Annotated in this window: 64 protein-coding genes; 33 read left to right on the top strand and 31 right to left on the bottom strand. The window is 37.3% G+C overall.

What is annotated here, in order from left to right; all coding sequences use genetic code 11:
- Positions 1–134: 134 nt before the first annotated feature.
- Positions 135–839 (bottom strand): hypothetical protein, encoded by a 705-nt coding sequence (locus tag GJV03_RS02050; protein ID WP_154129357.1) that lies wholly within the window; start codon positions 837–839, stop codon positions 135–137.
- On the bottom strand, positions 839–1519 hold the full coding sequence (locus GJV03_RS02045; RefSeq protein ID WP_154129356.1) for a hypothetical protein: 681 nt from the start codon (positions 1517–1519) through the stop codon (positions 839–841). Before GJV03_RS02045 ends, GJV03_RS02050 begins: the two co-directional genes overlap by 1 nt.
- A gap of 275 nt (positions 1520–1794) precedes the next feature.
- Here GJV03_RS02045 and GJV03_RS02040 point away from each other — a divergent pair, with 275 nt between their 5' ends.
- A complete protein-coding gene (locus tag GJV03_RS02040) occupies positions 1795–2526 on the top strand; it encodes a DUF1266 domain-containing protein (RefSeq protein WP_154129355.1) in 732 nt (243 codons plus the stop codon).
- 169 nt (positions 2527–2695) lie between these two features.
- Here the strand turns inward: GJV03_RS02040 and GJV03_RS21920 are convergent, their stop codons facing one another.
- From GJV03_RS21920 to GJV03_RS02010, 6 genes are all read right to left on the bottom strand, one after another.
- Positions 2696–3112 (bottom strand): pentapeptide repeat-containing protein, encoded by a 417-nt coding sequence (locus tag GJV03_RS21920; protein WP_154129354.1) that lies wholly within the window; start codon positions 3110–3112, stop codon positions 2696–2698.
- 163 nt (positions 3113–3275) lie between these two features.
- Positions 3276–4076, bottom strand: coding sequence for a thiazole synthase (locus GJV03_RS02030; RefSeq protein ID WP_004719418.1), 801 nt, complete (start codon positions 4074–4076; stop codon positions 3276–3278).
- A 14-nt stretch (positions 4077–4090) separates the two neighbouring features.
- Positions 4091–4288, bottom strand: a complete 198-nt coding sequence (thiS, locus tag GJV03_RS02025) for a sulfur carrier protein ThiS (RefSeq protein WP_004719420.1) — start codon at positions 4286–4288, stop codon at positions 4091–4093.
- Positions 4289–4338: 50 nt separating this feature from the next.
- Positions 4339–4704, bottom strand: a complete 366-nt coding sequence (locus GJV03_RS02020) for a DUF423 domain-containing protein (RefSeq protein WP_004719421.1) — start codon at positions 4702–4704, stop codon at positions 4339–4341.
- Positions 4705–4880: 176 nt separating this feature from the next.
- Positions 4881–5750 carry an RNA polymerase sigma factor RpoH gene (gene rpoH, locus GJV03_RS02015; protein WP_004719424.1) on the bottom strand — a complete coding sequence of 290 codons (870 nt, stop codon included), beginning with the start codon at positions 5748–5750 and terminating at the stop codon, positions 4881–4883.
- Between the two features lie 138 nt (positions 5751–5888).
- Complete coding sequence (locus GJV03_RS02010) at positions 5889–6128, bottom strand: sulfurtransferase TusA family protein (RefSeq protein ID WP_004822372.1); 240 nt, start codon at positions 6126–6128, stop codon at positions 5889–5891.
- 382 nt (positions 6129–6510) lie between these two features.
- On the opposite strand from GJV03_RS02010, the gene GJV03_RS02005 reads away from it, so the two are divergent.
- Positions 6511–6723 (top strand): cold-shock protein, encoded by a 213-nt coding sequence (locus tag GJV03_RS02005; RefSeq protein WP_004822370.1) that lies wholly within the window; start codon positions 6511–6513, stop codon positions 6721–6723.
- 106 nt (positions 6724–6829) lie between these two features.
- Positions 6830–7981, top strand: coding sequence for an ATP-dependent RNA helicase RhlB (gene rhlB / locus GJV03_RS02000; RefSeq protein WP_004719428.1), 1152 nt, complete (start codon positions 6830–6832; stop codon positions 7979–7981).
- A 93-nt stretch (positions 7982–8074) separates the two neighbouring features.
- Here rhlB and GJV03_RS01995 read toward each other — a convergent pair whose 3' ends face one another.
- Positions 8075–8455, bottom strand: coding sequence for a hypothetical protein (locus tag GJV03_RS01995; protein WP_004719430.1), 381 nt, complete (start codon positions 8453–8455; stop codon positions 8075–8077).
- 324 nt (positions 8456–8779) lie between these two features.
- Here GJV03_RS01995 and GJV03_RS01990 point away from each other — a divergent pair, with 324 nt between their 5' ends.
- The 9 genes from GJV03_RS01990 (at position 8780) to GJV03_RS01950 (ending at position 17948) form a co-directional block, all read left to right on the top strand.
- Positions 8780–9355: a nitroreductase family protein gene (locus GJV03_RS01990; protein WP_035371016.1), complete on the top strand. Its 576-nt coding sequence runs from the start codon at positions 8780–8782 to the stop codon at positions 9353–9355.
- A gap of 74 nt (positions 9356–9429) precedes the next feature.
- Positions 9430–10503: an NAD(P)H-dependent glycerol-3-phosphate dehydrogenase gene (locus GJV03_RS01985; protein WP_105713717.1), complete on the top strand. Its 1074-nt coding sequence runs from the start codon at positions 9430–9432 to the stop codon at positions 10501–10503.
- 91 nt (positions 10504–10594) lie between these two features.
- Positions 10595–11050 (top strand): phosphoglycerate mutase family protein, encoded by a 456-nt coding sequence (locus GJV03_RS01980; RefSeq protein ID WP_004822364.1) that lies wholly within the window; start codon positions 10595–10597, stop codon positions 11048–11050.
- Between the two features lie 38 nt (positions 11051–11088).
- Positions 11089–12231 (top strand): type II secretion system protein GspL, encoded by a 1143-nt coding sequence (gspL, locus tag GJV03_RS01975; protein WP_004719438.1) that lies wholly within the window; start codon positions 11089–11091, stop codon positions 12229–12231.
- On the top strand, positions 12231–12710 hold the full coding sequence (gene gspM / locus GJV03_RS01970; protein ID WP_154129353.1) for a type II secretion system protein GspM: 480 nt from the start codon (positions 12231–12233) through the stop codon (positions 12708–12710). Before gspL ends, gspM begins: the two co-directional genes overlap by 1 nt.
- A gap of 89 nt (positions 12711–12799) precedes the next feature.
- Positions 12800–13804: a quinone-dependent dihydroorotate dehydrogenase gene (locus tag GJV03_RS01965; protein WP_004719442.1), complete on the top strand. Its 1005-nt coding sequence runs from the start codon at positions 12800–12802 to the stop codon at positions 13802–13804.
- Positions 13805–13807: 3 nt separating this feature from the next.
- Complete coding sequence (locus tag GJV03_RS01960; RefSeq protein ID WP_004719444.1) at positions 13808–14401, top strand: CvpA family protein; 594 nt, start codon at positions 13808–13810, stop codon at positions 14399–14401.
- Between the two features lie 24 nt (positions 14402–14425).
- Complete coding sequence (gene purF / locus GJV03_RS01955) at positions 14426–15970, top strand: amidophosphoribosyltransferase (protein WP_056512722.1); 1545 nt, start codon at positions 14426–14428, stop codon at positions 15968–15970.
- An 85-nt stretch (positions 15971–16055) separates the two neighbouring features.
- Positions 16056–17948 (top strand): M48 family metalloprotease, encoded by a 1893-nt coding sequence (locus tag GJV03_RS01950; RefSeq protein ID WP_004822360.1) that lies wholly within the window; start codon positions 16056–16058, stop codon positions 17946–17948.
- A 111-nt stretch (positions 17949–18059) separates the two neighbouring features.
- Here the strand turns inward: GJV03_RS01950 and bioB are convergent, their stop codons facing one another.
- Positions 18060–19049, bottom strand: coding sequence for a biotin synthase BioB (bioB, locus tag GJV03_RS01945; protein WP_004719449.1), 990 nt, complete (start codon positions 19047–19049; stop codon positions 18060–18062).
- Between the two features lie 290 nt (positions 19050–19339).
- Positions 19340–20449, bottom strand: coding sequence for a tRNA epoxyqueuosine(34) reductase QueG (queG, locus tag GJV03_RS01940; protein ID WP_154129352.1), 1110 nt, complete (start codon positions 20447–20449; stop codon positions 19340–19342).
- A 46-nt stretch (positions 20450–20495) separates the two neighbouring features.
- Here queG and GJV03_RS01935 point away from each other — a divergent pair, with 46 nt between their 5' ends.
- Genes GJV03_RS01935 through GJV03_RS01920 form a run of 4 tightly spaced genes read left to right on the top strand, consistent with a single transcriptional unit; the run spans position 20496 to position 23524 of the window.
- Complete coding sequence (locus tag GJV03_RS01935) at positions 20496–21983, top strand: NAD(P)H-hydrate dehydratase (RefSeq protein ID WP_154129351.1); 1488 nt, start codon at positions 20496–20498, stop codon at positions 21981–21983.
- Positions 21983–22255 (top strand): acylphosphatase, encoded by a 273-nt coding sequence (locus GJV03_RS01930; RefSeq protein WP_154129350.1) that lies wholly within the window; start codon positions 21983–21985, stop codon positions 22253–22255. Before GJV03_RS01935 ends, GJV03_RS01930 begins: the two co-directional genes overlap by 1 nt.
- A gap of 50 nt (positions 22256–22305) precedes the next feature.
- Positions 22306–23190: a hypothetical protein gene (locus GJV03_RS01925; protein WP_154129349.1), complete on the top strand. Its 885-nt coding sequence runs from the start codon at positions 22306–22308 to the stop codon at positions 23188–23190.
- The gene (locus GJV03_RS01920; RefSeq protein ID WP_004719458.1) at positions 23183–23524 is read left to right on the top strand and encodes a hypothetical protein; all 342 of its coding nucleotides are present in this window, start codon (positions 23183–23185) and stop codon (positions 23522–23524) included. Before GJV03_RS01925 ends, GJV03_RS01920 begins: the two co-directional genes overlap by 8 nt.
- Before the next feature lie 130 nt (positions 23525–23654).
- On the opposite strand, the gene ruvC is transcribed toward GJV03_RS01920, so the two are convergent.
- Positions 23655–24200: a crossover junction endodeoxyribonuclease RuvC gene (gene ruvC / locus GJV03_RS01915; RefSeq protein WP_004719459.1), complete on the bottom strand. Its 546-nt coding sequence runs from the start codon at positions 24198–24200 to the stop codon at positions 23655–23657.
- Positions 24201–24511: 311 nt separating this feature from the next.
- Between ruvC and GJV03_RS01910 the strand changes: the two genes are divergently transcribed.
- Both GJV03_RS01910 and GJV03_RS01905 read left to right on the top strand, forming a co-directional pair.
- A complete protein-coding gene (locus tag GJV03_RS01910) occupies positions 24512–25081 on the top strand; it encodes an FxsA family protein (RefSeq protein ID WP_056512734.1) in 570 nt (189 codons plus the stop codon).
- Positions 25082–25535: 454 nt separating this feature from the next.
- Positions 25536–26165 (top strand): LysE family transporter, encoded by a 630-nt coding sequence (locus GJV03_RS01905; RefSeq protein WP_056512737.1) that lies wholly within the window; start codon positions 25536–25538, stop codon positions 26163–26165.
- Here the strand turns inward: GJV03_RS01905 and GJV03_RS01900 are convergent.
- Complete coding sequence (locus tag GJV03_RS01900; RefSeq protein ID WP_056512843.1) at positions 26162–26350, bottom strand: hypothetical protein; 189 nt, start codon at positions 26348–26350, stop codon at positions 26162–26164. The genes GJV03_RS01905 and GJV03_RS01900 overlap by 4 nt on opposite strands.
- Before the next feature lie 296 nt (positions 26351–26646).
- Between GJV03_RS01900 and GJV03_RS01895 the strand changes: the two genes are divergently transcribed.
- Positions 26647–26898 carry a hypothetical protein gene (locus GJV03_RS01895; RefSeq protein WP_004719463.1) on the top strand — a complete coding sequence of 84 codons (252 nt, stop codon included), beginning with the start codon at positions 26647–26649 and terminating at the stop codon, positions 26896–26898.
- Between the two features lie 238 nt (positions 26899–27136).
- Here GJV03_RS01895 and metK read toward each other — a convergent pair whose 3' ends face one another.
- Positions 27137–28303 carry a methionine adenosyltransferase gene (gene metK, locus GJV03_RS01890; protein ID WP_004719464.1) on the bottom strand — a complete coding sequence of 389 codons (1167 nt, stop codon included), beginning with the start codon at positions 28301–28303 and terminating at the stop codon, positions 27137–27139.
- 568 nt (positions 28304–28871) lie between these two features.
- Here metK and tkt point away from each other — a divergent pair.
- The 5 genes from tkt to GJV03_RS01865 all read left to right on the top strand — a co-directional run bounded on the left by tkt (position 28872) and on the right by GJV03_RS01865 (position 33600).
- A complete protein-coding gene (tkt, locus tag GJV03_RS01885) occupies positions 28872–30860 on the top strand; it encodes a transketolase (protein ID WP_154129348.1) in 1989 nt (662 codons plus the stop codon).
- 510 nt (positions 30861–31370) lie between these two features.
- The gene (locus GJV03_RS01880) at positions 31371–31592 is read left to right on the top strand and encodes a hypothetical protein (RefSeq protein ID WP_004822338.1); all 222 of its coding nucleotides are present in this window, start codon (positions 31371–31373) and stop codon (positions 31590–31592) included.
- Between the two features lie 3 nt (positions 31593–31595).
- Positions 31596–32054: a transcriptional regulator gene (locus GJV03_RS01875; RefSeq protein WP_105713709.1), complete on the top strand. Its 459-nt coding sequence runs from the start codon at positions 31596–31598 to the stop codon at positions 32052–32054.
- A gap of 427 nt (positions 32055–32481) precedes the next feature.
- On the top strand, positions 32482–32697 hold the full coding sequence (locus GJV03_RS01870) for a hypothetical protein (RefSeq protein WP_004719469.1): 216 nt from the start codon (positions 32482–32484) through the stop codon (positions 32695–32697).
- Positions 32698–32826: 129 nt separating this feature from the next.
- Complete coding sequence (locus GJV03_RS01865) at positions 32827–33600, top strand: hypothetical protein (RefSeq protein ID WP_154129347.1); 774 nt, start codon at positions 32827–32829, stop codon at positions 33598–33600.
- A 39-nt stretch (positions 33601–33639) separates the two neighbouring features.
- On the opposite strand, the gene GJV03_RS01860 is transcribed toward GJV03_RS01865, so the two are convergent.
- Positions 33640–34056 (bottom strand): OsmC family protein, encoded by a 417-nt coding sequence (locus GJV03_RS01860; RefSeq protein ID WP_154129346.1) that lies wholly within the window; start codon positions 34054–34056, stop codon positions 33640–33642.
- A 303-nt stretch (positions 34057–34359) separates the two neighbouring features.
- Here GJV03_RS01860 and GJV03_RS01855 point away from each other — a divergent pair, with 303 nt between their 5' ends.
- Entirely contained in the window at positions 34360–34938 is a 579-nt protein-coding gene (locus GJV03_RS01855) for a YceI family protein (RefSeq protein WP_004719471.1), read from the top strand.
- 232 nt (positions 34939–35170) lie between these two features.
- On the opposite strand, the gene GJV03_RS01850 is transcribed toward GJV03_RS01855, so the two are convergent.
- From GJV03_RS01850 to GJV03_RS01830, 5 genes are all read right to left on the bottom strand, one after another.
- The gene (locus GJV03_RS01850) at positions 35171–35854 is read right to left on the bottom strand and encodes a DUF1566 domain-containing protein (RefSeq protein ID WP_004719474.1); all 684 of its coding nucleotides are present in this window, start codon (positions 35852–35854) and stop codon (positions 35171–35173) included.
- A gap of 204 nt (positions 35855–36058) precedes the next feature.
- Positions 36059–37093: a DUF6670 family protein gene (locus GJV03_RS01845; protein ID WP_154129345.1), complete on the bottom strand. Its 1035-nt coding sequence runs from the start codon at positions 37091–37093 to the stop codon at positions 36059–36061.
- Positions 37094–37126: 33 nt separating this feature from the next.
- Positions 37127–37750 carry a hypothetical protein gene (locus tag GJV03_RS01840; RefSeq protein ID WP_154129344.1) on the bottom strand — a complete coding sequence of 208 codons (624 nt, stop codon included), beginning with the start codon at positions 37748–37750 and terminating at the stop codon, positions 37127–37129.
- A 114-nt stretch (positions 37751–37864) separates the two neighbouring features.
- Positions 37865–38863 (bottom strand): AraC family transcriptional regulator, encoded by a 999-nt coding sequence (locus GJV03_RS01835; protein ID WP_154129343.1) that lies wholly within the window; start codon positions 38861–38863, stop codon positions 37865–37867.
- A gap of 210 nt (positions 38864–39073) precedes the next feature.
- Positions 39074–39466 (bottom strand): helix-turn-helix domain-containing protein, encoded by a 393-nt coding sequence (locus GJV03_RS01830; RefSeq protein ID WP_004719481.1) that lies wholly within the window; start codon positions 39464–39466, stop codon positions 39074–39076.
- Positions 39467–39532: 66 nt separating this feature from the next.
- On the opposite strand from GJV03_RS01830, the gene GJV03_RS01825 reads away from it, so the two are divergent.
- The gene (locus tag GJV03_RS01825) at positions 39533–40765 is read left to right on the top strand and encodes an MFS transporter (RefSeq protein ID WP_004719484.1); all 1233 of its coding nucleotides are present in this window, start codon (positions 39533–39535) and stop codon (positions 40763–40765) included.
- A gap of 75 nt (positions 40766–40840) precedes the next feature.
- Here the strand turns inward: GJV03_RS01825 and GJV03_RS01820 are convergent, their stop codons facing one another.
- Together GJV03_RS01820 and GJV03_RS01815 are read right to left on the bottom strand one after the other, a co-directional pair.
- Positions 40841–41395 (bottom strand): lipocalin family protein, encoded by a 555-nt coding sequence (locus GJV03_RS01820; protein ID WP_154129342.1) that lies wholly within the window; start codon positions 41393–41395, stop codon positions 40841–40843.
- A 76-nt stretch (positions 41396–41471) separates the two neighbouring features.
- The gene (locus tag GJV03_RS01815; protein ID WP_056512760.1) at positions 41472–41681 is read right to left on the bottom strand and encodes a hypothetical protein; all 210 of its coding nucleotides are present in this window, start codon (positions 41679–41681) and stop codon (positions 41472–41474) included.
- 249 nt (positions 41682–41930) lie between these two features.
- On the opposite strand from GJV03_RS01815, the gene GJV03_RS01810 reads away from it, so the two are divergent.
- Entirely contained in the window at positions 41931–42245 is a 315-nt protein-coding gene (locus GJV03_RS01810; protein WP_252720667.1) for a hypothetical protein, read from the top strand.
- On the opposite strand, the gene GJV03_RS01805 is transcribed toward GJV03_RS01810, so the two are convergent.
- From GJV03_RS01805 to GJV03_RS01790, 4 genes are all read right to left on the bottom strand, one after another.
- Entirely contained in the window at positions 42242–42775 is a 534-nt protein-coding gene (locus GJV03_RS01805; RefSeq protein WP_154129341.1) for a ClbS/DfsB family four-helix bundle protein, read from the bottom strand. The two genes, GJV03_RS01810 and GJV03_RS01805, sit on opposite strands and share 4 nt — an antisense overlap.
- Before the next feature lie 201 nt (positions 42776–42976).
- On the bottom strand, positions 42977–43246 hold the full coding sequence (locus GJV03_RS01800) for a DUF333 domain-containing protein (RefSeq protein ID WP_004719494.1): 270 nt from the start codon (positions 43244–43246) through the stop codon (positions 42977–42979).
- 313 nt (positions 43247–43559) lie between these two features.
- Positions 43560–44276, bottom strand: a complete 717-nt coding sequence (locus GJV03_RS01795; RefSeq protein ID WP_154129340.1) for a glutamine amidotransferase — start codon at positions 44274–44276, stop codon at positions 43560–43562.
- A 67-nt stretch (positions 44277–44343) separates the two neighbouring features.
- On the bottom strand, positions 44344–44910 hold the full coding sequence (locus GJV03_RS01790) for a TetR/AcrR family transcriptional regulator (protein WP_154129339.1): 567 nt from the start codon (positions 44908–44910) through the stop codon (positions 44344–44346).
- 95 nt (positions 44911–45005) lie between these two features.
- Here GJV03_RS01790 and GJV03_RS01785 point away from each other — a divergent pair, with 95 nt between their 5' ends.
- Together GJV03_RS01785 and GJV03_RS01780 are read left to right on the top strand one after the other, a co-directional pair.
- On the top strand, positions 45006–45752 hold the full coding sequence (locus GJV03_RS01785) for an SDR family oxidoreductase (protein WP_004719501.1): 747 nt from the start codon (positions 45006–45008) through the stop codon (positions 45750–45752).
- Positions 45753–45907: 155 nt separating this feature from the next.
- Complete coding sequence (locus GJV03_RS01780) at positions 45908–46501, top strand: 2-hydroxychromene-2-carboxylate isomerase (protein WP_004719504.1); 594 nt, start codon at positions 45908–45910, stop codon at positions 46499–46501.
- Positions 46502–46663: 162 nt separating this feature from the next.
- Here the strand turns inward: GJV03_RS01780 and GJV03_RS01775 are convergent, their stop codons facing one another.
- Complete coding sequence (locus tag GJV03_RS01775) at positions 46664–47581, bottom strand: AEC family transporter (RefSeq protein WP_154129338.1); 918 nt, start codon at positions 47579–47581, stop codon at positions 46664–46666.
- A gap of 147 nt (positions 47582–47728) precedes the next feature.
- On the opposite strand from GJV03_RS01775, the gene GJV03_RS01770 reads away from it, so the two are divergent.
- The 3 genes from GJV03_RS01770 (at position 47729) to GJV03_RS01760 (ending at position 49503) form a co-directional block, all read left to right on the top strand.
- On the top strand, positions 47729–48601 hold the full coding sequence (locus tag GJV03_RS01770; RefSeq protein ID WP_146113216.1) for a LysR family transcriptional regulator: 873 nt from the start codon (positions 47729–47731) through the stop codon (positions 48599–48601).
- 52 nt (positions 48602–48653) lie between these two features.
- Positions 48654–49073, top strand: a complete 420-nt coding sequence (locus GJV03_RS01765) for a hypothetical protein (RefSeq protein ID WP_154129337.1) — start codon at positions 48654–48656, stop codon at positions 49071–49073.
- 91 nt (positions 49074–49164) lie between these two features.
- A complete protein-coding gene (locus GJV03_RS01760) occupies positions 49165–49503 on the top strand; it encodes a hypothetical protein (RefSeq protein WP_004719512.1) in 339 nt (112 codons plus the stop codon).
- A gap of 129 nt (positions 49504–49632) precedes the next feature.
- On the opposite strand, the gene GJV03_RS01755 is transcribed toward GJV03_RS01760, so the two are convergent.
- Positions 49633–51144 carry an aldehyde dehydrogenase family protein gene (locus tag GJV03_RS01755; RefSeq protein WP_004719517.1) on the bottom strand — a complete coding sequence of 504 codons (1512 nt, stop codon included), beginning with the start codon at positions 51142–51144 and terminating at the stop codon, positions 49633–49635.
- 359 nt (positions 51145–51503) lie between these two features.
- Between GJV03_RS01755 and GJV03_RS01750 the strand changes: the two genes are divergently transcribed.
- Positions 51504–52685, top strand: coding sequence for a hypothetical protein (locus GJV03_RS01750; RefSeq protein WP_004719519.1), 1182 nt, complete (start codon positions 51504–51506; stop codon positions 52683–52685).
- A gap of 57 nt (positions 52686–52742) precedes the next feature.
- On the opposite strand, the gene GJV03_RS01745 is transcribed toward GJV03_RS01750, so the two are convergent.
- The 3 genes from GJV03_RS01745 to GJV03_RS01735 all read right to left on the bottom strand — a co-directional run bounded on the left by GJV03_RS01745 (position 52743) and on the right by GJV03_RS01735 (position 55964).
- A complete protein-coding gene (locus GJV03_RS01745; RefSeq protein ID WP_004719521.1) occupies positions 52743–53705 on the bottom strand; it encodes an alpha/beta hydrolase in 963 nt (320 codons plus the stop codon).
- Between the two features lie 40 nt (positions 53706–53745).
- Positions 53746–54588 carry an SDR family oxidoreductase gene (locus tag GJV03_RS01740; protein ID WP_105713694.1) on the bottom strand — a complete coding sequence of 281 codons (843 nt, stop codon included), beginning with the start codon at positions 54586–54588 and terminating at the stop codon, positions 53746–53748.
- A 203-nt stretch (positions 54589–54791) separates the two neighbouring features.
- Complete coding sequence (locus tag GJV03_RS01735) at positions 54792–55964, bottom strand: iron-containing alcohol dehydrogenase (protein ID WP_105713693.1); 1173 nt, start codon at positions 55962–55964, stop codon at positions 54792–54794.
- Positions 55965–56041: the final 77 nt, after the last annotated feature.

Genomic DNA, 56041 nt, shown 5'->3' with positions numbered 1-56041 from the left:
ATCTCTCCAAGCTATCATTTTTGATTACCTTGTCTTAGCTAATTTTTTATGGCAAATATCGAGTCCTCTTCGACACCTTTATTCTCAGAAGAATATGGCATATTTATGAATCGTTGGTAGATACGAAACGTGTTTTATTCAAACTCGCCGTAGTCTTTAAAATTGATCTGCTCAAGTTTAAGTGAATAACTGTTCTTTAATTTGGACCAAGAAACTTGCTTAGCTTGATCCTGATTTTCAAACGCACTACCACCTGTAGTATTTTTAATTTTACCTGTTAGAAAATTGATACTTTTCGCACTGGTTTCACCAGATGCACGATGGAAGTAATCTGTATCGTAACCAATCAGCTTAAAAGACTGGTTTTGATAACGGAAAGTAAAAGCGTTGTTATAGACAGACCATGAACCGCAACTGAGCCAATAATGTAAATTAATTTTAACTAATCCATTTTTGATGGTGAGTGGGTCTCCTTCGCCTAGAGGATCGGTAAGGCAAGGGGATTCTTGATCACCTTCAGTGGGAAGCTTGGAATTACTTGCAACAAGATGATAGCCCTGAGGGGCTTTAAATAAAATTAATAACTTTCGATTGTTTAAATTCAGCTGAGGATTACCTAAGCTTTCATTTGTCACAATATTTTTTGGATCCGTATTTTCAATAATCAAAACAAGATCTGTTTGCTTATCACCATTTAAATCACCTTGTACTTTACTCAGCACTTTCCAGTTTTTAGGGATAAATGATTGATAGTCAGCTTTGGTGTTGGTGTCTGCCCAAACCAAAGCTGAGCATGTTGTTAATGCACAAAATAAAAGTAATTCAGTTTTGTTTTTCATTATTTTTCTCCAATAAATTGAACGCTAAAGTTATGAATAAATTGTTCGTTATCCCAAGGAATATTCTCCAAGGTATAGCTTGTCGAGGTTCTCAGTGTTTTCCAAACAATTTTGGCTGGCGTTTCAACTTCTGCAAAGATATTTGGAGTAGTGGTCACTTTGGCTTTGTTGCTTAGAAAGTTAAGGCTGGTTTCTTTTTGTTTGCCACTAATTTTATCTAAATCATAAGCATCAAATCCAATCAGGTGGAATTGATTGTTTTTTAGTTTAAACCCATAGGTATACATCAAGCCATACGTATTGCTACAGGATGACATGGTATTGAATAACACATCTAAGCGTTGATTTTCGATCGTCAATGTGGAGTCATCTAGAGCATCTTCGATACAGAGTTCTTCTGAACGATAGGTCCAGTTAGGAATTTGTCGAATTAGCTTGAGTTGTAATTGCTGACCTTTATGAAAAAGTACTAAAAGCTTTCGATTGTGTTGGTTTTTATTTTTAGGTTGGATGATGAGGGCAATATCCTTTTGACCATCTTGATTCAAATCACCTTCAGCTTGAGCAAGAATTTCCCAATTGTTTGGGACAAATTTTTGTAATGAGGTAGTGGCTGGTTGTGCTAAACACATGGATGAACATGTTGCCAATAAAAGGGTGGAAAATATTGTTTTAATCATCATATATCCTGATCAAGTTTTTATCACTTTAACCTATAACGAGATTTTGAAGAATCTTTTAAGCAAGTTAAAACTTTTAAAATGAATCATTTAATAATTGGTGACAACAATTAAATCTTATTGTAAATTGTGAATTAATTATTCTTAATCTATTATATTGATAATTAAATCACATATAAGAATACTTGGTTCATGAAAACCGAACTGATATGAATTAAAGCAAAGTTATGGACTAAATGCTCAAAATAGAGTGTCACGATAAAAAAGGAGAACAGATGAACATAAAGATTTATTTGATCATAGGTGTGGTTGCTGGTGTATTTATCATTTATATGCTTTTCTTGCACACCATGATGAAAAAAAGAAAACAGAAACAATTGGATGGCTTTAATCATCATAATTCAGGGACGCCTTTGACTAGGCAACAAGAGAGATTACTAACCTTTGGTGCAATTCTTTTTTATCACAGAGGTGAAAAAATTTTAGGTATTTATCCGGAAGATGATTTAAATCAATATATTTATGGATTGAAACAGCAATGGGAGATATCCAATGCTAAGGAAGCAAAAGAAGTATTGGGTGATTTACTCGAATTACAGCGGAGTAGTGAATTTGAACCCTTTGTGCAGCTTCCTTCTTCAGACTTAGCGAAAATTCAAAAAAGTATAGCAAAAGGCCTAGGGATTGATATTTCTCTTGTGGAGCAAACCAAATCAGCTTATGCCTGGGATGTCGGACGCACAGTTTCTTTAGCTAAATGGTGTTATTGGTGTGGTTATTTATCTGAAAGTGAGACTTGGAGTATTATGGAACAAGCCGCAAAACAAGCCACGCAACATGGAAAAAGCTGGACAGACTATACTGTATCTTTTTTACTTGGAAGAGCAATTAATGGATTTGATTTAGATGATATTATCATTGAAGCTAAACAAATATTGCACAGTCAGAATCCTGCACTACGTAAAATACAAGATGTGGATGTTTATCAGCGTTATCAATTTCAGTAAATTTGTATAGTTGTTCAGGAATAATCGACATCATTTTGAGTTAAAAACAGGTTGTTTAAAACAGCCTGTTATTGCCATTGTAATTCTTCTAATTGCAGTTACTAAGTATCGTGATGGTGTTGTTAGCATTGAATAGCTCGGTAAGTAAAAATGAATAAAAAATAGAATTTTATCTATTATTACCTGTTGCAATAGATGTAATCGTTCCTTGTTTGGAAAATAGCAGGGTTATTTTGTGCTCATTAAGAAACAAACCATTCAGATCAACTTGTTCAAATACACAGTTTTTGAATCTCACATCAGATAGATCAGATGTGTCAAATTTTACGTTTAAGAAAGAGCAAGAATCAAATAATGATTCATTAAAACCTCCTTTTATAAAATGTAAATTCAAAAAGGTACAGTCCCTAAAAGTACGCTTTAGAAACTCTACTTTCTTCATTAAAGTCGAATCAAAAATGCAATTGCTTATTGTGTTTTCGATCCAAAGGCATTTATATAGATTTTGATTAGAAGAAATTGATAAATCAAGAAATTTTGAAAAGGCGATAACTTTTCCAGTAAGATCAATATATTTAAATAACATTGTTATTAAATTAATAGATTAAATTTAAAAATTAAACCCTTAGCTTATAAATATGCTAAGGGTTTTTTTATTGTATAAACAATTACATTTTCACGAGGCAAATTTTATCGTCTTCATTTATCGCATTGAAAACTTAGCTTAAAGTAGGTGCATTTGAAATGGCTTATTTAAAGAAATAACCTGTTTCTGGTGAACTCGCATTTGCCATTCGTTTACGTGGCATACGACCCGCCAAATACGCTTCACGTCCAGCTTCAACCGCTTTTTTCATTGCTGATGCCATTAAAATTGGATGATGTGCAGCGGCAATCGCAGTATTCATCAATACGCCATCGCAACCTAATTCCATTGCAATTGCGGCATCGCTTGCAGTACCCACACCAGCATCAACCAAAACTGGCACTTTGGCATTTTCTTTAATAATTGAAATAGTATGCGGATTTAAAATGCCTAGGCCAGAACCAATTAAGCTACCTAAAGGCATGATCGCAACACAACCCATGCTTTCAAGTTCTTGAGCCACAATAGGGTCATCCGATGTGTACACCATTACTTCAAAACCATCTTCAATCAATGTGCGAGCAGCATCAAGTGTCGCCGTTACATTTGGATAAAGGGTTTTCTCATCACCTAATACTTCCAATTTGACCAGATTATGCCCATCTAAAAGTTCACGTGCAAGCATACAGGTACGTACTGCACTATTGGCGTCAAAACAACCCGCTGTGTTCGGTAAGATGGTGTATTTTTCAGGTGGAAGGATTGACAGTAAGTTGGGTTGATCTGGATTTTGCCCAATATTTACTCGGCGAATCGCCACTGTTACAATTTCAGCACCACTGGCTTGAATTGCTAAATCAGTTTCTTGCATGTCTTTGTATTTACCCGTACCCACGAGAAGACGTGATTGAAAAGTACGAGAACCGATAATAAGAGGGGAGTTTTCAGTAGGAAAATCTAGCATGGGAGAGCTCCAAATTAGCCGCCACCGACAGCGTGAATGATTTCAATACGGTCTTTTTCAGCAATAGGGGTAAGTTCAAGTTTACTTTTGGAAATGATCATTTCATTCATTTCTACGGCAAAGCGTTTACCTTCGAGTGAAAGTTCCTGAACCAGTTGTAAAAGATTTTGGCAAGCGGTCTCTTGAGGCTCACCATTTAAGAAAATTTGCATATACATTCCATTCGATTGCGCAAATTGTGATGTCTAAAATCAAAATAATTTTATTTAGCGTATTTCAATGCATTCCATGCAAGGACCAGCCAACCTGCAATCATCAGTGCTCCACCAATGGGTGTAATTGCACCTAAACCTCGTGGTAAACCCAGTGCCATGACATAAAGCGAACCGCAGAAAAATAAAATACCAATTTGGATGAGTAAGAAGCTGGCTTTGATTGGAAGTTGTGGGATGACTTTACTGAGAATAGCCAGTGCCAATAGGCCCAGTGCATGGTAGAAAAAATAATCAGTTGCTGTTTGCCACCATGCCAACTGAGCTTCAGTTGCGTGAGCTTTTAAACCATGTGCGCCAAATGCACCTAAGATTACTGCAAGCGCTAAATTCAGTGCTGAAATTGCAATCCACATAAGCCAGTCATCTGCATAAATTTGCGCATAACATTAACACAATTTCGAAGCGGGATTAAAGGCAAAATCTATTAAGAATAAAGATTTGACAAAAATATCAGGCAAAATAAAAGGGCATGTCGCCCTTTTATTGAAAATATAAATTATTGGTCTGGTATGCAGACAGTTTTGAAGATTTAGTTGGATGACATAGCAACTTTGATTTTGTCCATGGCATTTTTTTCTAACTGACGAATACGCTCAGCAGAGACATTGTACTCTGCAGCCAGTTCATGCAAGGTCGATTTATCATCATCTAACCAACGGCGCTGTAAGATGTTGCGTGAGCGATCATCTAACTGTTCCATAGCATTATGCAAAGCTGAAGTACTTTGTTCTTCGTAATCTTCTTCTTCGACTAAACGAGCAGGATCATAGCGGTTATCTTCGAGATAAAGCGCTGGAGCAACATGAGTTGAACCTTCGTCATCGTCATCACCTTGAGCTTCAAAAGCAGCATCATAAGCGGTTAAACGACCTTCCATTTCCAAGACTTGTTCTGCTGTTACATTTAAGTCATTGGCAATTGATTGTGCTTCTTCAAGTGTAAGTTTTTTACTTGATTTTTTTAGGCTACGTAAATTAAAAAACAATTTACGTTGCGCTTTAGTGGTCGCAATTTTGACAATACGCCAATTGCGAATCACATATTCATGAATTTCAGCCTTAATCCAGTGCACAGCAAAAGACACCAAACGCACGCCCATATTTGGGTCAAAGCGTTTAACTGCTTTCATTAAACCGAGATTACCTTCTTGAATTAAATCACCTTGTGGCAAACCATAGCCCGCATAACTGCGCGCAATATGAACCACAAAACGTAAGTGAGACATCACTAACATTTTCGCAGCATCTAAATCTTGATCGTAAAAATAGCGATCAGCTAACTCTTTTTCTTGTTCAGCTGTCAAGATTGGAATCTGATTTACGGTGCTGATATAAGCACCTAAGTTAACACCTGGTGCAGATAAGGACAGGGGCATCAACTGATTGCTGCTGTCACTCATGGGTTCTCCTTATAGGAATTTCGTTGTATAGCTAATGCATTCATCTTAATTCGAATATTGTACATAAGTAAGGAAATTTGGGTATCGAAATGTAAAAATATATGCAAATTTGCAAAAAATAATTTGAATTGAAAATAATTAAGATTCAATTAAGTAATGAAATTCATGCTCTGATCGTTTAGTCAATTGGCAAGAAATCTTGTTGATCTCGCAATAACGAGTAATATCAATTTCACTGTGCGGATCAGAGGACATTAAAAGAAATATTTGATGAGGCAATGCTCTTTTTAATTCACGCTTTAACATTAATAGAGGCATTGGACAGGGTTTACCCATACAATTTATTTCAATTGCTGTCTGACCTAAAGGTTCATTCATTTTTTGGCAAGGTAACAACAGGGTTATGGAACGCATATTTTACCAAGTTTATTGAAACACCCCAACAAAAATTGGAAGATTCTTCAACAAATAAAAAATAATCGTGAAGCTGTTTAAAAAACACGCTTGATATCGAAAATAATTATCAAAAAAAATTCTATTAATTGTCATAAACCCATGTTAAGCTCGTTGCGTATTTAGGATTTATCAGAAACAATTCTTGTTTTGAAACCCTATTACAAGATGGATGTAACCGGGATTTTGTTAATAGTTTTACAGAATGATTACAAGCTTTGAAATTAGAAAATATTTTAAAACTTTGTTTGCTCTGCTGTTTGCAACACCGGGTGGTCCCTTTTTCTTAATAACTGAGGATTAACTTATGACAGCTCGTGAACAAGGCGTAGTTAAATGGTTCAACGACACTAAAGGCTTCGGCTTTATCCAACGCGCAGGCGGTGATGACGTATTCGTTCATTTCCGTGCTATTCAAGGTGACGGTCATCGTTCACTTCGTGACGGTCAACGCGTTGAATTCAGTGTTGTGCAAGGTCAAAAAGGTTTTCAAGCTGAAGAAGTTCAGCCTTTAGACTAATCTTAAATTTTTAAAATTTAAGTGGCGCTCCAATTTCTTATAAATTGGGGCGTTTTTTGTTTATAATGGGCGCAATTAAAAGTGTCTACAGTTAGAGCTCGTATTTATGTCATCAGGTTTCGAAACCCTTAATTTACATCCGCAACTTAAACAAGCGATTGATGCTTTAGGGTTTAAAGAAATGACCCCAATTCAGCAAAAAGTATTGAAATATACTTTAGCAGGTCATGATGCAATTGGTCGTGCTCAAACCGGCACAGGTAAAACAGCGGCATTTTTAGTCAGTATTATTAATGATTTGCTCACAAACCCAATTAAAGAACAACGTTTCCGTGGTGAACCACGTGCATTGATTCTTGCGCCAACACGTGAACTTGCAATTCAAATTGAAAATGATGCAAAAGATTTGGTCAAATATACCAATTTAAATGTCGTGACTTTGGTTGGCGGCGTAGATTTTGATAAGCAAAGAAAACAACTGGATCAAGGTTTTGTTGATATTTTAGTGGCAACCCCTGGTCGTTTAATTGATTTCACAGAACAAAAAGAAGTTTGGTTAGATCAAATTGAATTTTTAGTGATTGATGAAGCTGACCGTTTATTAGACATGGGCTTTATCCCATCAGTTAAACGGATTGTGCGTTTTTCGCCACGTAAAGAGCAACGTCAAACCTTAATGTTCTCGGCAACATTTAGCTATGATGTTCTCAATCTTGCCCAACAATGGTTATGTGAGCCAGTTACAGTAGAAATCGAGCCTGAAAAGAAAACCAATGCTGATGTTGAACAGCGTGTATATGTGGTCGAAAAGAAAGATAAATATCGCTTATTGCGCGAAATTTTGGCAGATGAACCCATTGAAAAAGTGATGATCTTTGCCAATCGCCGTGATCAAGTGCGTAAACTTTATGATCATTTAAAAGCAGATGGTTATAAAGTGGTGATGCTATCAGGTGAAATAGCGCAAGATAAACGTTTGAAAATGTTGGATCAATTTAAAAATGGTCAACATAATATTATGATTGCAACAGATGTTGCAGGTCGTGGTATTCATGTTGATGGCGTATCTCATGTGGTGAATTTCACTTTACCTGAACAGTCAGATGATTATGTACATCGTATTGGTCGTACAGGTCGTGCAGGTACACAGGGTGTAAGTATTAGTTTCTTGTCTGAAGATGATGCATTTAACTTACCGACTATTGAGAAAGCGATTGGGCAAAAATTGCCTTTAACGCGATTAGATGGTTATTGCTAAGTTTTTTGTTTCTTTATCAAATTGTGTTTAAAAAACCCACTTATTTAAAGTGGGTTTTTTAATGACTATTTTTAGTTTAGAAGGCTAAACGGATTAACTTGCTTTACAGCTAAAGGTCAGTGTAGTTTGATAGTCCGTATCTTTTTCAATACCGTAGTTTTTGCCCATTACTGAACCTAATACACCGGCTGCTGCAGTGATCATTTTTCCAGTCTGTTCATCGACCACACCTTTTAAACTGCCATGATATTCAGTTTTTTCATCTACTAACACTGGTGCACCTTTTTTTCCGCAAGCCTTGTTTGCTGCAGTAATGGCATTATTTTTTGCGGTAATTTGGTCTTTACCTAAGCCAGTGACTTCATACTGGTTATCTGCTTTTTGAATCGCTAAAGTTTGTGTTGGATTTGATGCACACGCAGTGAAGAGTAACGCTGAACTAGCAAGTAAAGTGATCGTTGTTAATTTATTCATATTGATTCTCAAATTCCTGTACTAAAAATTAAAAAGATACTGCTTTTAAATTAGTTATAATTTGAGCATAGAATGTGGGCTAAATATTGAGAAACATGTATAAATTTTGCAGTTTTTTTTAAGTTTATTGATGATTTGGCTTTATTTTCGAAGCCAAAGGGTATCGAAGGCATTTTTTGTGAGCAATCATGCTCATTGATAACCTAACAATAAGTTTTATGTAATATTGACAGATGCCAAGTAAATTTTGTCGGAGATAGCTTAATGATTTTAGATTATGCTAATCTTGAAACAAGTGAAATTAACCAGATAATAGATAGGTCAATGTCAGATTTAAACTTCAAAGCAGTACATGACAATATTCATCAACGTCAATCGATTGGCCATTTGGTTGAACCTGCACCTTCACACGCACAACTGAATATTGCATTTAAAGCCGCTTTAACAGCACCCGATCATCATCGTTTAAAACCCACACAATTTATTGTCGTGGATGTTGAGCAACGTGAAGCATTTGGTGCATTACTGGCACAATCTATTGCTGACTTAGGTGAATTAGATCCAGCCCAAGTTGAACGGGTAAAACTTCATCCTTTTAGAGCGCCTATTTTGGTGCTTGCCGTGACTAAATTTCAGGATCACCCTAAAGTGCCTTTTTTTGAACAAACGCTGAGTTCAGGGGCTGCAATTGAAAACTTTTTATTGTCGATGCAGGCACAAGGTTTCGCAACCATGTGGAGGAGTGGGGCGGTTGTTGAATCTAAATTATTAAAATCAGCACTGGGTTTAGCTGAACGAGATTTAATTTCAGGCATTATTTATGTTGGCACAGCGGCAAAAGCAATTGCCCCACGTGCAGAGATTGAAACAACACAATATGTTCATTTTTGGCAAGCTTGAATCAAAAAGTTATTGATATTTTCAGGTTGAAAAGTCATTGGGTTATTAGGATAAGCATTTTAGGATAACAATAAATGTCGGATTTACAATTTAAAGATTTAGTTGAACCTATTGTATTGGGTCAGAAAACAGCGTTGCGTGTGACTGTACTGGGTGGTGGTAGTTTCGGTACAGCAATGGCAAATACAGCAGTACGTAATGGTTGTGACACCATGATTTGGATTCGCGATGAAAGTATCGCAGCTGAAATTAATGCGACTCATGTTAATAAACGCTATTTACCTGATTTTCAATTGGAGACGGGTTTACGTGCTGAGTCAAATTTAGAAGATGCAGTGCGTGATCGCGATATTATTTTGGTGGCAATTCCAAGCCATTCTTTTCGTGATGTTTTACGTCAAATTAAACCGTTTATTAGTGCACAAGCTGTTGTTTCATTAACCAAAGGCATCGAAGCAAAAACCTTTAGCTTTATGAGTGACATTATTCGTGAAGAGCTTCCTGAAGTTCCTTATGGTGTTCTTTCAGGGCCTAACTTAGCCAAAGAAATTGTTGCAGGACAACCAGCAGGTACAGTGATTGCCAGTGATAGTGAATTAGTACGTTATGCCGTTCAACAAGCACTACATAGTGCATTGTTTCGAGTGTTTGGCAGTGACGATGTACATGGTGTTGAGCTGGGTGGAGCACTTAAAAATATTTATGCTGTTGCAATGGGAATGGCTGCTGCTTATAAAGTAGGTGAAAATACCAAGAGTATGATTTTAACCCGTGCTTTGGCTGAAATGAGTCGCTTTGCAGTTAAGTTGGGGGCAAATCCTTTAACATTCTTAGGTTTGTCTGGTGTGGGTGATCTTTTCGCAACCTGTAACAGCCCGTTGAGCCGAAATTATCAAGTTGGTTTTGCCTTAGGTTCTGGAAAGACACTGGAACAAGCAACCTCTGAATTGGGGCAAACTGCTGAAGGGATCAACACTATTGTACAAGTCAATGCACGTGCAAAGGAGTTGGATGTCTATATGCCAATTACCACTGCATTGTATGAAGTTATTTTTGAAGGTGCGCCGCCACTGAATATTGCCGTTTCTTTGATGAAGAATGGGCATCGTAGTGATGTAGAGTTTGTGCTTCCGCATAACGAAGTTTAATCGTGTGTTGTTGGGACAATATTCAAAACTTTAGAGATGGATTTGTAACAAAGCCTCGTTATAATCAGTGCAGTATTAAAAAGGAAATCTTATGCAACTGACTTTGGTGCGTCATGGTGAAGCAGCTCCACCCGTCAATGGGGTGGACAGTAAACGGCCTTTAACACAACGTGGGCATTTACAAGCACAACAAACGGCTAATTTTTTAAAAGAAATCGTGCAGCCGGATGTATTTGTTGTCAGCACTTTATTAAGAGCACAAGAAACATTGGCGCACATACAAACGTACTTCCCGAATATATCTGTATTGGTCTGTGACAAAATAAAGCCAGATGATGATGCAAAATTAGCAATCGAATGGTTGTCACAATTGCCATTTGAACGTATTGTGGTGGTATGTCATATGAATGTTGTGGCACACATTGCAGAACAACTGACACATGAGCATTTTAATCCTTTTGCCTTGGCAGAGGCTCGTATTTATGAGCAAACTGTGATTGCAAATGGTCTATCTACACAAGATAAAGCCTTTATTCCAACTGTATAAAAGCATTGTTAAAAGAACTTAACGGCAGAAAACGATAAATGTTGTACTTATGGATGCCTGAAGCCAATGGGGTTTGGCAGTGGTCTCGAGGAAGTGATTGGACTAAATCTTCGAGCCTAGAACAATTAATACAAGATATTAAACTTTACCAAGGTGAAGAAGCTGTGGTCTTCTTCCCAAGTCGTGAAGTGCAAATTCTTCAACAGAAATTTAGTAAAACTCAATATAAACAATTGGGTGTAGATGGTGTCAAATATTTATTAGAAGAATATGTGATTTTGCCGATTGATCAGATGAAAGTGTTTTCACACTTTCAACAACCCGATCAGGTTTCAATATTGGGGATTCATCAATATGCTGTCACCACAATGCAGCATTCCTTGTCATTGATTCCGTTAAAAATCGTCTCTTTATTACCTGACTTTTTGATGCTGCCTGTACCAGAAGTCGGACAGACGATTTTGGCCAATGTCAACGGACAGTTATTGGTTCGAGAAGGCGAGTTCCTTGGTAATTCGATTGATGATCTGAATGTATATTTGGATTTCGCTGATCGAGAGAAAAGCTATTTATATAGCGGATTGACAGATGAGCAAGCGGTCAGCTTATTTGCCATTGCTACAGCGGATCAGCGTGAGCCTTTTGATTATCAATTTAGTGAAATAAAAAAACCGAAACTACATCCTTATAATGTATTGCCAAAAGCCAAGCAAGCCAATCAAGGTGTTTCCCGTTATTGGCAAGCCTGTGCAGTTTTGGTGGTTGTTTTGATCATTGCGCAATTGAGTTACGATGCTTTGCGTTGGATTAAGCTGAAGAAAGTTGCGGATCAAACTGCTTTGATTGCAGTGGATCAGTACAAAAAATGGTTTCCAAATGAGCAACGGATTACAGAAGAGTCTGTAGAACGTCAGTTTAAAAATAAATTGGCTTTAAGTCAGAGTGCAAATACCCAAGCTTTACAATTACTCAGTCGTGTTGGGCCAATTTTAATGCAGCATCAGATTATTGCCAGTCGTGTAAATTATGATACAGCAGTGTTAAATATGGATCTGGTGGCGAAAAATGCTGAAGGCTTACAAACCTTGGTGACGCAACTGAATCAACAAGGCTTTAAAGCAGAATTAGGCAATGTTCAGACGCAAGGTGCATCTGTCGTTGGTTTGGTGAAGATACAATAATGAAAACAATGGAAAATGTGCAAAATCGACTGGATGTATGGTCTGAGAAAATCGCAGAGAATTTAGAAAAAATATCTCCACGTGAACGTGTCATGGTTATTTTCACCACGATTTTTGTCATTGTGGCAATTGTGGGTACGGCGTTGTGGTACACCCATAAAGCTGCCGAAAAACAGCAAGCACGTTTAAATCAGATGAAAGATCTTGTGGTGTGGATGCAGAGTAATGTAGTGACCATGAAGCCCGCAGATGATTTGGCCTTAACCACTGCAGATAAAATTCAGCGTGTGGCACAACAACAAGGACTTTCGGTTGCCTCGCAGCAAGTGGGTGAGCAATTTCAGATTATTGCACAACATCAAAACTATGCGGTTTTAGCTAACTTTTTAACCCAAATTGCCCAAATGGGTGTGAGTTTGGAAAAGATGGAGTTAGCCAAAGAAGGTGGGCAGATTAAATTAACAGCGACGGTACAGTAGTAGTGAAAATAAACACAGTTCAAGCATAGCCTTTTCAACATACTGTGCCTATAATATGGCAACTTAAAAAGCAGTAGACTTTTGTAGCTATGATGTATTCACTTGCTCGCCCTTTGTTGTTTTCTTTAGCACCAGAGCGTGCACATGAACTCACATTATCCATGCTTAAATCTGCCCATAAAATGGGGGCGATTCGTCAAACTGTAGCTGCCAAACCAGTCACTTGCATGGGAATTGAGTTTCCAAATCCAGTTGGTTTAGCAGCGGGACTGGATAAAAATGGCGCTTATATCGATGCCTTAGCGGGTTTAGGATTTGGTTTTATTGAAATTGGAACCATTACGCCTAAGCCACAAGAGGGCAATCCCAAGCCACGCCTTTTCCGTATTCCTCAAGCCAAAGCAATTATTAACCGTATGGGGTTTAATAATGATGGTGTGGATCAATTGGTTGAGAATGTTAAAGCCGCAAAATTTAAAGGCATTCTTGGTATCAATATTGGTAAAAATGCCACCACACCAGTTGAAGATGCAGTTTCTGATTATTTAGTTTGTCTTGAAAAAGTTTATAACTACGCATCTTATATTACTGTTAATATCTCATCTCCAAACACCAAGAATTTACGTTCTTTACAAAGTGGCCATGCGCTCACTGAACTTTTGGAAACACTCAAAAAACGTCAGTTAGAGTTGGCAGAAGAATTGCAGCACTATGTTCCTTTAGTGTTGAAAGTTGCACCAGATCTAGAAGCTTCAGATATCGAATTTATTGCATCACAATTGTTGCAGTTTAAAATTGATGGATTGATTGTGACCAATACAACATTATCCCGTGAGGGTGTTGAAGGTTTGCCATTTGGTGATGAAGCGGGTGGTTTGTCAGGTGCGCCCGTATTTGAAAAGAGCACGGCATGTTTGGCGGCTTTTTCAAAAATTTTACAAGGTAAAATTCCTTTAATAGGTGTTGGTGGCATTTTATCTGGTGAACAAGCTGTTGCAAAACAACAAGCCGGTGCAAGCTTAGTCCAAATTTATAGTGGTATGATCTATACAGGTCCTACACTCATTAAAGACTGTGTTGACGCTATGATTTAAAATATGAATACCTTAGACATTATTATTCTGATTCTATTGCTCATTGGAGGGCTAAACGGTTTGCGACAAGGATTCGTGAAAGCCTTTGCGAACTTGATAGGATGGATTTTTGCACTGATTGTCGGTGCTAAATATGCCAATATCATCGCACCTTCAATGTCTGCACTCAGTCAGGATCCTGTGGTGCAGAAAATTGCTGCATTTGCTTTTATTGTCTTGGTCATTATTGTTTTAACATGGATTGTCACCGCCTTACTCAATCAGATTTTAAAAACTTTAAAACTCGGGCCGTTAAATCGTTTAGCTGGAAGTGCTTTAGGGACCTTGAAAGGTTTGTTCATCGTCCTCATTACTATGCAAGGTTTGGGACCGTGGGTTGAAAGTTCTCCAACGTGGAAACAATCCAAATTCATTCAGACGCTGTTACCATTTGCACCTTTGGCATCTGAAATCTCTAAAGATGCTGCAAATGAAGCATTACATCATATACATTCAGAAGATCGTTCCGATGATACTTCTGTAACTAAGGCTGATCGATCATCGGATACTCAAAGCGATGAAAAATCAGCACATTCGACAAAGAATCCGTTTTATTAGTCCTAGCTGGTCTGCGAGGTAGTTATGTGTGGAGTCGTTGGTATAGCAGGTAAAGCACCTGTAAACCAAATGTTATTTGATGCGTTGACGATGTTACAACATCGTGGGCAAGATGCGGCTGGGATTGTGACTTGTCATAATGGACGTCTTTTTCTAAGAAAAGATAATGGTATGGTACGTGATGTATTTCATACTCGCCACATGCGCGCATTACTCGGTAACTATGGTATTGGTCACGTGCGTTATCCAACTGCTGGTTCTTCAAGTAGTGCAGAAGCGCAGCCTTTCTATGTAAACTCACCTTATGGGATTACATTGGCGCATAATGGTAACTTAACCAATGCGGCTGATATTCACGATGACTTATTCAAAACTGACTTACGTCATATGAATACGGACTCAGACTCAGAAGTATTGCTAAACGTTTTTGCTCATGAATTGCAAAAATGTGCATCATTAACGCCAATGCCTGAAGATATTTTTCATACAGTTAAACGTGTACATGAGCGTTGTAAAGGTGCTTATGGTGTCGTTGCAATGATCACAGGGCATGGTATCGTAGGTTTTCGTGATCCGAATGGTATTCGTCCACTGATCTATGGTTCACGTTTAACTGAAAATGGTGAAACAGAATATATTATCGCTTCTGAATCTGTTGCGATTACCGCGTTAGGTTTTAAAGTAGAACGTGATATTGAGCCTGGTGAAGCGATCTTTATCAATTCAAAAGGTGAGTTCTTTTCACAACAGTGTGCGGCAAATTCGCGTTACCGCCCATGTATTTTTGAATATGTGTACTTTGCGCGTCCTGATGCAACCATCGATGGTATTTCGGTATATAAAGCACGCTTGAAAATGGGTGAAACCCTTGCGAAGAAAATTCTTCGTGAATGGGGTGATATGCATGACATCGATGTGGTAATTCCAATTCCAGATACGAGCCGTACTTCTGCTTTAGAATTGGCAAATATGTTGGGTGTGAAATTCCGTGAAGGTTTTATGAAAAACCGTTATATCGGTCGTACCTTTATTATGCCGGGTCAGCAACAACGTACCAAATCTGTTCGTCAAAAACTCAACCCTGTAGAGCTTGAGTTTAAAGGTAAGAACGTTTTGTTGGTTGATGATTCGATTGTACGTGGTACCACTTGTAATGAAATCATTCAAATGGCACGTGATGCGGGTGCGAAAAAAGTCTATTTTGCTTCTGCTGCACCAATGGTGAAATATCCAAATGTGTACGGTATTGATATGCCAGCAAAAGCAGAGTTGATTGCTTCACATCGTAGTGTTGAGGAAATTCAGGACATTATTGGTGCTGATCGTTTAATCTTCCAAGACTTGGATGATTTAAAAGCGGCAGTAAGAACCAGTAAAGTACCTGTCATTCAAGATTTTGATTGTTCAGTATTCGACGGTGTTTATGTTACAGGCGATATTGATGAGCAATATTTAACTGATCTTGAGCAAAGTCGTAGTGATACTGCGAAAAAAGAAAAAGATGGTTATATTGATGTCAATATCGATGCAGCATCTGTGGATTTAAGCGGTATCAAAGAAGAAATGTAAGCAACTTTGATTTACATTGAGAAAAAGCGGGAAGTTCCCGCTTTTTTCATTTATAGTATTTTGCAATGTAATGAGGAATTTTACATTGAAAGATGTCAGCCATTATTTGATAAAAAACAAGAATATGTTGTGGTCTGCAAGTATTTGCTTACTTGCGGTCATTTTGACCATTTTTATTCTAAATACTGTTTTAGGATTGCTGGTTCACTATGTGGATCCAGATCAAGAGATCTGGTGGAATATCCTCAGTCCTTACTGTGTTGGTTTGATCATTGTCATCATTGGTTGGTCAATTGCATATGAATTTTATGTGTTCCGTACAGGTGGTCACTCACTTGCAAAGCAATTAAAAGCCCGTCGTTTAAGTCAAATTGAAAGCACTCCGGAAGAAAGTGTGGCCTTAAAACTCGCAGATAAATTTGCAGAGACTTTTGAGATTGATGCTCCTACATTATATGTATTGCCAGATGAAGTTGGGGTTAATGCTTTAACTGCTGGGTTTCATCCAAGAGATACGGTGATTATCTTGACCTGGGGCGCATTACAGAATCTGGATGAATTAGAACTTTATGGTTTATTAGGGCATGAGTTTAATCAAATTCTATCCGGTGAAGCACGAGAAAATACCCGACTTAAAATTTTATATAGTGGTTTAATTACCTTTAGTCAGTTGGGAAGCAAAATCGCAAAGCAGGGCTTTAATCGTTATAACGCCAAGGGAAATCAGCATAAATTTGAAACCAGTTTTGTCGCAGTGGGTGGGGTGATTTGGCTACTCGGCAGTATGGGGATTTTAATTAATCGTTTGATTAAATATTTCACTTTGGGTGGGCGTACTTTTTATAACGATTATAAAACTAAAAAATTATTGCTCAATAATGCCAATGTACAAACCTTATTGCGTATCTATGTCCATCATGCAGGTTCTCAAATTCATAGTGAGTTTTCTGAAGCCATTGCGCATATGTGTTTTGCCAATTCCTTAAGTCCGCAAAGTTGGTTAAATATCCATCCAAGTATTGAAGACCGTATTTATGAGTTAAATCCGACACTGTTACAGGATCTACAGCTGGAAAATTTAAAAAAATTACGTAGTCAGCCTTTATTTAGTTTGTTACGCCCTTTGGAAGAATCAACAGGGGACGTTTATAACCCATGGGTATCTCCACAGCCTTTACCTTTATTACGCTTATCCCCAATTAGTTTTGCCTTAAACGATGCAATTAAACCTTTAAATCCAGAAGTACGCCGTCAAATTGAGCGTTCAGACTTGATTCAGCGTGCTATGCAAACGGCAACGGGTTCTCGTGAGGTAATGGTCGCCATCTTAATGATTCGACAGTATCGCGAGTTTATTCCGTCTGATGCGGAGGTAAGTCGTGCCATTATTGACTCACTTTTAAATTTAGATGGTCGGGTACATATTCAAATTTTCCATGATGCCTGTGAAAACCTTGGTAATATGCCTGCGACCAGTGCACGTCAATTTGTCACCAAGCTTGCGAAAATTATTCAAGAAGATGGTGAGATTGGTTTGTTGGATGCATTGCTGATTGAGCGTGTAAAAGCTGAATTGCATTTGTTGCCGATGCATACACCGTCATCCTTGGAAACGGTGAAGCCACAAATTGTGCGCTTGATTGATGCCTTGCTGCATGTACAGCAAATTAACAGTGCCAATCAGCTTGATGTGCGCTATGAGATTTTAGAACGGGTTTTGTCTAAGGATGAGTTAGAACTGTTTGAAGAAATCTCAGATGAACCTATTGATTTGGGTGAAATATTAAATGATATTGCAGGGTTATTATTACGTGATCGCCTGAGTATTTTGGGTGTGGCTGAAATTTGTTTGTGGAATGATCGAATTATTACCCAAGATGAATTAGATGTACTGCAATTGCTGTATTGGCGACTTGGCTTTGCCACAGATGATATCGTAGACCAAATGCAGAAAAAGAACAGTGTGATGATTATTTAATAAGGGTAAAGTGAGTTGTAGATAAAGCAATCATAGCAATGATAATAAAAAGAATTAGATGGGAAGTGCTAACACCACTTGATCTCAAGCGGTGTTAGAAATAACTTTGAATTAACTCGCCATCGCATCGACAGAAAGCTCAGCCACGGTTGGCTTGGCTTTTTCTGCTTTTAGACCTAGCTTATTAAACAATTGTTTGTCTTTGCCTTCACCAGCATTTGGTGTGGTTAATAATTTTTCACCACTAAATAGCGAGTTTGCACCTGCCATAAAGGCTAAAGCTTGATCTGAGTCAGTGAGCGATTCACGGCCAGCAGAAAGACGGATATAGCTGTGTGGCATAATAATACGCGCAACCGCAATCGTACGAATCCATTCTGTGACATCAAGTTTTTCAACATCTGCAAGTGGCGTGCCTTCAATTGGAACAAGCATATTGATAGGTACAGATTCAGGATGAACAGGCAGGGTTGCTAATTCATGTAATAAACCAATACGATCATTACGATTTTCACCCAATCCAACAATACCGCCACTACAGACTTTCATCCCCGCATTACGGACATGATCCAAGGTGTCTAAGCGATCATCAAAAGTACGGGTGCTGATGATATGTGAATAGTATTCACGCGATGTATCTAAGTTATGATTGTAATAATCTAGGCCTGCTGCATGTAAACGTTCAGCTTGTGATTGATTGAGCATACCCAGTGTCATACAGGTTTCTAAACCTAATGCTTTAACTTCGCGCACCATTTCGAGGACATAAGGCATATCACGCTCATGTGGGTTTCGCCATGCTGCACCCATACAAAAACGTGAAGAACCTGATTCAATGGCTTCTTTTGCTTCACTGATCACTTTATCAACTGCAATACGTTTTTCAGCTTCTAATTTTGAATCATAGCGTGCAGATTGCGAACAATATTTGCAATCTTCAGGGCACTTACCAGTTTTAATTGAAAGTAAAGTACTGACTTGGATGGTATTGGCATCAAAGTGTTCACGATGAGTTTGCTGTGCTTTGAAAACTAAGTCTAAAAAAGGCTGTTCATATAAAGCTTGAATTTCTTCACGAGCCCAGTCATTACGTACTGTCATTAATTAAATCCATGATAATCATTATCTATCCCTGTATATAATACATAATTCATGCCAATTCCATAGGGCAAAAAAGTCCAAATACGATGGTATCTTACGATTAAAAAGATCAAGAGTATAGAAAACTAAAATTATAAATATAGTTGCAAAGTTAACCACATTCCTTGTGATTTACTCACAAAATTTTAACTTTAATTTTTATTAACTTCAGTGTATTGGTGATTAAAATATTCAAAAATTACGAACTTTGCAACGATCTGTAAATTATCACTCGGCACAATTTAAGGGCATCAATGGGCTGAAATTTGGTGTTGTTTAGCATTTTGCTCGGTAATAGCCCAATCAATATGGACTTGCACAACTTCATCATGTAAGGCTCTATTTTGGGTCAATGCTGCAATAATTTGGGCTGAATACGGTGCATTACCTAAGCCAATTGCAATATTGCGCATAAAGCTTTGAAAGCCTGTACGTCGGATGGGGCTACCCTCAGTACAATTGAGGAAGGTTTGTTCATCCCATTGCCATAAATCCAATAAGTTAATATCGTCTAGGCCATGACGTGGGTTAAAGTCTTCAATCGAAGCTTTTTTGGCAAAACTGTTCCAAGGACAAATTAGTTGACAGTCATCACAGCCAAAAACACGGTTACCAATACTACGTCTTAACTCTTCAGGAATGATTCCCTTATATTCGATGGTTAAATAGGCGATACATCTGCGCGCATCCAGCATATACGGCTCAACAATCGCTTGAGTTGGGCAAATATCGATACAGGCTGAGCATGAACCACAATGATGCGTTGCTGGTTCATCAAAGGGCAAATCAAGTGAAGTAAATAATTCACCTAAAACAAAAAAAGAACCCGATTTTTTATGAATCAATAAAGTATGTTTACCGGTCCATCCCATCCCCGCACTTTCTGCCAGTGATTTTTCAAACACCGGCGCTGAGTCCGCAAAGGGACGGGATTCAAACGGACCAACTTTTTCTTTAATGAGGGTTGCCAAGGTTTTTAGCCGACCACGCATGATTTTATGATAGTCACGTCCACGTGCATAACGGGCAATAATTGCTGCATTGGGCTCATCTGGTACATAACGCGGTTTTGGTGTTTCCACCAAATAATTCATTCGTACACAGATGATACTTTTTGTGCCTGGAACCAGTAGTGTAGGATCCGCTCTTTTATCTAAATTTTCTTCTAAAAACTTCATATCGCCATGGTATCCGCGTTTTAAATATTCTTTAAATCGTGGTAATTCAGCTTGAGCATCAGGACGAGCAATGACACAATCAGCAAAGCCCAGTTGCACAGCCTGTTGTTTGATCCAAGATTTTAGTTCTTGAAGATCAAGCTGTTGCAAGGGAATGGATTGCGAAGTTAAAGTTGCCGACATAATGAATCAATGCGCTATAAAATAGTGAGAAGAAAAGGACAGAATGATGCATCAGCAAGTTTATCACAGCCGTGAAATACAAGCATGGGAAGCGCGTTGGTTTGCTCAGCAAAATAGCGTTTTTGGTTTAATGCAACAGGTGGCTTGGTCAATTGCGCAACGCTTAAATATTTTGTTTCAACAAGCTTCTCCCCAAATTACCACTGTTGCGCTGTGGTGCGGTGCAGGAAATAACGCAGGTGATGGCTATTGTGTTGCCCATTATTTGCATCAATACGGTTATCAAGTCGAAATATTTGCAACTGAAGCAGGGCATTCTCAGCAGTTAAAGGCGGCAATTGAGTTAGTACAGAAAGATAAAATCAAAATCCACCCACATTTTAATATCGAAAAGCGCTTTGATTGTCATATTGATGCACTGTTTGGTATTGGTTTAAACCGTAATTTGGATGATGCATTGCAAGCAATTATTCAACACTATAATGCTCAATCAGGTTTAAAAGTAGCCATTGATATTCCAAGTGGTTTAAATGCTAATACAGGACAACCATTACCTGTGGCGGTAAAAGCAGATCAGACATTGACTGTTTTAGGTCTTAAAGCGGGCTTGTTTACAGGACAAGGTCGAGAATATGCGGGTCAAATTGAGCTCATTTCAATTGTTCCTATAGACCCACAATTAAAAGCGGTCGCACAGTTGTCACCCACCCAGATTCAATTACCACAACGCCAAGCGTTCGGTCATAAAGGCAGTTATGGGCATGTTTTGGTGGTCGGTGGGCATGCAGAGATGGGCGGTGCAGTCATGTTAGCTGCTGAATCTGCATTTAGTGCGGGTGCTGGAAAAGTCACGATTGTATGTCATGCCAAACATCACACTGCAATTCTGGCACGCTCTCCTAACATCATGCTGAGAGATATCAACGCTTTAACTGATGTGGATATTCAAAATTTATTAAGCCATGTGGATGCTGTCAGTTTTGGAATGGGTTTAGGGCGTGATGCTTGGGCGAAACAACAATTTTCAAAATGGTTTTCACCCATTCATTTAACCCCACAGCTGCAAGTGGTTTTAGATGCTGATGCTTTGTGGTTTTTAGCTGAACAAGCTGTTCAACTCAATCAACGAACTTACCTGACGCCTCATCCAGGTGAGGCTGCTAAATTATTAAATTGCTCAGTGGCAGAGATTGAAAATGATCGTATTGCTGCGATTCAAAAACTTCAACAAAAATATTCAGGACAATGGGTACTTAAAGGTTCTGGAAGTTTGATTTTAGAAAAGCATCTATGGATCTGTACTGCGGGGAATGCAGGCATGGGCACTGGTGGGATGGGAGATGTTCTTGCAGGAATGATTGCCAGTTTAAAAGCACAATTTGATGAAAATATTCACTTACATGAAATTGTCACCTTACATGCTTTGGCAGGTGATAGGCTCGCAAAAAACGGTATGCGTGGTTTACAGGCCCAGCAAATGCGTGATGCTGTGTATTATGTGGTCAATCATTCATGGTCAGGAGTGAGTATGTGATGAAAGCGGTAAAATTGTTAATTCGTGGTAAAGTTCAAGCTGTAGGCTATCGTCGTTGGTTTGAAAAAGGAGCCTTACAATTGAATTTAAAAGGCTATGTGAAAAATCTAACTACAGGCGAGGTTGAAGCGGTTGTGGTCGGAGATGAACAAGCGATTTTAAGTTTGATTCGTCATTGCTATGTTGGGCCTTTACGTGCTGATGTTACTAGTATTGAACAACAAAACCTGAATCATGATTTAGACTATACTGATTTTAAGATGATCCGTTAAAGAGATCATTTAGAATAGCAACCACATACTGATATAAATCAATATTACCGATGATGATCAACAAAATTTTATTAAGCTGTATTTTGATGTGCGGTATTCATACTGAGCTTGTCGCACAACCAGTAGACGCTGTGACGAATAAGAATAAGATCGCTTTAAAAGGTTTGGACTTTAAAACTGTGATGAAATCTTTTTACCAAAAACAGATCCAATATGTCAAAATCCCTCAATTAGATCAGAGCAATATACAGTATGTCGGGATTAAAAATGCCGAATATACCCATGTCTTTGATCGTGATGATGCTGTGATTGTATTTAGTCCTGCGAGTGCTTATCAAAATGCTCAAAATGAGTTGCGCTATCTTATAAGTACAACAGAAGTTTCGATAAATAAAAATAATGAATTACTAAACTTTTGTGGTGTATGCGCAACATTTACTAAAATCTACATATTTAAGAAAAATGCTTTAGGTCAATTTGAGTTAGTGAGCCAAAGTCAGGATGAAAATAGTTGGATGAATGCAGATTTTAATTATTTGCCTTATCCGACTGAAAATATAGTTAAAAATATTCGAAAAATTGGTCCGCGAATAAAAGGCTATGTCGAAGAACAAGCGTATAGTCGACAAGGCTATTCAACTAGCACGCTTTATATCGTCCCATTTGATGAAAACCCTGTAATGGTCAAATTGGAAGTTGCAGAAATTGGGAATGACAATGAAGTGACAGGAAGTGATAAAATCTACAATACACAAGCTGATTATCGTTTTTTAAGCACTGAGCATGATGGTTTGTATGATATTGAAATTCACTATTCTGGTACGCAACAAATTTATGTTGGTGATATTGCTAAAATTGTGCCTATAAATGAAACCCATGTTTATCAGTATAATGAAAAACAGCAGAAGTATATTCGAGTGAAATTACATGATTGATAAATATTTAGTTGTTGGAATTGTATTTGCTGCGTGTTTGGTATTGATTATTTATACCCAACTCGATAGTGGGAAAAAAGAAGATAAGTCTTTGTCATTCAAAGCAAAGTTACAAAAGGAATTTCCAAACTATACCATTCTTGAACGGAATCAAAATTTCATAATTTGTCGAGAAGGGAGTAATCCACGTATCCCTGAAGAGTTGGTGTTGATTCGTGTTGATTCAGAACAGAAGAAAAATCTAAGAACTTCTGGGAAAATGTTAATTGCAACCTATACAAAGCAGCCCAGTATTCGTGAGATTCGAAAAGATACTTTGCCTTATTTAACTTGAGATGGGCTCTACCATCTCAATAAATAAAAAACCTTTCAGATCACCTTGGTAATTGCGATAGCTTTTTTATGATTGCAATAGCTTGGACTTTGACATGGGTAGAGCGAGGCGTTTTGGTGGTGTATATAAATTAACGTCGACGACTACTATTGCGACTCCGCCCACGAGCCATACCGCCTAAAGCATTCAGTACAGCTAATTTGCTCATACTGCCAGAAGCATGGGCATGGCAAATTGCTGCAGCGAGTGCATCGGCAGCATCTTGTTGGGGTTGGATTGATAAGTTAAGTAACTTCATCACCATCATCTGAACTTGTTCTTTGTCTGCAGCACCATAGCCCACAACAGATTGTTTAATTTGACGAGCCGTATATTCTGCAACTTGTAAGTCTAAATTGACCAACGCTGCAATTGCCGCGCCACGCGCTTGTCCAAGTTTTAAAGCAGAATCAGGGTTTTGTGCCATAAATACTTGCTCTACAGCAGCTTCTGTAGGGCCATGAAACTGAACAATACGTTCAACTCCAGCAAAAATTCGTTTGAGTCGCTCAGGCATTTCTGTTGTTTCAGTGCGAATTGTACCAGCATCAACAAAAGTAAGTTTTTGACCATCTTTTTCAATGATGCCATAACCTGTTAAGCGTGAACCGGGGTCAATTCCAATAATTAAAGGCATAATACTGCTTATCGTAAGTCTTGCTTCAATTATATGATTCTAAAAATGAATTGTAAGTAAAATTTTAACTTAGTTGTATAATCAAAGTACACAACAGTATTATTTCCCTTAAGCACAGCGCTAGGGTGCTCATTATTTATAAAACCTCAGTCAATAAATCGCACAAATAAATAAAATCGCTGTCAGAACACAAAATTACCCTTTAAAAATTTTTAACTGCCCATATAAATGATAGAAGCAACGAAATTCATTGTTTTTATATGTGAATTTTCAAGCTCACTTTTAATTTATCTTTGAGATGCCTTGTTTCGATGAAACTTTTTCCTATTATTTTAATTGGTACGATTGTTGAAATTGCTGTATGGATTGGTGTAGCCCAGTTCATTAGCGGTTGGTACGTATTTTTCTGGTTTATCATTGCTTTTGTAATTGGTTTAAACTTGTTGCGTTCAAGTACCGCAACAATTATGCCGCAATTACAACAAATGCAAATGACAGGAATGATGGGGAATGATCCTGCAATTGCCAAAAAAATGGCGACAGCATTTGCGGGTATTTTGTTGATGATTCCAGGTTTAATCACCGATGTCTTGGCGCTACTGGTTATTCTTCCACCTGTACAGAATGCAATTAAAAATGCAGGTATGAAATATATGGCGAAAAAGCAACAAGCCATGATGAACAATATGATGGGTGGAATGGGGGACATGGGTGGTGCTCAAGGTCAAAACCCATTTGCAGATTTGATGCGTCAAATGCAGGATATGCAAAACCAGCAATCTGGTGGGCAACATCGTGATTCAACCATTATTGATGGTGAAGCGCATGAAGTTGAACCGCAGCATAAACAAATTGAATTGAAAGATGTAAATCAAAAGTAAAATACAGTCTACGATGTTGAATAGAACGCCGAATCAATGATTCGGCTTTTTTATACCTGAAATCATAGGGTCTGTTGACAATTCGTCTACGTTTGCGACTACGAGTGTTTTTTAGGCGATACTAGGCACGAAATACGAAATTTAGTCATTCTAAATAAGTAGTTCGTAACAAAGTAGCGGCAAAAAACACGCTAGTCCCCCGCTGCGCCTTGCGCTGCAAACAAAGCAGTGCTTTGTTCTTGCTCAGGGTTGTGGCTAAAATTATCTCAGCCTTCGTTATGAAACTCGAAAATAGTCTCACTATTCTCTTCGTTTCCTGCCTTGCCTGCTCAATTTTAGCCTACAACGCAAGCCATTTATGAAATGTCAACAAACCCTAAAGCAAGCATAATTTCTTAAATATATTTTTGATCAAACGATATAATCACTGAGTCACAATTTCTAAGATTTTATTATGTCGATGTTATTGACCATTTGTGCACTACATTTTGTTGCACAGTTGAGTCCTGGTCCAGATGTATTACTTGTCGCTAAAAGCTCAGCATCGACAACACGTGCCAATACTTTAAAAATCATTCTAGGCATCTCTGCCGGTGTGGTGGTATGGGTTGCTTTAACTTTGCTTGGTTTTACGGTTTTATTGGAACAATGGCCATGGATTCAACAAGTCTTGATGCTGATCGGAGGCTTGTTCCTTGCCAAAATGGGCTATGCAATGTTGAGAGGCGGCATTGCAACACTTAAACAAAATACCAATTTAGATGGCGTGATCGAGCAGCCCCCTAAAAACTATTTTCTATTGGGGCTTTATACCAATTTAGCCAACCCTAAGATTGTGATTTATTTTAGTAGTGTTTTTTCATTGGCATTGAGTTCAACAGCAGGTGCAAATTTAAAGCCGCAATTGGCAGTGATTATTCCCATTCAAACATTTTTAGTTTTCAGCCTGTTGATGATGATCATGTCAATTCCTAAAATTAAGCGGATTTATCAAAAATCAGGAAGTTATATCGATATTGTTTCAGGAAGCTTTTTCTTATTATTTGCCATTTTCCTTTGGGTCGATGTCTTGAAGATGTTTTAGTGGTCAGGATGTTGTTGAGGAATTAAAGGCTGTTCTTGTGACTGTTGATCATTGCGACTGTGGTTTTGATCTTGAGTGGTATAACGATGTGGATCTAAGGTTTTAATATTATTTTCAGATTGCGTGTATTTACGACTGCGATTTGCACGTTCTCTTAATCCGCCTTTTTTAATCAGCTGTACCAAAATAATCTCCAAAACAATATCTTTCACTTCACAGATTATAGCTTGAATCAATGTAATACAGAATATTGAATGAATGATCCACAATTTGATAGGTGTTGATTTATAATCAATTATTTTTAGTATATAAAGTTAAGTTATTGAATTTATATGAGAATATATTGAAACAAATTTATCTTGTCAAAAGATACGAATCATGTACACTAAAAAAAGAAACAGATTTTTTGCATTACATATATGGATATAATTGTAGTGTAATAATTAAAAACAATAATAGCGCCATAAAAGGAGATCTGAATATGATTCTACAATATCATTGTGCTTGTTGTGATGAAGCGGTCAGTTCAACACAAAAAGTTTGTCCAAAATGTGGCTCTCAACATATTAAAAGCCCATATGGATTATGGACGTTTTGTCTGGCTGCTTGTTTGATTGCAGCAGTAACGTTTAAAGTGGGACATATTTATTTGCAAAATCACAATACAGAAACGCCAGCGCAAGTTTCTTTATTGAGTGTGTTACAGCCAGATGCTAAATCAGGTGGTCAATAAGTGCTGTAAATGATTGGTTGAATTGTGTAAAGATTTGATTGGGCTTTGAAGAACAATAAAATTACATCATGCTAATGCTTAAAATAAACAAACCATTAGATGTGTTTTAAAGCTATTAAGATATAGATATTAAATGGAGTAGAGGAGGAAAAATTTTGAGGTATTCATCCCGATAACATTAATTCAATAAAAAAGCTCGCATTTGCGAGCTTTTTTAGATTTAGATCTTAGGCTAGAATTACAAATTTGCAGAAGCTTTAAGCGCTTCAACTTTATCTGTTTTTTCCCAAGTAAATGCAGTATCTGAACCTTCACGACCAAAATGACCATAAGCAGCAGTTTGCTTATACATCGGTTGAATTAGGTCAAGCATACGGGTGATACCGTATGGACGTAAGTCAAAATGCTCACGAACCAATTGGATAATCAATTCATCAGATACTTTGCCTGTATTAAATGTATTGATCGAAATCGAAGTTGGCTCAGCAACACCAATTGCATAAGACACTTGAATTTCACATTTATCCGCCAAACCTGCCGCAACAATATTTTTTGCAACATAACGGCCTGCATAAGCAGCAGAACGGTCAACTTTTGATGGGTCTTTACCCGAGAAAGCACCGCCACCATGGCGCGCCATACCACCGTAAGTATCTACAATGATTTTACGACCAGTTAAACCACAGTCACCCACTGGACCACCAATCACAAATAACCCAGTTGGGTTGATGTGAAATTTAGTACCTGCATGGAACATTTCAGCAGGGATAATCTTTTTCACGATTTCTTCAATCACAGCTTCTTTAAGATTAGCTTGTGAAATTTCAGGATCGTGCTGAGTTGAAAGAACAACTGCATCTAGGCGAACAGGTTTGCCATTTTCGTAGGCAAATGTTACTTGGCTTTTTGCATCTGGGCGTAACCACGGTAGTGCGCCGTTACGACGTAATTCAGCTTGTTTTTCCATTAAGCGATGCGCATATGAAATCGGTGCTGGCATCAACACATCAGTTTCACGGCTTGCATAACCAAACATTAAACCTTGGTCACCTGCACCTTGGTCTTCTGGTTTTTGACGGTCTACACCTTGTGCAATTTCAGGTGATTGTTTACCCACCATGTTAATCACAGCACAAGTTGAACCATCAAAACCTAAATCGGTATGGTGATAGCCAATTCCATTTACGGTATTGCGGACAATAGTTTCAAAATCGACATTTGCAGTCGTTGTAATTTCACCTGCAAGAACGACTGCACCAGTTTTTACTAATGTTTCGCATGCAACCCTAGCGTATGGGTCTTCTTTTAAGATTGCATCCAAGATAGCGTCACTGATTTGGTCAGCCATTTTATCTGGATGGCCTTCGCTCACAGATTCCGAAGTAAAAACAGCATACTCGCGCATGAAAGTCCTATCACAGTAATTTATAAAGACGCAATATGTTACATCGACTTCAGCCTGAGGACTAGCATTACCTGACTAAAATGCATGAATTAAATTCATTTTCATGTGTTTTTAATTGATATGCTCATTAGAAAAATTGATAAAAGATTACGATTGAGTCCTGTTTCTTGGAAAATTTGCAAAAGCAGGGCGATTTGCATTCAAGTTATCATGACTTTTTATCGTGTGAAACGCTTTAGCAAGATCTTGTTCTATTGAATATTGATCAGCATGAAATTTTCAATATTTAGACTGAATCGGGTGGTGAAAGAATATCCGAATGTAAATGCATCGCTTAAACATAATCAAATTTGTTTTGCTGATGTTGAGATGTTCGATATGAATAAGAAAAAAGACCGTTTTTAACGTTGATTTAAGACTATTCGGTATATTTTTTAATTAATTTGCAACCTAAGCGGATAAATATAGACTTAAGTCTTTACCCTGATCGCTTTTTTTAAGACAATACATCCCAGTTTTTGAATTTTCTATTCATCTTCCTATATTTTAATTTATTGGACTCTGATTTATGACAACCCCGCTGAATGAACGTCGTATAGCTAACGCAATTCGTGTATTGGCTATGGATGCTGTGCAAAAAGCTAATTCTGGACATCCAGGTGCTCCAATGGGGATGGCAGATATCGCTGATGTCGTATGGCGTGAATTTTTAAACCATAATCCAACCAACCCACAATGGGCAAACCGCGACCGTTTTGTATTGTCAAATGGTCATGGTTCAATGTTGCAATATGCTTTGCTTCATTTAACTGGTTATGATCTTTCTATTGAAGATATTAAACAATTCCGCCAATTACATTCTAAAACTCCTGGTCACCCAGAATTAGGTTATGCACCAGGGATTGAAACGACAACAGGTCCACTTGGTCAAGGTGTTGCCAATGCTGTAGGTTTTGCACTTGCTGAGAAAACTTTAGCGGCACAATTCAATAAAGAAGATATTCAAGTTGTAGATCATTTCACTTACTGTTTCTTGGGTGATGGTTGCTTAATGGAAGGTATTTCCCATGAAGCATGTTCACTTGCTGGAACATTAGGTCTTGGAAAACTCGTTGTTTATTATGATGACAACGGTATTTCTATTGATGGTGAAGTAGAAGGCTGGTTCTCTGACGATACAGAAGAACGCTTTAAAGCTTATGGTTGGCAAGTACTTCGTGCAGATGGTCATGATGCAGATGCAATTCGTGCTGCAACAGTTGCTGCGCGTGCAGAAAGCTCGAAACCAACGTTGATTATCTGTAAAACGATTATTGGTTTAGGTTCGCCAAACAAACAAGGTAAAGAAGATTGCCACGGTGCGCCACTAGGTAATGATGAAATTACATTAACTCGTGAAGCATTGGGTTGGAAAGAAGAGCCGTTTGTTATTCCTGCTGATGTTTATACAGCTTGGGATGCAAAAGCAAAAGGTTCAGCTTCTGAAGCTGCTTGGAATGACATTTTTGCAACCTATGCTGCAAAATACCCAACAGAAGCGGCTGAGTTAAAACGCCGTGTGAATGGTGACTTGCCTGCAGAATTTTTGGCACAAGCGGATGCTTATATTGCTGAAGTGAATGCCAAAGGTGAAACCATTGCAACACGTAAAGCAAGCCAAAATGCGATTCAAGCATTTGCACCTTTACTACCTGAAATTTTAGGTGGTTCTGCTGACTTGGCTGGTTCAAACCTTACACTTTGGAAAGGTGCGAAAGGGGTTGAGTCTGATCCTGCGGGTAACTACGTACATTATGGTGTGCGTGAGTTTGGTATGACTGCAATTGCCAATGGTGTAGCATTGCATGGTGGTTTCATTCCTTATGTAGCAACCTTCCTTATGTTTATGGAATATGCTCGTAATGCAGTTCGTATGTCTGCATTGATGAAACAACGTGTGATCCATGTTTATACTCATGACTCAATTGGTCTAGGTGAAGATGGTCCAACGCATCAACCTGTTGAGCAAATTGCTTCTTTACGCGGTACACCAAATTTAAATACATGGCGTCCATGTGACACAGTTGAAGCGTCTATTTCTTGGAAATCTGCTTTAACACGTAACGAAGGTCCTACAGCGTTAATTTTCTCTCGTCAAAACTTACCATTCCAAACACGTACTCAAGCTCAGATTGAGAATGTTGTGAAAGGTGGTTATGTATTGGCTGAAGAAAAAGGCGAATTAAAAGCGATCATCATCGCGACTGGTTCAGAAGTTTCATTGGCAATGGAAGCATATGCACAACTTGATGGTGTACGTGTAGTGTCTATGCCATGTGCGGAAGAATTTGTGAAGCAAGATGCTGCATATCGTGAAGCGGTATTACCATCAAATATCCGTGCACGTGTTGCAGTTGAAGCTGGACATGTAGATTACTGGTGGAAATTTGTAGGTTTAGACGGCAAAGTTATTGGTATGTCGACTTATGGTGAGTCTGCACCAGCCAAAGATTTATTCCAATTCTTTGGTATTACTACTGAAGCTGTTGTTGGCGCTGTAAAAGAATTAACTGCTTAATTCTTGCATCGTTTTAAATATGGAAACGCTCCGCTAGGGGCGTTTTTTTATTGCTCTGCATTCACTTTTTAAAAATAAAAAATAGAAACCATGTGTTTAAAGTTATTTTTCTTCTAAGAAATATGAAGGTTTACCTTAAGCCATCTAAAATAGATCAGCATTTTTTAGATGAATGGAAAGAGCATTGATTAAAAACACCATCATCGATAACTGTTAGGCGGTGTTTATTTTGCTTACTGGTTTTTTTACGTGGTGTGCTGAAACTAAATTATGATGATCATCACGAATAGTAAAAGATATATAGCTCCTTAGTGAAAGTGATCTTAGGGAAAGCGTGATAAGTCAGTTTGAGCTTGATAAACTAACTCTTCAATTGAGTGATGAATTAAAAAAAAGGAATGTTTTTATAAATGATATTAATCAAAAATTAGAAACAGTGTGTCATTCATTTTAGTCTTGTTGACATGTGTCAACATATGGTCGTATAATTTATTTAGAATAGGTGTAACCATGGATAAGCATCCTAATAAGCATATTCGTGAAGCAATCGAATATGCAATTGAAAATGGGTGGGATGTTGTGGAATCAGGTAAATCATCACATGCATTTTGTAGACTGCGTTGTATAGCAGGGCATACGGAGCATCAAATGAGTGTATGGAGTACGCCTAGAAATCCAGAGAATCATGCAAAGCAAATTATTCGTAATGTTAATCAATGCAATGGAGAGTGAACAATGAATACTTATCACTTTACAATTGTGATTCGTGATGCACGTCCAAATATAGAGAATTTAGAAGATAAATTATTTGAAGCTGGTTGTGATGATGCTTTGATCTGTAGTTCAAATAGTACTGTTTATTTGGAATTTGATCGCGAAGCGAGCAGTGCTGCTGAGGCGATTAATTCTGCATTTGAAAACATTCAATCGGCAGGGTTTAACCAATTAGTTTTGGAAGAGAATGGGGTTGCCTCATTATCTGAAATGGCTGAGCGTGCAGGATTAAGTCGCCAAGCTCTATCACTATATGCATTAAATAAACGAGGTGATGGTTTGTTTCCTACACCAATATATGGCGTATCTACTAAATCTCCTTTGTGGTCATGGCCAGAAGTAGCAACTTGGCTTTTTAAACAAGGCAAGCTTGCTAAAGATCAATATGATGTTGCCCAAGTAAAAGCTTTTTCATCTTGATCAAGGCATAGGCATATTCTTTTAGAGTGGACAACGTTATGGTAATCCACTAGATATTAAGTTCACTTTTTAGTGGGTTTTTTGCTTTTTTATCGTATAAAAATATCTCCAATAATAAGGAGCTAAAGTGTTTATAGATTTAAAAATAGTGTAAGTCTTGGCAATCAGTTTTATTTTAGCAGAATATATTAGGGTACAAAACTTCGCTCAACTCTAGAAGCAGGTAGGGATATTAAGTGCTACATTTAAATATAAGTTTCTGAATTATAAAGTATAAAAACTCCCTATTTAGCACATTTTTATTTTATGAAATTTGTTTGTAAATTAAGTAAATTTTAGTGGCAGTTTTTTGCAATAGGTATATAGTTGTGCCATTCATTGGGTATTCATGAAACATAGTGATACATATCCTAGAAGTGAGGAAAATATGAGCCTTTATGAACAAATTAGTGATGAAATTACCTTGATGGACGCAGGTGAGCAAAAGTGGATTGGGCAAGATTTGCCGCTTGAATCTATGGTTGCAGTTGAGTTGCTGTTACAGGATTTTCAAGAAGATAAGTTGATTAAGATCCGCCGTAAAAACCATGAAAAACAATCTGGTTTAAAACAGGTCGATCGTGTCTTGGTTGAAAAGTTATAAGTTTAAAAGCCCCGAAAGGGGCTTTGATTTTTATCGTTTGTAATTTTAAGAATTAATCTTCATTTAAATTAACAGCTGAAAAAAATTATAATTATAGAATCTATTCTTGAAAATATAAAAGATCAGCAAATGAATACTGAACAAGAACAATATTCCATAAAACTAAAAGAATTGATTGCACAAGGTTATAAAATTTTTTCTGTATATAGTCTTGATAAAACGGAAGCTTTAGATGCCTGTATGTGTGGTGGTTGTTCTTTTGAGGAAGATCATATTTATTTGAAAAATACACCATTGCAACGAATTGAGATTGGTATTTTCAACAATTATGTAAATGCAGCATATTCAAATCAAACACCGCTATGCGAGTTCAAATATTTTTTACCATTGTTTTTAGATTTTTTAGTGCAAGGAACCAATAATTTTTTATCAGAAAATTATTTCTTTCAGCGCATAAGTGCTTATAGCTTAAGGGACTGGACTATTGGGGAATTAATCTTTTTACAGCAATTTGCAGAAACTTATATTCATTATCATTTATATCAAGAAGAGAATGCTGAATTTAAATATATAGAAAATTTTTTGGATATGTTTCAGTCTTATTTGTTTGATACAGAAAAATTGTCAAATCTCTGTTTAAATCATCCCTCAGCATATAGCCTAATTGACTATGCAATGCAAAAAGTGAATAGCGGTTATGATGAATATGAACAAGCAGATGAATTAAGTCTTACTTCTGAACGTGTTAGAAAAATCTTATTGCACTGGAACAATGACCAGACTATTCGTCAGCATTTCATAGATTGTTATAATGCTTTTAAACATCAAGGTTATACTTTTGATCAAGGAAATGCTAACTGGGTCAGAATATGGATAGAGGGCATTGAGCAGGGTATTTATTAAGAAGCATACCTGATCCTCTTGTTATAAAACGGGGAATTCTTATTCAATACCCAACTCTGTCTGAATTTGAATATTTGAAGTCAATAATTTATGAACAGGGCAGCTTTCTGCAACTTTTAGCAGTCGCTTATGTTGCTCCTCGGTGAAATCACCTTTAAGAACAATTTTCCTTGAAATATTATTTTGACCTGCTTCAGGATCACCCTCAGGATTTAAAACTAAATCTAATTGTACATGTTCAATTTTAAGCCCTTTATGATTTGCATACATTTCTAGGGTGACCACAGTACAAGCACCTAATGCAGATAATAAAATTTGAATCGGGTTCGGTGCGGTATCTTGACCACCTTTATCGCTAGGTTCATCGGCATACCATGTATGTCCTTGCGGATTGGTGAGTGTTACACGATAAGCTGTTTGTGTACTTTTGCTTGAGCAATATTTGCCATAAAACATTCGTCAGATAAAAAAGATCAGTACTATAAATATAAAATTTCCCTAAAATGGTCTAGTGTAATTTATTGCTTTATAAATTTTAGCTTTGAATTTAGCCTATGGTCTATGCTTTGCTTAATTAGATTCTAAAAAATTAAATAATTATAAAACAATGCTTTATATTTATTTTTAAGGTTTTGGTCAAGTTTTAAAAATGGTCATTATAGAATCGTTGCATATATGCAACATATCGTATTATCAATAACAATGAATTTATACGGGAAGTGTATAAACTAATATCCATTCGATAGCGAGAATATAAAGATGAACTTTAAAGCATTAACATTGGGTTTAGCCGTAGCATCAGTTGCAACTTTCAGCATGGCAAAGCCTGTAGATTACAAAATTGATCCAACACATACCGCAACAGTATTTACTTGGAATCATTTCGGTTTTTCAACACCTTCAGCAAACTTCAGTGACATCCAAGGTACGATCTCTGTTGATAATGCAAAACCAGCAGACTCATCTGTCAATGTAACTATTCCATTGTCTAGTTTAAATACCAATGTTGCAGCATTAGATGAACATTTAAAAAATGCAGATTTCTTTGATGCTGCAAAGTATCCAAACATCACTTTTAAAAGTACGAAAGTTCAAGCTTTAGGTAAAAACAAATACAAAATCACAGGTAACTTAACTGTGAAAGATGTGACGAAACCTGTTGTTTTAGATGCTGTTTTAAACAAACAAGGTGAGCATCCAATGACTAAAGCACAGTCAATTGGTTTCAATGCAACGACATCATTTAATCGTTCAGCATTTGGTGTTGGAGCATATGTCCCGAATGTAGGTGATAAAATCACTGTAAATATTACAACAGAAGCTTCTGTAGCGAAGTAATATTGAAATAGATCAAAGGCCTATAAAGTTAGTTTAACTTGCTTTATAGGCCTTTTTTATCGTCTATTCCTTATCCAATTTAAGATATTTAAATAATCATTACTCACTATGATTTGCTCTATAGGCAAAATCAGCTATTTTTCAGTCGTTGCAATTCTTTCATATTTTTAAATTTTTTCTAACATTATCATGATACTGCCTATATAAAATGCTAGACAATACTGCTGGGAGACTAGCGACTATTTCGAACTGCTCTAGAAAAACTACCGTCGTCTGTGTAGTTAATGGTCGGTGCAAAAAAACCAGTCTTAAAGTTGACTTTCCATGCCTTATATTTGTAGCCTATAGGTTTCCATGGGGATAATGAACTTGACCAATATTTACCATTAGATGGGGTATTCGGAAAAATATGAGTATCTAATGTAGGGCTAGTTGAATCATCAGCACAGTTAGTCGGAGCTTTTTGCCCATAAGGTAATTTTTTCATTTCAAGTTCATGATCTTGTCCATATTGTCTCCGCTCTTGTTCTGGTAATTGTATTTGTCCTATTTTCCTCCAGCCAGTACTACATTTACGAATTGTTATTAATTCTTTTATTTTGGGAACACGCCAGTTATTTTTACCTTCAAATCCACCATTTTTATTCATTTGATCAAGATAATCTTGTGCATCTTCCCAGTTTTTAAATTCCAAAGGATCACCCTTACAAGTTGAGCCTGTCCATGATTGCCCAATTGAACAACGCATCCATATTAGACCTGTTGCAGGGTCACGCCATTGCCCAGATTTGCTTAATTGCTCATCCGTTTCTGCGTAAACACTCATAGCGCTTGTTGAAAATATCAGTAGCAAGGATGCTGGAATTAAGCTTTTACGCTGCTCAATACAAAGTTTAAATTGATTAAAGATATTCATTTTGTCTTAGTAATTAAGGAATAGTTCTCTTTAATTTACTTTTACTTCCCTCCAAAGTAAATGTAGAAAAACCTGAATACCGTATTATCGTTGCCTTGATATATTTCAAAACTACATTGATGAATATCGAGCAATGGTAAAGTGGATGATGTCTATATCTATTTTAACTAGGCTTTTTATCACCTAGTTAAAAGTTGAATCGATCTAATCAGTCCGGATATCTAAATATTCAATATAACCGGTACCATCAACTGTACGACCCTTGAATGTACCTTTATATTGGTAGCTCCCCGCATAGCCTCCAGCCATGCCATATTGAAAATCAGCATTTGTTAGACCATCAATATGTATTAACGGATTTCCATTATCATCATTCACGCACCATGAGAAGGTACGAGGTAAACGCATTGATAAACCATTCGGGGTTATAACGCGCTGAGCTTCAAATGCATGGACATTAAAATTAAATCCATTTGAATGAATACTGCCATGATCATCTGTAGAACGAATATATACTCGGCGTTGCAATACCAGATTTAATGGACCAAGAACTTCTACAAGTAGGACTTGAGTTTTCTCATCGATATTTAAAATATGATAAGTAAAATAATTGATATATAAGTTTACATCTACTGCACGAGCATATTCATAAGTACAAAGACCCTGAACCTTGTTTTTTTTACCTTGATATTCAAGAAATCCTTCATATGTACATAATAATGCCCAGTGATCATATAAACCCAATGACATTTGCGCAAAATGGGCAATTTTATCAGTCGCACGAATCTTTAAATCAAAATTGAAATCATGACCTTCACGATGCGCATGAAAATTTGGATATGCGCCTTCGAGTAACACGTCACGACCAAAGCTTAAAGATGAACCATTACTTTCCAATACACAGTCATTTTCTACACTATAGCCATTAAAGTATTCTTTTGTACCTACTGCAGTACCGATTAATACATTTGCAGTATCAAGCGCAGTAGTTTTGATCAAATGTTGATTCCGAAAAATTTTTACACGAGGTTGGCCAACCACAATTAATAGATTCAAAAAATTAAATGGTGCTTCAAGATTCGGAATCATAACCCCATAATGAACGCAAGAATACTTTCCTTTTGGTGTATGCGTTGGCGTATTCACATCAAAAGGTCTTCCGTTGATTGTCTCTGAACGATCGATAAAATGATGTAAAAACTTTGGCGCAGCAATGTGTTTGGGTAATAATCGTTTCATCTAAATGATCCTTAATACTTTATTTGTTAAAATTTACAGTTCTAATGAGATGCCTTGACGAGCACTTTTTATATCCAATGCACTCTTAGAGGTAATTTTAAGATATGATTTTGCAAATATTTTCTGTGATGTCTTGTTTAGGATTATTTCAAAATTTTTAGGTAGTTTTATTCCTAAGGGATTGCTTTCTTTAATCGAAAGCTCAGTAAAAACACGTGTTCCCATAATATAATCAAACCACGGACGTGTAACACACCAATTGGCATTTTGATTACTTGCCATATGATGATCATAGTGCCAAGGGATTCGTTTACGTGCATATTCAGGGTCTAGATGAGATTTTGCATGTACTCGCCAATAATTCCAAATCCCATAATATAAGCTGGCAGTAAAAAATGGTGCAATGGGTAAAAATACAGTTGAAACCGCGGCTAAACCTAACAATGCGGTTTTTTCATTATAAATTTCTGCATTTTTAAACATAGATTCACGATATCCTTCATCATGAAACACATCTATTCTGGCACGTTTATGATGTGCTATATGTGTGAAGAAAGGGCTATTACGGTGTTTACTTGGAAACTCATGCAACCATACCTTATGTGCATACCATTCAAATCCATTCGCAACTAAAAGGCCAATTGGAAAACCTAACATCTCTGATCCTTTTCAATTAAGAAATAAGCATCAGTGTAGAAAAGAACAGCTCATTTTTTTTGACCGAAAAGCTAACTCGTTAAATGTCATTAGAATCAAGTTATAGCTAAAAACTTATTTTTGCTTGCGCTGGCGATAATGGGATGGCGTTTCATTTGTCCAACGTTTAAAGGCACGTGAAAAGGCGGAAGGCTCAGAAAAACCAAGTAAATATACAACTTGATCTATGCTTATATTGGGATTCATCAACAGCTTTTTTGCCATTTTTTCACGATAAGTTGCCAAAACTTTTTCAAAAGTCGTATTAACTTCTTTAAGATCTGCACGAAGTTTTCGGGGCTGTAGCCCTAAATGTTGGGCAATTAGTTTTAAATCTAATTGCCCTGATTCTAATAAACCAGAGCTGAGTAAGTTTTCTATATCATTAATCAAATAATATTTATCGACAACTTTCACCTGCTGTTTAGCTACATGCTCATGTATTTTTAATAGCATTGGTTCAGCCGATGCTGAAGCTAAACTCAATATTTCCGCATCAAAAATTATACAGCCGTACTGCATACCTAAACGAGTCGGGCATTTCCAGATACGTTGATATTCATCTAAACTTGCGCCTTCTTGGTAAGGCAACCATATTTCTTTGGGATAAAAATGATTGTTACTGATATAGTTTAAAAAATTAAGCATAACGCTTATGGCACATTCTAGATAATGACGAACTGGGTGCTGAAGATTCGTGATCATTGCATTTTGATTTTCAATGTGTAAATGAGCCACAAAAGCATCGGTAAAAATTTTCTGATAACGCAACGCTCTTTGTAAGCCGTCCCCAAATGTAGGGCTACTCATAAAAATGTATTCTAATATTTCGCCTCTAAAAATGGGGAAATGTTCACCTACATGAAGTCCGATATCCTGATCAGCACTGATTTCTTCAGCTATTTCCCAAAAGCGTTGTTGGGTCGAATTATCTCGCCGAATGGTTCTGTCAGGTGGTTGTTCAGATAATCTTATTTGTGAAAATATCCGATTTGCGTCCAAATTCATTTTATTAAGCGTGTGATATGTTAACCAGAGGAAAACACCAGAATCACTAGATTTGCTTTGATCCATAAATCAAAAATACCGATTTCAACAGATACAATTTATATTCGTAGATCAGGCTACAAACGTATAAAAGTCATCAAAATTTAAGCTTGTTTTATCATCTTAGAGAAAGCCATTTGACTGTTCAATGTCATTGCGTGCTAATTTTAATTATTGTTCTACAATCTAATTTAGCTATTCAGCAAATACTCATCAAAAATCTTTTAAAAATTTCTTTTATTTCTGAGCTGCCTTCTCAACTAGTCGCTTAAAACTAGGACATTGCAAATGCGATGGTGCAGGGCAGTCACCTACGTGACGAAGTATGTCACGGAGTGCGATCAATTTATGAATTTGAAGATCGATCTCATCAGCTTTTTGGTGAATAACACTTGGGGAAAGATCAAGTGCGCCATGACTATCGAACATTGCTGCGATCTCTTTAAGCGAAAAGCCCGCCGACTTCCCCATTGAAATCAAAGTGAGTCGTAACAGAACTTCCGAAGAGAATTGTCTACGTAATCCATGACGAGAAATTGAGAAAATCAAACCGATTTCTTCGTAATAGCGTAGTGCCGAAGGTTTAATTCCACTTTTTGCTGAAACTTCACCAATATCAAGAAATTTCATACTTGACCTCAAGTCAACTTGAATTAGTAGTATGTGATTAAACACCACTGCTGACAAGAGCGCAACATGACAGAGCAGACAGAATCATTAACATTGACAAACAAGACCCAAACTGGAATCACCATCACTTTGGGGTTATCCATCTTATTGGCATCGTTGGGAACAAGCATTGTCAATATCGTATTACCCACACTTGCTGAGGTATTTCTACTGCCATTTATTCAAGTACAGGCAGTTGTAATTGGATATCTTATCTCGTTGACGATCACGGTTGTGATTGCTGGACGCTTAGGTGATCGATATGGATGTAAGTCTATGCTGATCGTTGGACTGGTTATATTCAGTTTGGCTTCATTGCTATGTAGTGTTGCACCTAGCTTATGGATATTGGTTGCTGCACGATCATTTCAAGGAATAGGTGCAGCATTCTTAATGACACTTGCAATGGCACTTACACGTCAGACAGTCAGTAAATCACAGTTAGGAAGAGCAATGGGAATGCTTGGAACGATATCTGCTTTAGGTACAGCACTTGGACCTGTATTGGGTGGGCTTCTGATTGCCTTGAGCGGTTGGCAAAGCATTTTTGGATTACAGTTTATACTTGCGAGTATCGCGATTATTCTGGCTTGGGTGTTGTTGCCTAATGATTGCATTAGAAAACAAATTCCTACGTTAAGTTCATGGCAACCAGACCAGAACATAACGCCAAACCTAATGGTTAATTTGTTGGTTGCCGCCGTTATGATGACCACGCTCGTCATTGGACCTTTTTATCTGAGCCTAGGTCTAAGCTTGAATCAAATACAAGTGGGTTTGATTATGGGAATTGGACCAGTGGTTGCTATTTTAAGTGGGATTCCATCGGGTCGACTTGTCGATCGTTGGGGCAGTCGCTATATCGTCGCTATAGGGTTGATTTTTCTGATTATCGGTAGCTTTATGCTCGCTATCGTACCGAAATTGATGGGTCTAAGTGGCTATATTTTCCCTATCATTATTTTGACTTTAGGTTATCAACTGTTTCAGGCGGCCAACAATACTATGACTTTGGCGGATGTTCCCAAAGCTCGACAAGGGATGGTATCAGGACTTCTTAGCTTATCTCGTAATATGGGCTTAATTATCGGGGCTTCTGTGATGGGAACTATTTTTTCATTCGGTGTCGGCACAAATCAGTTCAATCAGGCAACGGCTTTAGCAATCATTGATGGGATGCAATTTACCTTTTTGTGTGCTGGAGCATTGATGATTGTGGGCTTGCTCATCAGTTGTGTCTCATTTCGTAGACGATATTGATCAGAAGGGCTTGTAGTGCAATCGTATAAAATGAGCTAGATCCAAAAAGCCCTCAAAAAGAGGGCTTTTAAGTTTTTATTTTTGTTTGGTTTTAATTAAATCACTTAAATCATAGCCTAAGCTTTTAGCATAATTTAAATATTCTTCAGTCGTGGCTGGATCAAGCTGTTGAGATCGACTGAGTAACCATAAATATTTTTTATTAGGAGTACCGATCAATGCAACTTGATAATTTTCATCCAGCTTTAAAATCCAATAATCACCACGCCCTACAGGTAACCAACGAAGTGCTTTTGGTAAAAAACTTACTTTTAATTTGGAGTTCGTAGGCGCGTTTTGTACAGATGCTTCGCCAATTGATTGTTGAAGCTTGCCATTTTTATCGTAACAACGATTATCCACTTTGATTGAGCCATTTTCATTTAAGGAATAATCAGCAGTAACGTTGTAATCGCATTTCTTTTGAAAATACATTGGTTTGCGCGCAATTTCATGCCAAGTGCCCAGATATCTCTTTAAATCTACATTTTTAACGGTTTGAATCTTTTCATTTCCTGCATAAGCAAATGCCGCAACACTAAGTAATGCTATTCCACCGACGAGCGTTAATATTTTAAACTTGTTGTTCATGACATAGCCCTATATTTAAGTATTTAATATATATATTCATTATGTCGCGCCTGATGCGGGGATATTGTAATTTTGCTTACAAGTCATGTAGTTTTTTCATGTAAAAATCTCTTCTAAGCAGTCCAAGTTGTCTTTTTCTTGCGATAATTTCATCATGCTGGTAAGGCAGTATTTCAACCAATTGATCAACAGTTAAATGGTTGTTTTCAATGAGAAAGCAATCTTGATCTGTTGACCAAGCAGAGGATAACAATTGTTTTGTGTTTGGCTTATTTCTAGGGGGCATGGATTAAATTCTTTACACCTTCAGGGCTGACAATCTATAAAACTGCGAGTGATTGAATTTTAACACTCAGCACTTTTAGTTAATTAGATTTGATTTGTTTATATCAAATCTTGATTTTGTTACTTAATCAAAATTTTAATACGTACTTTAGAAAAACTCAAATTTTAATTGTTATCGATAAATTGAGAGGGTGATATAAGATATAAATAGTTTATGGTCAGCTTAACCTAAGAACGATGAAGCAAGTTTATGAAAAAAATAACAATGATATTGTTGCTTATGCTTACAGGCTGCATTACTCCAAATCCGCATAGTTTGGTATTGATCCAGCAAGAAAAACCAATTGAAGTCATGCATGAGCAACTGGATGATGAAAATACCAGTAATGAGGTAAATAGAGCATTATTATGTGATGAATATAAGCGTGTCTATAAAACAGAATACCTGTCTACTTTAATGAAATATGATAAATCATTAGGACAAGAAAAACCCAAACAGTATTATTTGGACGAATTAAATAACACCATTTCTCAATATTTAGAACTGAAAAAAATAACCTGTTAAGGCTTTTTAGTTGGTTCAGTATTTATGTTGAGTTTCTTCCATTTTCTGATTTGAACTCTAAAATTGGTAAAAGGGGCGACAGTGTTGATATGAATCCATTTATACAGTGGCCAGTTGGCAGGTGTGGTTGTCCATTTACGTTGATTTATTTCAAATAGTTCTTCATCTGTTAGATTTTCAATCCAGTCTGTGACTTCTTTGACCCGTTTAGACAATAACTGAGTATTTTCTTTTAATGAATGCTGGGCATGGGTTTGATAAAAATTTTGATATAGACTTGCTAAGTTATTCCATTTATAGCCTTCTTTCGGCATTGAAACGGGGAAACCCGCAAGTTCTTTGCTTTCCCATTCTAATAATAGATTTACCCATCCCAATTGATAGGCTAAATTTTGGGCAGGGGTTTTATCTACAGCTGCAACTTTATGATTTTTTAAGTCTTCGGATATTTCTACAAATTCTGTTAAATATTGATTTAATGAATTATTGATTGCAACAATCAGTTCCTGTTTAGATTGATAGGTTTTCATCTATTCAATATTCCCAAAATAAATACAATACTGTTTATATTTAGTGCAAGTTTAGATCTAATTTATTTTAACTATGAAAAGGGTGGAGCAACTCATTACCGTAGTGAATATACAGTAATGAGTCTGAAATTTCTGCCAATAGAAAATCAGTTACTCAAAGAAGGCTTGTCTATTGTTTATATTCCTAGCGATTATTCAAAATTATTTAGCAGCAGCTTGCTCATCGCCTTGTGCACTTCTAAACAACTTCCATTCATCAACCACTGTTCCATTTGGAAGCTTACAATATCCAGCTTCATTTCCTAATGCATCTTTTTTAATCTGAGACTCGCCTCCCATTTTTTGACAATACACACTTGCAGGATTGGCCATGCCAAGCGGTTTTGCATTTTGAGTATTTACTTCAGGGGTAGAACAGGCAGAAAGAAGTGTTGTCATGAGCACAGATGCGCCAATATATATTTTATTCATTGCAAACAAAGTCTTGGTTTTAAAGTATGCAGTATAAATAAATCAGCAAGCTTTAATGTATCTACTCTGTATAATCCTGTAGCTCAAAAATAATGATCAGGTACGACTTAGTATAAAATATTAAGTATGATTAAATAATATTGTGTGAGAATAAAGAATATCTTTTTAATGTAAACGGTATAGTCAGTTAAATATAGGCAATGCAGTATTGATATTATATTTCGAGCAACGCTGTATTTATGGGGGAAGAGTAAATAAGATATAAAAAGCACGAAACAGAAAAGTCTATTTCATGCTGATATAGATAAACAGATTATACATTTAAGTGTTTGATAAAATGCACTAAAACCAGTGGTGATTTTAATTCAAGATTTGGTGCATATTTTTCATTTTCAGCTCGTAAATGAGGAATATTTAAGCCAGCTTTGCGTAATTCACAAGTATGACCAATCAGCCATTTTTCCATATCATCTGCCGCAACTTCGACATGGAATTGTAACGCCAAGATATTTTGCCCGACTCTAAATGCCTGATTTGTATAAATTGCTGAACTGGCAAGTAATTCAGCCTGTACAGGCAAGTCAAAGGTATCACCATGCCAATGTAAAACTTCGGTATTAACGATTGGCAATAACGGGTTATTTTGAGCCAGATTTAGCTTCAATTGACTCCAGCCAATTTCTTTTTGATGGCCTGCATAAACCTTTGCGCCTAAAGCATGTGCAATCAATTGTGCACCTAAGCAAATGCCAATCGTTGGTAAATTCTTGGCTAAACGTTGTTTAAGATAAGCAATTTCATCATTTAAAAAGGGATAATCTTCAGTTTCATAAACACCAATTGGGCCACCTAGAATGATAACTAGACCTTCAAATTCAAATGCTTGCTTTAAATCATCCATACCCGCTTCAAAATAACGTATGCGATAGCCCAAATCATAAAAAGTGTCTTCAAGAATACCTAAATCTTCAAATGCTAAATGTTGAATGGCATAGATTGTCTTCGGCAAAGCGTGTGTGGAGGAAGTCATGGTTTTATAATGATTTAACGAGAATATTGCTAATTTATACTAGATTGTATTGGGTTGAAAACTAAATTTATGCTGTGATTTGCAACATAGAATAAATACAGTGTTTGCTTGATTCCAAAATGGTCAATTTAACCGAATCATCAGAAACACTTCTTGCTATCAGTATAGCACCCACCAGTTGACATAAGACGCCCCAAGCTTTTTCTTCACTTCCGAGGCGTTGAGTAAATAGGGCATGACCGCGTTGTAATTCTTGCTGATAGCGTTGTTTAATCTCCTCATCAGAACGTGCGACTTCTGTAGCGAGTGTTGGCAATACACAACCATAATCTGGATGTTCAACATGCGAGAGGGTTAAGTAACGATTAAGTTCAAATTCAATCCATAACTCAGCCTGATCATGAGGGTTGTTTTGCCACATCTGAATGCTATTTTTGAGTTCGTTTTCAACCAATGCTTTAAACAAATCCTGCTTGGAAGAAAAATGTGAATAGAATGCACCACTGGTCACACCAGCAGCTTTCATAAAGCCATCTACACCGGTTGCAGCAAAACCATCTTTTTTGGCAAGCTGTCCACTGATTTTTAATAGCTCTTTTCTTTTTTCTTCTTTATAGCCAGATTTGTATCGCATATTTTCCTCGATCAAATTTTTCCTTGACGCTCTAGTAAAACTATAACATAGTAATCGTTATAATAACGATCGTTATGCAAAAAGGGAAGCATGATATGCAAGATGAAATAACAACATCAAATCAGAAAGTTGCATTGATTATTGGAGCAGGTGATGCAACAGGTGGCGCAATTGCGAAACGTTTTGCCAAAGGGGGATATATTAGTTGTATGACCCGTCGCAATGCTGACAAGTTACAACCACTGATTGATGAGATTGAACAGGCAGGTGGAACAGCATATGGTTTTGCATCTGATGCTCGAAAAGAACAGCAAGTTATACAATTGATCGAAGAAATTGAAAGCAACATTGGCGAAATAGAGGTACTGGTTTTTAATATCGGTGCGAATGTTCCCTGTAGCATTCTTGAAGAAACAGCGCGTAAATATTTTAAAATATGGGAAATGGCGTGTTTTTCTGCTTTTTTAACTGGTCGTGAAGTGGCGAAACGAATGGTAAGCCGACAACGCGGGACATTGATCTTTACTGGCGCGACTGCTGGTCTACGTGGTGCTGCTTATTTTTCAGCATTTGCAGGGGCAAAGCATGCACTTAGAGCTTTGGCACAGAGTATGGCGCGTGAACTTGGTCCACAGAATATTCATGTGGCTCATGTGGTAGTTGATGGTGCAATTGATACAGATTTTATTAAAAACAGTTTTCCTCATCTTTATGAGAAAAAAGACCAAGATGGTATTTTAAATCCTGAACATATTGCTGAAAATTATTGGCATCTTGCCCAGCAACCACGTGATGCATGGACGCATGAGCTAGATTTACGACCTTGGATGGAAAAATGGTAAGTCACTTTATATTAGTAAGTTGGTTTGTGTGAGTAGGTTAATATAGCTAGATGACTTATCTCGATATAGCGAGATTAAGAAGTGATGATTTAAGTTTTTTCTAGAATCATTTTTACAGTAAAAATATGATCAGTACAGTTAAGGAATAACACTAAATGAAACAGGTAGAATTTTATTTTGATTTGGGTAGTCCATATAGTTATTTAGGCTTTTATCAGATTCAAAAAATTGCAAAACAAAATCAAGCACAAGTGATCTGGAAACCAATCTTGCTTGGCGGCATTTTTAAAGCCACAGGGAACAGTAGTCCAATGGCTGTGCCAGCAAAAGCCAGTTATTCGATGATCGATATGGGGCGTTGGTCAAAACTCTGGAATATTCCAATACAAATGAATCCCTATTTTCCTATTAATACTTTAAATCTGATGCGCGTGATTACAGCGGTTCAGCTTTATCAAGCTGAAAAATTCTTAACAGTGTTAAACGCTTTATTTGATGCAATGTTTGGGCATCCGCGTAATTTAAATGATATCAATGAACTTATTACCTTGCTTCAATCATTGGGTTTTAGTACAGAGCAGGTTCAAACTTGGCTTTCAGATGAACAGGTTAAAGCCCAACTAAAAAATATGACAGAAGAAGCCATTGGGCGTGGTGTTTTTGGTGCACCGACATGGTTTATTGGCGATGAAATGTTTTGGGGCGTTGATCATCTTCATTTTGTTGAGATGGAATTGGCTAAATCTTGATAAATAAGCTTATAGATTCTGATTCCATTATTTAGACTGCTAGCAGGAGAGAATCGAGTTGTGTTGTACCTTGCCATGCAGCACAGCTATTCTATACAAAGCAAAACTACATTGAATCAGCAAAATATTTGATGAACAAACACGAATCAAAAATATAATAGATTAAACATAATAATGCTGTAATAGTGCAAGGATCAGTGCCAAAGTGAATACGGATAAAAGTGTTTGCATGCTGATGCTTGCTGCCATTAATTGATGATCGCCGTTTAACAGTTTGGTTAAGATATATGCGGAAGATGCGGTTGGGATAGAAAAGAAAATCATGATAGCAATCACCGCGGCATGACTTAGCTCAAAAAACTGCAGACAGATAAAGGCAATAAGCGGGATCAGCAATAATCTGAGTAGGCTAATGAGCAAAGACTTTTTCAGATAAACTCTGAGCGTCGAAAACTGAATTGCTGTTCCTACACATAATAAGCCCAACATCAGGCTACTACTTGAAAAAGCATTTAACAGATTTGCAAAGCCAGACCAAATAGGGATGTTTAAAACATTAAATGTAATTCCCAATATACAAGAGCTGATCAGTGGATTTTTGATTAAAGACCAGAATATATTTTTAATGTTCAGTTGATCTTTATCTGTCAGTGAAAGGATCGAAACAACATTAACCAAGGGAATTGCTATAGCAAGGATATTTACCAAGATACTTTTGATTTCAGCATTATTGAGTGTCGTGGCAATCGAGAGTCCGAGATAGGTATTAAAACGAATCAAGCTTTGGACATATACACCGATCTGGGCAATAGGTGTGTTGTTTAACTTTGCAAACAGATAAACGCCAGCAATGATCATGGCCATAATTAAAAAAATGACCGTGAGAATGCTGTTGAGATGCCCCATATTCATATCTGCATTTGCAAGAGAGCTAAACAATAAGGCTGGAAATAAAATATAGTAATTGAGCTTTTCTGCGCCATTCCAGAATTTCTCTTCCAATATACGCGACTGGAACAGATAAAAACCTAAACCAATCAGGGCAATGGATGGGAAAAGAATAGTAATCATTTGTAGCATGCTGAACGCTCTATGCAGAACCTAATTCGACCAAGTCCCACCCACTGATTTTTTCATCTGTAAGCTAAACCCAAGTAAACTTTAATCAAGAATATGACTTATGCCTATTCATGGTAAAATGAGTCTTTACTCATGGACAGAGTGGCGATGACATTTACTCAACTGACTATTTTTGCCATGTTGGCTGAACAGAAAAGCTTTACTGTTACAGCACAGCGTTTGCAAATTTCTCAATCTGCGATTTCTCATGCAATTAAAGGCTTAGAACAAGATTGGTCGGTCAAATTGTTTTATCGCAATCATAATGAAGTTGAGTTAACTGAATCGGGTATACGACTTTTAGTGCATGTGAAAGAAATTTTGAATATTTCCAATGTCCTAAAGCAAGAAATCTCCGATATACAAGGATTTCATTCTGGGACTTTAAGAATTGGATCTTTTGGTGCTTCATCTTCTAATGTACTGATTCCCTTAATTCTAGAAAAATTTAGTTTAAAATATCCAAATATTGAAGTGTTTATTAAAGAAGGAACGGACAAAGATATTACTCAATGGATTCATGATCGTACTATTGATGTTGGATTTGTGGTTTTACCTGAAGAACGCTTTGATACTTTTCCTGTGATTGAGGATATCTTTGTAGCACTTATTCCTAAGTCCTATATACGATCACAACAAAGTGCAGTTCGATTGGATGAATTGGTAGAACATCCTTTTTTAATGACCTCAGCAGGCAGTCAAAACCATGTGACAGAGATGTTTAGAAAAGCCAATTTGAGTCCAAAAATTAAATGTTATTTTTCTCAAATTTTGACCATTATTAATATGGTGAACAATGGTGCTGGTGTTTCAATTGTCGCAGATATGGCCTTGAATAAAGAGTTGATGACACTGTTTCCCAATGTTCAAAAATTACCTTTATCACCGAATATTAAGCGGTCTATTAGTCTGGCAGTGAAGAATAAAAAACAGATGAGTCCAATTACACAGGCATTTATTGATATTGCACAAATGGTTTAGCACTTTATCGTGAGCGTTTCGCAGAAGAATAAAAGATGAGTATAAGCACAGCATGAATGATTTGATTTATAAACTCATAGGACGTCCTAAAACAGCATTTATACTATGTGGCTGTATTGCTAACCTATCCTTATGGGCAATCGGCCATATCAAAAGCTTTAGCATTTTATGGGTACTCAGCTTTTTCGTTTTTACCGCATTTTCTGCATTGGCTTTGTCTGTATATTTGATGGAAATTGTTGAGAAAAAGCCAAGATACAAAATCTACTTTCAACTGTTGTTTTACACACTTTTGATCATTTTATATTTAGCATTGAATACTTATAAATCTGTTTTAGATCAGAAATTTTTTCCACGAAGTTTAGTGATGTTTGTGGTTGTGTTTTTCACAATGTTATTGATGGTGAATTTAAGAGTTGTGGTTGGATATAGTTTCGAAAATATTAAAATGCTATGGAAAAGGCGTAAGTAATTTTGCTGCTGATCTTAATATATCTGATTTGAACGTTTTGGTTTATGCAACTAAACAAACAATACTAAACAGGCAATAAAGGAATGTGTTGATGGATTTAGAAACATTACAACGGCAAATCTGCAAAAAATATGAGTCAAAATATATCGAATTTAATCCGTCGGATAGGGTTGCAATTGCATTACAGAGTCTAGGTCAACAACCGATTTATGCAGTTCGAGTTGCGCTACAAAAACAAGACAATGTTTCTTGGTTTATTCACTGTGGAGAATATTCTTCAGCTGATGATTTTTATCAACCGCTGCATGCCTCGCATTTACAGCAATATTTACCTGAAATTTTACCTTATTTAGCGCTTGAGCACGGTTATCATGTCATTATTGATAAGGATGGCTATGAAGATGTTTGGTTGAATCCAACAACCGACTAAATTTAGCGAATCATCGCAATCTGTATAAAATAATGAATTGATTGTGATAGGAGTTAAAAAGTATCGTCATCACGACCAAAAAAAGCGAACCGAAGTTCGCTTTTTTAAAGTGTAAATTAACTACAGGACTTAGAAGAAGCCCATTGCTTTGGTTGAATAGCTAACCAATAAATTCTTGGTTTGTTGATAATGATCAAGCATCATCTTGTGGTTTTCACGGCCAATACCTGATTTCTTATAACCACCGAATGCAGCATGTGCAGGGTAGATATGGTAGCAGTTGGTCCATACACGACCAGCTTCAATCGCACGACCCGCACGATAAGAGGTATGCGCAGAACGCGACCATACACCAGCGCCTAAGCCATACATCGTATCATTGGCAATTCGGATTGCATCGTCATAATCTTTAAATGTTGCGACAGAGAGCACTGGTCCAAAAATTTCTTCTTGGAAAATCTTCATACTGTTGTCGCCTTTGAAAATGGTAGGTTCAATATAGAAACCTTGACCGACTTCCTGACGATCGCCGCCACCTGTAAGCAATTGAGCGCCTTCAGCACGACCTGTTGCGATACAACCCAAGATTTTGTCTTGTTGCTCTTGAGATGCCTGAGCACCAATCATGGTGTCTGTATCTAGAGGATGTCCAGTTTTGATGCGTTTTACACGTTCAACTGCCATTTCTAGGAATTTATCGGCAATACTTTCTTGAACCAAGGCACGTGATGGGCAAGTACATACTTCACCTTGGTTTAAAGCGAACATGGCAAAGCCTTCAAGCGCTTTGTCTAAATAGTCATCATCTTTATCCATGACATCTTCAAAGAAAATGTTTGGTGATTTACCACCAAGCTCAAGTGTCACAGGAATAATATTTTCAGTTGCATATTGCATGATCATTTGACCAACAGCAGTGGAGCCTGTAAATGCAATTTTAGCAATGCGTGGATTGGTTGCCAGTGGGCGACCCACTTCAACGCCGTAACCATTGACAATATTTAAAACGCCTGGCGGTAAAATATCTTGAATGAGTTCAGCAACAACTAAAATACTTGATGGAGTTTGTTCAGCAGGTTTAAGCACAATACAGTTACCCGCTGCAAGTGCCGGTGCAAGTTTCCATGCTGCCATAAGAATAGGGAAATTCCATGGAATGATCTGACCAACTACACCTAAAGGCTCATGGAAGTGGTAAGCAATGGTATCTTCATCAATTTCAGAAATACCACCTTCTTGTGCACGTAAACAACCTGCAAAATAACGGAAATGGTCAATTGCTAAAGGAATATCGGCTGCCAATGTTTCACGAATTGGCTTACCGTTTTCCCATGTTTCTGCAACTGCGAGTAATTCTAAATTTTCTTCTAAACGATCTGCAATTTTCAGCAGTACATTTGAACGTGTTGTTGGAGAAGCTTTGTTCCATGAAGCTTTGGCTTTATGTGCTGCATCTAATGCAAGTTCGATATCTTCTGCAGAAGAACGTGGAATTTTGGTAAAGGCTTTACCATCTACAGGAGAGACATTATCAAAATATTGCCCTTTAACCGGTGCTACCCATTTGCCATCAATAAAGTTTTCATATTGGGCTTTGAACTGTACTTTTGAACCAGGCTGATTTGGATCTACATAACGCATAAGAGTATCCCTTTACTTATATTCATGATCATTCATGATGTGTTTAATATGGCATGTATGAACAATGATTGTTTACATGATGGTTTGAGCATAGAGAGTCAAAGGTAGGGAAAAGGTTGGATGAAATCCAAGACATATTTGCGCTATGCTTTAATCTTTGGCAATATTTTCTTGTTTATTGGAAAATTGCTAAATATTGGAAAAAATTGGTTTTATTCTACAGCTTTGGTATGAGTTGTGTTGACTGAGGTTAAGCTCACTGTGTTAATGTGCTAGAGTAATTTATAGGCAGGTCCGCTGGATAAAAACAACAGAGAAAGGATAGGATATTTTTTAACGAATTACAGAGGAAGTAGCGTATGTTAAGCCAACAAGAGTTATCAAATAAACGGAGTTTAATTGAGCAATTACGCCAAAGTAGTAGTTTGTCTTTAAAACATGCTGATCAACTCGGGCAGAGTATTGCAAGTTCATGGCAACGTTCCAATTCAGCTGCGATTCCCAAAGATCGTGATGCTGCACCCTTGATGAATGTAAAACAAGAAAGAAAAACACTGTTAGAAAAAGCAATCGAACATTGTCGTGATGAATTAACCCATATCGCAGAACAGTCGGCAATGGTTGCTGCAGTAGGGGATATTGGCAGTACCATTATCTGGTCAGCCGCAAGTGGGCAAATGCGCAATGCCGCAGAACGTGTTCATTTTATTGCTGGTGGGCAATGGCGAGAAGATTTGGTGGGAACCAATGCTTTGGCACTGTCATTAAAAACCCAACAATCCAGTTGTGTGTTTTCTAATGAACATTTTATGTCTTCGGTGCATGACTGGGTTTGTTATGCCTCTCCAATTATAGATCCATATTCCAAACAAGTTTTAGGAGTAATTGATCTGTCAACCACATGGAATCATCACAATAGTTTGGGATTATTGGCGGCTGAGCGCTGTGCCTCAATTATTCAATCGGCATTGCTAGAGTTTCAGCAACAACATTTATTTATCCGGGCTTTTGCTGTGCCACAAGTGTTGTTCAATGGCAAGATCGTGGTACTGACACCACGACAAATTGAAATTTTGACTATTCTTGCGTTGTGTCCACAAGGGATGAATCTGGAAAATTTACATCAAGCGCTGTATGGTGAACGAAAAGTGAGTGTCGGCACATTAAAAGCTGAAATGTCGCAATTGCGCGATATCTTGGGTGGCATGCTGGGTTCACGGCCTTATCGTTTATTGGCACATGTTGAAGCAGATTTCTTGCAAGCAGAGAATGCTTTAGATGCAGGCTATACCGAATCCGCTTTAAAATTATGCAAAGGTGTATTTTTAGCTAAAACTGAAAGTCCTTTTTTATCGGCATGGCGAGACTGCCTTGAATCACGCCTGAGTGAAGCGATTTTTAAAGCCAATGAAACAGATGCTTTATTAAAACACCTTGCACATTTTCCAGAGGCGATTGATGCCGTTGAACGTCTGATTGAACTTACACCAGTCGGGCATCCTGCTCATCAAATTCTAATGAAATATAAAGATGAACATTGATTTTGCAGGATACTTTTAACTGATCATTCGCTTGCAAAGAAAAATGGATTTGAGCCTTTAAAGCTGTTTTTGGGCTAACCAGGAAAAAAGTTGATGATAAACTTCTTTTCTGACTTCTGGTGCCGATAAAACCAAGTCATGTAGTCCATTTTGAATGGTCATGACATTAACGTCGCCCTGTATTTTACCTGCATCCCTGATGATGTCTTTGACCTCTAAAATAACATCAGTGCTTTGAGCATCTCGGTTAAATTTCTTGGGATAGGTCGTTTTGTGAGAATGCATCACCAAGGTTGGTACATTGATCTGTACGCCTGCATGAATTTCTTTTTGCGCTTCAAAAATTGCATGCACAAAGCTTAAATATACTTTGGGGTAAGTTGGTTTTTTCCACTCTAAGCTGAAATCCCATTCGCCTTGCAAATCTTTATGCAGACTGGTGACATACCATTTATTTAATTCACTTGGAAACTTTAAATTAGGTAAGCGTTTACCCAGTGCGCTGAGTTTGGGTAGGGCTAATTTTTTCTTCCAAGCAGGCATATTAAAGTCATAAAAAGGACTATTGCACCATAAGGCTTGAATAAGGGGATGTTGTGGATAATGTGCTGCATATAATGTTGCGATCAATCCACCTGTAGAATGTCCTGCCAGTAACACCTCAGTGTGGCCTTCCTGACCAATAATCTTTAATGCTTGCGTGATTTCTTCATCATATTCATTCAAATTTAAAACATAATAATATTTTTGATGTGGTAAGTAAGAACGACCATATTTTCTTAAATCAAGTGCATAAAAATCATAATCATGTTGATTAAATTGTTCAGCCATTTCTGTTTGAAAGAAATAATCGATAAAACCATGGATATAGAGCACCGCTTTCTTGGTCGCTTGAGCTGCTTGTTTGCGTACCAAAGTTGCAATGACTTTACCATCATAGTCATCTGCTAAGTTTAAGGTTAGTTTTTCATAACCTGTACCAAGGATATCAGGTTGATATTCAGTAGATTGAGTGGTCATAGCATATTCCTGAATTTATTGAAAAATGAAATCCGAAAAATTACAGATAGTCTTTTACCAGCGCACAGGATTCATCATATAGTTTTTGTGCCAACTGTATATCTTTGGCTTTGCCTGATTTAAATGCAGGGGTTTGCAAACTCACATAATCACCATTGCGCTTTTCCCATGATGGATCAAAAGCAATTTTTTTAATTAATTCGGCAGGCTTAGATGGTGGAATAAGGCCAAGTTTAATTATTGCATATTGCCATTTGGGTAATTCACGATAAATCTCAGAATCTACGCCACCTGGATGTAATGCATTGCTGGTGACATGACTTCCATGTAGTTGTTTGGCGAGGATATTACTAAACAGCAGATTGGCTAATTTACTATTGCCATAGCTCAAAACACCGTTGTATTTTTTCACTTGATCCGCGTTAAAGTTTTCAGGTTGGATACAACCTAAAAGATGCATCATTGAAGCCAAATGAATTACACGACCTTGTTGGGCTTTTTGAACCAATGGAAGAAGTTTCAATGTCCAAAGAAAAGGCCCAAGATAATTTACCCCAAACTGTTTTTCAAAACCATCAGCTGTGGCCTCAAGATCAGGTGTCATCATGCCAGCATTGTTGACTAATACATCAATTTTTTCATATTTGGCAATAATTTCATTGGCTGCTTGGTTAATTTGTTCAAGACTATTTAAATCAAGGCGAATCACGTCTACTTGACCTGTACCGAATGACTCTAAGTGTTGTTGTGCTGTTTTTGCTTTTTCAGGATTACGACAAGCAATGATCACATGGTGACCATCCTTAATAAATGTTTCTGCAGTTGCAAGCCCGATTCCAGTGTTTGCACCCGTGATGATGATGGTTTTACTTGTTGTTGTCATTGCTGAAATAATCCGCTGATGTTTTAAGCATCATAGTCATAGATTGTGACTTTATCAATATATCTGACAATAATGATTGTCATTTTTTGATAAGCGTATAAAAAAGGAATACTACCAAAGTAATATTCCTGAGTATCAAGCATACTTCATTGTATTTGGCCTAAAACAGTTGTCAGGCTGAGTAGAACCAAAGGGGATCGTTTTTACATTGCTGATTCAAAAATTTTAATGACTTGAGCATCAGTTGCTTTACGTGGATTGGTCAACATACAGGCATCTTTTTGCGCATTTGATGTCATCACTGCATGATCTTCCGCTTTGACACCCAGTTCAGCTAAGCCAGAAGGGATACCAATAGATGATGATAACTCACGAATTGCATCAATCGCAGCAAAGGCAGCCTCAGTAACGGTTAAACCCTCAGTATTGACACCCATTAATTGGGCAATTTTTGCATAACGGTCTGGGCAGGCAATTAAGTTAAACTCACACACATGCGGTAATAGAATTGCGTTACATACGCCGTGTGGAAGGTTATAGAAGCCACCTAATTGATGAGCCATTGCATGTACATAACCTAAAGACGCATTGTTAAATGCCATACCTGCTAAATATTGTGCATATGCCATTGCATCACGTGCTTCAAGATTTTCGCCATTGGCAACAGCAGGGCTTAACCATTCACTAATCATTGAAATGGCTTTTTCTGCACATGCATCTGTAATTGGGTTCGCAGCAGTTGAAACATAAGCTTCTACAGCATGAGTTAAAGCATCCATACCCGTTGCAGCAGTTAAAGCAGCAGGTTTTGCAATCATGAGTTTAGGATCATCAATTGCAACAAGCGGTGTACAACGCCAGTCAACAATCGCCATTTTTACATGGGTATCTGTATTGGTGATAATACAGAAACGAGTCATTTCAGAAGCAGTTCCCGCCGTTGTATTGATTGCGACAAGCGGTGTCATTGGGACTTTACTTTGATCAATCCCTTCATAATCACGAATATGACCGCCACCTGCGGTGACTAAGCCAATTCCTTTTGCACAGTCATGAGAAGATCCACCGCCTAAAGACACAATAAAGTCACAGCCATTATTGTTATATTCATTTACGCCATTGTGTACATTAATATCTGTCGGGTTTGGTTCTGCACCAGGAAAAACATGACTGTCTACACCAGCTTCTTTGAGATAGTCAACAATAATGTCTGCAACACCAAATTTGAATAATCCAGCATCAGTGACGATGAGGGCTTTTTTTGCCCCTAAATTTTGTGCTTTAGCACCGACTTCTTTGGCACAACCTGGACCAAAAAGTGAGACGCATGGGATGTAAAAACCGTTTGTTTGATCTGCTATATTTTTAAAAGCCATGGTGCGATTCCTTCTACCATTGTTATTTCATCATTCCAGAAAGGTGATGATCACCTTGAGGTTGAGTATCAGTTTTG

Origin of the sequence: Acinetobacter sp. RIT698, from assembly GCF_009668065.1 — a bacterium.
Lineage (GTDB): Bacteria > Pseudomonadota > Gammaproteobacteria > Pseudomonadales > Moraxellaceae > Acinetobacter > Acinetobacter guillouiae.
Note: the sequence above shows the minus strand (reverse complement) of the source record. Positions and strands in the feature narration are given on the sequence as shown.

Excerpts from the sequence above, each read along its gene's own strand:
- GJV03_RS02050 (WP_154129357.1), bottom strand. The coding sequence starts at position 839 with ATGAAAAACAAAACTGAATTACTTTTATTTTGTGCATTAACAACATGC.
- GJV03_RS02045 (WP_154129356.1), bottom strand. The coding sequence starts at position 1,519 with ATGATTAAAACAATATTTTCCACCCTTTTATTGGCAACATGTTCATCC.
- GJV03_RS02040 (WP_154129355.1), top strand. The coding sequence starts at position 1,795 with ATGAACATAAAGATTTATTTGATCATAGGTGTGGTTGCTGGTGTATTT.
- GJV03_RS21920 (WP_154129354.1), bottom strand. The coding sequence starts at position 3,112 with ATGTTATTTAAATATATTGATCTTACTGGAAAAGTTATCGCCTTTTCA.
- GJV03_RS02030 (WP_004719418.1), bottom strand. The coding sequence starts at position 4,076 with ATGCTAGATTTTCCTACTGAAAACTCCCCTCTTATTATCGGTTCTCGT.
- thiS (WP_004719420.1), bottom strand. The coding sequence starts at position 4,288 with ATGCAAATTTTCTTAAATGGTGAGCCTCAAGAGACCGCTTGCCAAAAT.
- GJV03_RS02020 (WP_004719421.1), bottom strand. The coding sequence starts at position 4,704 with ATGTGGATTGCAATTTCAGCACTGAATTTAGCGCTTGCAGTAATCTTA.
- rpoH (WP_004719424.1), bottom strand. The coding sequence starts at position 5,750 with ATGAGTGACAGCAGCAATCAGTTGATGCCCCTGTCCTTATCTGCACCA.
- GJV03_RS02010 (WP_004822372.1), bottom strand. The coding sequence starts at position 6,128 with ATGAATGAACCTTTAGGTCAGACAGCAATTGAAATAAATTGTATGGGT.
- GJV03_RS02005 (WP_004822370.1), top strand. The coding sequence starts at position 6,511 with ATGACAGCTCGTGAACAAGGCGTAGTTAAATGGTTCAACGACACTAAA.
- rhlB (WP_004719428.1), top strand. The coding sequence starts at position 6,830 with ATGTCATCAGGTTTCGAAACCCTTAATTTACATCCGCAACTTAAACAA.
- GJV03_RS01995 (WP_004719430.1), bottom strand. The coding sequence starts at position 8,455 with ATGAATAAATTAACAACGATCACTTTACTTGCTAGTTCAGCGTTACTC.
- GJV03_RS01990 (WP_035371016.1), top strand. The coding sequence starts at position 8,780 with ATGTCAGATTTAAACTTCAAAGCAGTACATGACAATATTCATCAACGT.
- GJV03_RS01985 (WP_105713717.1), top strand. The coding sequence starts at position 9,430 with ATGTCGGATTTACAATTTAAAGATTTAGTTGAACCTATTGTATTGGGT.
- GJV03_RS01980 (WP_004822364.1), top strand. The coding sequence starts at position 10,595 with ATGCAACTGACTTTGGTGCGTCATGGTGAAGCAGCTCCACCCGTCAAT.
- gspL (WP_004719438.1), top strand. The coding sequence starts at position 11,089 with ATGTTGTACTTATGGATGCCTGAAGCCAATGGGGTTTGGCAGTGGTCT.
- gspM (WP_154129353.1), top strand. The coding sequence starts at position 12,231 with ATGAAAACAATGGAAAATGTGCAAAATCGACTGGATGTATGGTCTGAG.
- GJV03_RS01965 (WP_004719442.1), top strand. The coding sequence starts at position 12,800 with ATGATGTATTCACTTGCTCGCCCTTTGTTGTTTTCTTTAGCACCAGAG.
- GJV03_RS01960 (WP_004719444.1), top strand. The coding sequence starts at position 13,808 with ATGAATACCTTAGACATTATTATTCTGATTCTATTGCTCATTGGAGGG.
- purF (WP_056512722.1), top strand. The coding sequence starts at position 14,426 with ATGTGTGGAGTCGTTGGTATAGCAGGTAAAGCACCTGTAAACCAAATG.
- bioB (WP_004719449.1), bottom strand. The coding sequence starts at position 19,049 with ATGACAGTACGTAATGACTGGGCTCGTGAAGAAATTCAAGCTTTATAT.
- queG (WP_154129352.1), bottom strand. The coding sequence starts at position 20,449 with ATGTCGGCAACTTTAACTTCGCAATCCATTCCCTTGCAACAGCTTGAT.
- GJV03_RS01935 (WP_154129351.1), top strand. The coding sequence starts at position 20,496 with ATGCATCAGCAAGTTTATCACAGCCGTGAAATACAAGCATGGGAAGCG.
- GJV03_RS01930 (WP_154129350.1), top strand. The coding sequence starts at position 21,983 with ATGAAAGCGGTAAAATTGTTAATTCGTGGTAAAGTTCAAGCTGTAGGC.
- GJV03_RS01925 (WP_154129349.1), top strand. The coding sequence starts at position 22,306 with ATGATGATCAACAAAATTTTATTAAGCTGTATTTTGATGTGCGGTATT.
- GJV03_RS01920 (WP_004719458.1), top strand. The coding sequence starts at position 23,183 with ATGATTGATAAATATTTAGTTGTTGGAATTGTATTTGCTGCGTGTTTG.
- ruvC (WP_004719459.1), bottom strand. The coding sequence starts at position 24,200 with ATGCCTTTAATTATTGGAATTGACCCCGGTTCACGCTTAACAGGTTAT.
- GJV03_RS01910 (WP_056512734.1), top strand. The coding sequence starts at position 24,512 with ATGAAACTTTTTCCTATTATTTTAATTGGTACGATTGTTGAAATTGCT.
- GJV03_RS01905 (WP_056512737.1), top strand. The coding sequence starts at position 25,536 with ATGTCGATGTTATTGACCATTTGTGCACTACATTTTGTTGCACAGTTG.
- GJV03_RS01895 (WP_004719463.1), top strand. The coding sequence starts at position 26,647 with ATGATTCTACAATATCATTGTGCTTGTTGTGATGAAGCGGTCAGTTCA.
- metK (WP_004719464.1), bottom strand. The coding sequence starts at position 28,303 with ATGCGCGAGTATGCTGTTTTTACTTCGGAATCTGTGAGCGAAGGCCAT.
- tkt (WP_154129348.1), top strand. The coding sequence starts at position 28,872 with ATGACAACCCCGCTGAATGAACGTCGTATAGCTAACGCAATTCGTGTA.
- GJV03_RS01880 (WP_004822338.1), top strand. The coding sequence starts at position 31,371 with ATGGATAAGCATCCTAATAAGCATATTCGTGAAGCAATCGAATATGCA.
- GJV03_RS01875 (WP_105713709.1), top strand. The coding sequence starts at position 31,596 with ATGAATACTTATCACTTTACAATTGTGATTCGTGATGCACGTCCAAAT.
- GJV03_RS01870 (WP_004719469.1), top strand. The coding sequence starts at position 32,482 with ATGAGCCTTTATGAACAAATTAGTGATGAAATTACCTTGATGGACGCA.
- GJV03_RS01865 (WP_154129347.1), top strand. The coding sequence starts at position 32,827 with ATGAATACTGAACAAGAACAATATTCCATAAAACTAAAAGAATTGATT.
- GJV03_RS01860 (WP_154129346.1), bottom strand. The coding sequence starts at position 34,056 with ATGTTTTATGGCAAATATTGCTCAAGCAAAAGTACACAAACAGCTTAT.
- GJV03_RS01855 (WP_004719471.1), top strand. The coding sequence starts at position 34,360 with ATGAACTTTAAAGCATTAACATTGGGTTTAGCCGTAGCATCAGTTGCA.
- GJV03_RS01850 (WP_004719474.1), bottom strand. The coding sequence starts at position 35,854 with ATGAATATCTTTAATCAATTTAAACTTTGTATTGAGCAGCGTAAAAGC.
- GJV03_RS01845 (WP_154129345.1), bottom strand. The coding sequence starts at position 37,093 with ATGAAACGATTATTACCCAAACACATTGCTGCGCCAAAGTTTTTACAT.
- GJV03_RS01840 (WP_154129344.1), bottom strand. The coding sequence starts at position 37,750 with ATGTTAGGTTTTCCAATTGGCCTTTTAGTTGCGAATGGATTTGAATGG.
- GJV03_RS01835 (WP_154129343.1), bottom strand. The coding sequence starts at position 38,863 with ATGGATCAAAGCAAATCTAGTGATTCTGGTGTTTTCCTCTGGTTAACA.
- GJV03_RS01830 (WP_004719481.1), bottom strand. The coding sequence starts at position 39,466 with ATGAAATTTCTTGATATTGGTGAAGTTTCAGCAAAAAGTGGAATTAAA.
- GJV03_RS01825 (WP_004719484.1), top strand. The coding sequence starts at position 39,533 with ATGACAGAGCAGACAGAATCATTAACATTGACAAACAAGACCCAAACT.
- GJV03_RS01820 (WP_154129342.1), bottom strand. The coding sequence starts at position 41,395 with ATGAACAACAAGTTTAAAATATTAACGCTCGTCGGTGGAATAGCATTA.
- GJV03_RS01815 (WP_056512760.1), bottom strand. The coding sequence starts at position 41,681 with ATGCCCCCTAGAAATAAGCCAAACACAAAACAATTGTTATCCTCTGCT.
- GJV03_RS01810 (WP_252720667.1), top strand. The coding sequence starts at position 41,931 with ATGAAAAAAATAACAATGATATTGTTGCTTATGCTTACAGGCTGCATT.
- GJV03_RS01805 (WP_154129341.1), bottom strand. The coding sequence starts at position 42,775 with ATGAAAACCTATCAATCTAAACAGGAACTGATTGTTGCAATCAATAAT.
- GJV03_RS01800 (WP_004719494.1), bottom strand. The coding sequence starts at position 43,246 with ATGAATAAAATATATATTGGCGCATCTGTGCTCATGACAACACTTCTT.
- GJV03_RS01795 (WP_154129340.1), bottom strand. The coding sequence starts at position 44,276 with ATGACTTCCTCCACACACGCTTTGCCGAAGACAATCTATGCCATTCAA.
- GJV03_RS01790 (WP_154129339.1), bottom strand. The coding sequence starts at position 44,910 with ATGCGATACAAATCTGGCTATAAAGAAGAAAAAAGAAAAGAGCTATTA.
- GJV03_RS01785 (WP_004719501.1), top strand. The coding sequence starts at position 45,006 with ATGCAAGATGAAATAACAACATCAAATCAGAAAGTTGCATTGATTATT.
- GJV03_RS01780 (WP_004719504.1), top strand. The coding sequence starts at position 45,908 with ATGAAACAGGTAGAATTTTATTTTGATTTGGGTAGTCCATATAGTTAT.
- GJV03_RS01775 (WP_154129338.1), bottom strand. The coding sequence starts at position 47,581 with ATGCTACAAATGATTACTATTCTTTTCCCATCCATTGCCCTGATTGGT.
- GJV03_RS01770 (WP_146113216.1), top strand. The coding sequence starts at position 47,729 with ATGACATTTACTCAACTGACTATTTTTGCCATGTTGGCTGAACAGAAA.
- GJV03_RS01765 (WP_154129337.1), top strand. The coding sequence starts at position 48,654 with ATGAATGATTTGATTTATAAACTCATAGGACGTCCTAAAACAGCATTT.
- GJV03_RS01760 (WP_004719512.1), top strand. The coding sequence starts at position 49,165 with ATGGATTTAGAAACATTACAACGGCAAATCTGCAAAAAATATGAGTCA.
- GJV03_RS01755 (WP_004719517.1), bottom strand. The coding sequence starts at position 51,144 with ATGCGTTATGTAGATCCAAATCAGCCTGGTTCAAAAGTACAGTTCAAA.
- GJV03_RS01750 (WP_004719519.1), top strand. The coding sequence starts at position 51,504 with ATGTTAAGCCAACAAGAGTTATCAAATAAACGGAGTTTAATTGAGCAA.
- GJV03_RS01745 (WP_004719521.1), bottom strand. The coding sequence starts at position 53,705 with ATGACCACTCAATCTACTGAATATCAACCTGATATCCTTGGTACAGGT.
- GJV03_RS01740 (WP_105713694.1), bottom strand. The coding sequence starts at position 54,588 with ATGACAACAACAAGTAAAACCATCATCATCACGGGTGCAAACACTGGA.
- GJV03_RS01735 (WP_105713693.1), bottom strand. The coding sequence starts at position 55,964 with ATGGCTTTTAAAAATATAGCAGATCAAACAAACGGTTTTTACATCCCA.